Here is a 42,107-nt window from a genome sequence, read left to right as displayed (position 1 = left end):
GTAGAGTGAGTCGGCCCCTAAGGCGAGGCAGAGATGCGTAGCTGATGGGAAACAGGTCAATATTCCTGTACCGATGTGTAGTGCGATGTGGGGACGGATCTTAATAGGTCATCCGGGTGTTGGATATCCCGGTTTAGGCAGAAGTAGGCGATGGGTAGGCAAATCCGCCCGTCATATACCGAGGCTGCCGATCGAGCAAGCTTGCTTGTGAAGTGACTGAACGAGGTTCCAGGAAAAGCCACTAAGCTTCAGCTACACACGACCGTACCGCAAACCGACACTGGTGCGCGAGATGAGTATTCTAAGGCGCTTGAGAGAACTCAGGAGAAGGAACTCGGCAAATTGACACCGTAACTTCGGAAGAAGGTGTGCCCTATTAGTGTGAAGTGAACAACGGAGCATGAATGGGTTGCAAAAAATCGGTGGCTGCGACTGTTTATTAAAAACACAGCACTCTGCAAACACGAAAGTGGACGTATAGGGTGTGACGCCTGCCCGGTGCTGGAAGATTAAATGATGGGGTGCAAGCTCTTGATTGAAGTCCCAGTAAACGGCGGCCGTAACTATAACGGTCCTAAGGTAGCGAAATTCCTTGTCGGGTAAGTTCCGACCTGCACGAATGGCGTAACGATGGCCACACTGTCTCCTCCTGAGACTCAGCGAAGTTGAAATGTTTGTGATGATGCAATCTCCCCGCGGAAAGACGGAAAGACCCCATGAACCTTTACTGTAGCTTTGTATTGGACTTTGAACAGATCTGTGTAGGATAGGTGGGAGGCTTTGAAGCAGGGTCGCTAGATCTTGTGGAGCCAACGTTGAAATACCACCCTGGTGTGTTTGAGGTTCTAACCTAGGTCCATTATCTGGATCGGGGACAGTGCATGGTAGGCAGTTTGACTGGGGCGGTCTCCTCCCAAAGCGTAACGGAGGAGTTCGAAGGTACGCTAGTTACGGTCGGACATCGTGACGATAGTGCAATGGCATAAGCGTGCTTAACTGCGAGACTGACAAGTCGAGCAGATGCGAAAGCAGGACATAGTGATCCGGTGGTTCTGTATGGAAGGGCCATCGCTCAACGGATAAAAGGTACTCTGGGGATAACAGGCTGATACCGCCCAAGAGTTCATATCGACGGCGGTGTTTGGCACCTCGATGTCGGCTCATCTCATCCTGGGGCTGTAGCCGGTCCCAAGGGTATGGCTGTTCGCCATTTAAAGAGGTACGTGAGCTGGGTTTAAAACGTCGTGAGACAGTTTGGTCCCTATCTTCCGTGGGCGCTGCAGATTTGAGGAAGCCTGCTCCTAGTACGAGAGGACCGGAGTGGACACACCTCTGGTGTATCGGTTGTCACGCCAGTGGCATTGCCGAGTAGCTAAGTGTGGAAGAGATAACCGCTGAAAGCATCTAAGCGGGAAACTCGTTTCAAGATGAGATCTGCCGGGGCCTCGAGCCCCCTGAAGAGTCGTTCAAGACCAGGACGTTGATAGGTCGGGTGTGGAAGCGCAGTAATGCGTTAAGCTAACCGATACTAATTGCTCGTGCGGCTTGACCCTATAACTTTGATCTCCGATCAAGGTGTTATGCCAAGTTGACGCATTCAAAATACCAAAAGCTGATTCCAAACTCTATGAATTCGTTGTCTTGATCTACCCTCAAGACAGCAACCAGTTATGCCTGATGACCATAGCGAGGTGGTCCCACTCCTTCCCATCCCGAACAGGACAGTGAAACGCCTCAGCGCCGATGATAGTGCGGGTTCCCGTGTGAAAGTAGGTCATCGTCAGGCTCTTACAGCCCCCTGAACCGCCCAACCAATCCCTTGGTTGGGCGTTCTTGTTTGTACGCTAGCAGTTTCGAATGTGCTCGCGATCTGCTGACGCGGCGCCGCTGCGAATCAGTTCGAGCAAAATTTCACTGCTCAATTGTTCAAGGGTCGATGTTGGAAAAAAGCGCATACGAATTGCATCGAGATACGGTGTGCCCTGCACCCAGCCATCCCATTCGCCGATGCTCATCGATCGGGCATCGAGCAATTTGAATTTCATCAGCACTTTCAGCGCATGACGCGCATGCTTGAGCGGCATGCGGACAAAGAACTCCAGCCGCTCGCGGGCCTCCGACAACGCGCCTGCGACATCGTCGAACACGGCTCCATGGCCAGGGATCACGCACAGGGGGGCCAGGACCTCGATGAGATCGAGAGTCGCCGCTACCTCGGCGAAAGATGGTTCGCCGGCAAGCTCGGGAAATACGACGCCGAAACCGTGCTCCCACAGTGCGTCAGCAGAAATCAGGGCCCGGGATTGCGGCTCGAACAGCACGATCGAATGGGGATCGTGTCCCGGTGCGCCGTGGACTTGCCAAGTACGATCTCCCAGTATCACCTCCTGTCCTGGAACCAGAAGACCGTCGAAGCGAAACTGCGGGCAGTGCTGTCCCGTCGCGCGAAAACTCAGCCCTTCCTCGTCCCAGCTCTGCACCAGGTCGGCTTCGCCGGGAGGAATGCGGGTGCGCATCCGCGGATAGCGCACTTGCAACGCGGCATTGCCACCGCAATGGTCGCTGTGCAAATGCGTGTTGAACAGCAGATCGAGCGGCCGCTGGCCGAGTCGGTCCGCTACCAACGCGATCGTCTGGTCCGAATGAGTCGCGTAGCCGGAATCGACCAGCGCCGTCTTTTCGCGCCCCAGGAAGAGAATGTTGTTCGACGACAGCCATCCTCGTTCGAGGACAACCACTTCGGGCGGCAGCGCGACCCGCGCAGTCACGTCGAAACGCTGGCGCGCAGCTGCCGCCGAAGAATTTTTCCGACGTTCGTCTTCGGCAATGCATCGCGAAACTCGATGTACTTGGGCCGCTTGTAGCCGGTCAACTGCTCATTGCAATAGCGCATCACCATTTCTTCGGTCAGTTGAGGATCCTTGCGCACCACAAAGGCCTTGATGGCCTCGCCCTGCTTTTCGTCAGGCACGCCGATCGCGGCGCATTCGATGACGCCGGGACACAAGGAAATGACGTTCTCGAGCTCGTTCGGGAAAACGTTGAACCCGCTCACGAGGATCATGTCCTTCTTCCGGTCGACGATCCGGCTGTAACCGTCCTCTTGCATCACTGCAATGTCCCCGGTTCGCATGAATCCGTCCTCGGTGAACGCTGCCGCGGTTTCGGCCGGCTGGTTGTAGTAGCCGATCATGACATTCGGCCCCTTGATGCACAGTTCCCCTGCTTCTCCGATCGGCAAGGAATGACCTTCATCATCCTTGATCGCGATCTCGATGCTCGGCAATGGCAATCCGATGGTGCCGGTGAATGTCGTGTTGGTGACGGGATTGTTGGTGCCGATCGCGCAGGTTTCGCTCATGCCCCAACCTTCGATCATCGGGCAGCCGGTCAGCTCGAACCATCGGCGAGCGGTTCCTTCGGAGGCTGCCATGCCTCCCGCCTGCGATACGAACAGCGTCGAGAAGTCCACGGTCTTGAAATCCGGGTGCACCAGCAGGGCATTGAACAAGGTATTCACCGCCGGCAGCATATGGAAGGGGCGCTTCTTGAGCACGGCAATGAACTTTCCGAAATCACGCGGATTGGGAACCAGCGTGAGATACGAGCCCTGCCGAATCGCGAGCAGGCAAAGCGTCAGCGCGAAGATGTGATACAGCGGAAGTGCGGCAATGCTGTTGACCTTCGACAGATCGCCCGCGCGCGCCAACGCAGGCATGAACCATGCTTCGGCCTGCAAGGCCGCGGCGACGATATTGCGATGCGTCAGCACGGCGCCCTTCGAAAGCCCGGTGGTACCGCCCGTATATTGCAGGAACGCGATCGAATCGAGTGTGCATGGATCGGGACGCAGTGTGCGGCCACCGGCTTCGGCCAGCGCCTTCGGAAAGGTCGTGACGCTGCGGCCGTTGTCCAGCGGAAGCTTGTAGGGCGGAACCATCCTGGCGAGATGCCTCACGGCTAGCGTGATCCACCTGCCGTACAGCCCGCCCAGCAGATCGCCCATCGATGAGATCACGACATGCTTGACCGCCGTGCGCTCGATCACCTGCTCGAGCGTCGAGGCGAAGTTCTCCAGAATCACGATCACCGTCGCGCCGGAGTCCTTCAACTGGTGCTCGAGTTCGCGCGCGGTGTACAGCGGATTCACGTTGACGCACGAGTAGCCGGCGCGCAGGACACCGCACATCGTGACGGCGAACTGAGGCACGTTCGGCAGCATGATGGCCACGCGCGCACCGGCTTCCAGGTCCCGCGACTGCAGCCAGGCACCCAGCGTCGTCGACAGCCTGTCGAGTTCGCCATAGGACATCCAGCGTTCCATGCACACGGAGAACGGCCGATCGGCGTGGCGCTGGAACGATTCCTCGAACATCTGTCCCAGCGAGCGGTACTGCTCGGGATGTACCTCATGCGGCACGCCGGCCGGATAGTTCTGCAGCACCGATGTTTGCATGCGATCTCCTTTGGCGCGGATTGTCGAAGCGAGACCGGGCAAGCCGCCAGCGGGCTTGTCCTAGGGTCATGCTTCGGAGATCGCTACCGATGAGCTGTTCGAGCTCGAGCGGTCGCCATGGTCAGGCGTTCGATTCGCCTGGAAGTTTCGCGCCAGCTTCGATGTCCGACTGCGCAGCCAGCATCTGATAGAGCGGCGTGAAATCGGGCGCAGTCAGATCGAACAGCTGCGCAAAACTTTCGATGACGAAGTACGTGCTCTGATAGCTGTCGATCTTGTAGCGCGTACGCATGGCGCGCGGCAGGTCCAGCGGCAAGCGCAGCGGCGCGGCGCTTTGCACCGCATGCCGCAATTCACCGACCGAACTCAGAATGCCCGCACCGTAGGCGCGCAGCCCTTCGGGCTGGCGTATCAGCCCGAACTCCACGGTGTACCAGTACAACCGGGCGAGCTTCTCGCAAGCCTCCTGGGCATGTGCCTTGAGGCCGCCTTGGCCATAGCGCTGCACGTAGTCGGCGAATGCAGGGTCGAACAGCATCGGCACATGGCCGAAAAGATCGTGAAATACATCCGGCTCGACGATGTAGTCGAATTCCTCCGGCGTGCGGATCCAGTCCGTCACCGGGAACTTGCGATTCGCCAGCAGCGTGAAGAAAGGGACTTCGGGAATGAGTCCCGGCACTGCCACGACTTCCCAGCGCGTCGCCTTGTACAGCCGCTCGTTGATCTCGTCGAAGTGCGGAATGCGATCCTTGACTCCGAGCGAGGGCAATGCCGCAATGAAGGCATCGCAGGCCAGGCCCGGCAACTGAGCCGCCTGACGCTCGTAAAGGCGCCGATAGGTATCGTGATCGGCCGCCGTATAACTGGCCCAGTCCTGCGGGCAGGTGTAGTCGGCCAGAACGGTACCTCCGCGCGAGTAGTCGCCGCGCGGCGGCCGGTCCGATTCACCGTAGACCGCCGGGGTGACTGAGGCCGCTGTGCTGTCCATGGATCTTCGATCGTTCGTTACTTGAGCCAGCGGTCCATCACGCCCTGGAATTCGCCACCGGCTTGCGACAGATGGAGCCACTGGTCGACGTAGGCCTTGAAGGCCAGGTCGTCGCGCGGCAGCATCCAGGCCATCTCGCCGTACTGCAAGGGCTTGTCGGGATGGATGGCGCACAGGCCCGGCTTGAGTTTTTGTTGCGTCAGCGCTTCTGCCGACTCCGTCACGAAGACATCCGCTCGGTTGGCGAGGATCTCGTCGAAGATCGTCAGGTTCTCACTGTGCAGCGTGAGCTTGGCGCGCTTGAAATTGGCGCGCGCGAAGCGCTCGTTGCTGCCGCCCGGATTGAAGATCACGCGCACTTCCGGCTTGTCGATGTCGGCAACGCTCTGGTACTTGGCGACATCGGCGCAACGCGCGATCGGTGTCTTGCCATTGACCATGTACGGCGCACTGAAGAAAGCGCGCTTTTGCCGATCGGTGGTGACGGAGATGCCGCCCACGGCCATGTCGCATTTGCCGGCCGCGAGGTCCGGCAGCAGATTGGCCCAACTGGTCTTGACCCATTCGGGCTTCGCATTGAGGCTCGTGCTGAAGCCCGTCATCAGATCGACGTCGATGCCCTCATAGCTTCCGTCGGGCTTCTGGAAGCTGAAGGGCCGGTAGTCGCCCGGCGTGCAGACGCGCAAGACGCTTGTCTTCTGCACTGCGTCGAGGTGCGATGGCGTGTCGCCGCCAGCCCGCTGCGTCATCGCGCAGCCTCCCAGCACCAACGCTGCGGCTGTAATCCAGAGAGAACAAAGAGAAACGATCGGGCGCATGCCGGGCTCCTGTGTGCAATGGGGCGCCTATTGTGCGGCGGCAAGAACCCCACGGCGCATCTGGTCGAGCTCGATGCTTTCGAACAGGGCCTTGAAGTTGCCTTCGCCGAAGCCGTCGTCGCCCTTGCGCTGGATGAACTCGAAGAAGATCGGTCCCAGTTGGTTCTCGCTGAAGATCTGCAGCAGCAGTGCGCCTTTCTTGCCGTCGATCAGGATCTTGCGCTTCTTCAACTCCGCCACGTCTTCGCCATGGCCCGGAATGCGCTTGTCCACCAGTTCGTAGTAGGTGTCGATGGTGTCGAGCAGCTTCACGCCCGAGGCACGCAAGGCATCGACCGAGTGCGGCAGGTCGTGCGAACCCATGGCGATGTGCTGGATGCCTTCGCCGTGATAGGTGTCCAGGTATTCCTGGATCTGGCCGGCCTTCTCGTTGCCTTCCTCGTTGATCGGAATGCGGATCTTGCCGCAGGGGCTGGTCATCGCCTTGCTCTTCACGCCGGTGACCTGACCCTCGATGTCGAAGTAGCGGATCTCGCGGAAGTTGAAGAGGCGCTCGTAGAAATCGGCCCATTCCTTCAGACGGCCCCGATGCACGTTGTGCGTCAGATGGTCGATGTAGGTCAGGCCATGGCCCTCGGGTGCGAGCGCCTCTACCGCGCTCAGTCCCGGCAGCGCCTCGAAGTCGACATCGTAGAAGCCGATGTTGCCGATATCGCCAGGCTGCGCGCCGTTCTTGCCGCGCCAGCGGTCGACGAAATAGATCAGGCTGTCGCCGATCCCCTTGATGGCAGGAATGTTCAACTCCCCGGGGCCTGCGCCGGGTGCGAAGCCCCATGCGCCCAGCGAGGTCGCGCGCTCGTAGGCTGCCTTGGCGTCCTGCACGCGGAACGCGATCGCGCAAATGCTCGGCCCGTGCTGGCGCGCAAAACGCTGCGCAAAGGAGTCGGGCTCCGAGTTGATGATGAAGTTGATCGTGCCCTGCCGATACAGCAGCACCTTCTTGTGACGGTGCCTGGCAATGGCCTTGAAGCCCATTCGTTCGAACACCTGACCCATCGCGGCCGGGTCGGGCGCGGCGTACTCGATGAACTCGAATCCGTCGGTACCCATGGGGTTGTCCCAGGGCGTGAATGCGGGTGCGTCTGCAGTGCTCATTGAGGGTCTCCGAGTGGACGGGGGATGGGGCCAGTGTCGCGCCGCGTGCCGGCGGCGTCCATACGGAACTGTAAAAGCGCGGACGATCATGATTTCAGCGTAATCACGCCTGATTCCTCCCATTGACACATGAAAACTGCGAAAATCAAAAAATGAACGCACTTGACAAGCTCGATCGCCAGATCCTGCGCACCTTGCAAGCCGATGGCCGCGCCACTTACGACCAGCTTGCCGAACAAGTGAGCCTGTCGCCGAGCGCAGTTCTGCGCCGCGTCAAGCGCCTCGAGGAAAGCCGCGTGATCGACCGCTACGTCGCGCTCGTCAAGCCCGAAGCCATCGGCCTCGGCCTCACGGCGTACCTCAATGTCCGGCTCGAAAAGCTCACTGAAAGCCACAAGCGCAATCCCATGGACGTTTTCCGGGCCAGCGTGCAGACTTGGCCGGAGGTCGTGGAATGCGCCGCGCTGACCGGGGAGATGGACTATCTCCTGCGCGTGGTGGTCGCCGACATGGCGCACTACAGCCGCTTCATCATGGACACGCTGCTCAAGCACCCGAGCGTGCAGGACTGCAAGACCAGCTTCGTGCTTGACAGGGTGAAGGCCACGACGGCGGTGCCCGTTTGACGGTGATCTACCCAGGAAACATGCGAGGAGCCCTTGTGACCCCCTTGGTTAAGGGAAAACCCTTATATTAGAGGCATGTCAACTGCCAAGGCCCTTCTGAAAGCCTCCCTCGGCCTGGGCTCCTTCCTGAAGCCGCCCATGGTTGAGGCGCATCCGCGCGCTGTTGCGGCGCCGCACCCGGTGATGGTGCCGATCCGTTCGATCGGCCCGCGCGAGCGCAGCCGCATTGCGCAGCACCTGCTGGCGCTCGGCCCGAACGACCGCTACCTGCGCTTCGGTTACGCGGCCTCCGACGAGCAAATCCAGCGCTATGTCGACGGCCTCGACTTCGAGCGTGATGAACTCTTCGGCATCTACAACCGGCGCCTCGATCTGATCGCGATGGCCCATCTGGCCTTTGCGCCCCCCGATCAGCACACGGATTGCGCCGAGTTCGGCGTGTCGGTGGCAGAACATGCGCGCGGGCGCGGTTACGGCGCGCGCCTGTTCGAGCGCGCCGTGGTCGTCGCCCGCAACGAAGGCGTCGGCATGCTCTTCATTCACGCTCTGAGCGAAAACGCTGCCATGCTCAAGATCGCCCGCAACGCCGGCGCGACCGTGGTGCGCACCGGCTCGGAATCCGAAGCCCACCTGCAATTGCCCGCGGCCACCTTCGACAGCCGCATGAGCGAGATCGCGCTGGAGCACTACGCCGAGGTCGACTTCCAATTGAAGACCCGCGCCAAGCAATTCTGGGCATTCCTGGCCGGGTTGCAGGAAATCCGCAGCGGCGTGCGCGCGTCGCGGGGCAGGTAAACCCGGGGACGCTTTCCGGTATCCTTGCGTTCCCCCAACTCCGCCCTCCCGCAGTGGCCGAACCTCACCCTGAGCGCGCACCCGTCGAACGCGAAGACAAGCGCAGCTTTCTTCAGAAGCTCGCCGAATTCATCCATCCGGGGCCCGACTCGCGCGACGAGCTGATCGAGACGCTGGCGGACGCCGAAGACAACGACGTGATCGGTGCCGAGTCCCGTGTCATGCTCGAAGGCGTGCTTCGCATGGCCGACATGACCGCCGGCGACGTGATGGTGGCCGCGCCGCGGATGGACCTGGTCAACATCGACGCGCCCTACGATGCGCTGCTGCATCTCGTGATCGACACCGCGCACTCGCGCTTCCCGGTCTACGAGGGTGAAAAAGAGAACATCATCGGCATCCTGCTCGCGAAGGATCTGCTCAAGCTGCAGCGCGCGCCAGGCTTGAACATCCGCGCGCTGCTGCGTCCCGCCACCTTCGTGCCCGAGAGCAAGGGACTGAACGACCTCTTGCGCGAATTCCGCGGCAACCGCAACCACCTCGCGATCGTGATCGACGAATTCGGCCGCGTGGCCGGGCTCATCACCATCGAAGACGTCCTCGAACAGATCGTCGGCGAGATCGAGGACGAGTTCGACATCGCCGAGGACGAGGGCGACATCTTCGGCCTGGCCGATCGCACCTACCGCGTTTCGGGCGACACGCCGATCGAGCGCGTGGCGGAGGCCTTCGGCATCACCTTCGACGAAGAAGCGTTGAGCGAAGACTTCGACACCATCGGCGGCCTGATCGCGCACGAGATGGGCCATGTGCCCAAGCGCGGCGAGCACTACGCCCTGGGTGCCTTCGATTTCGTGGTGCTGCACACCAAGGGCGGCGCGGTGCGGTGGTTCAAGGTCTCGCCCGCGCGCGGCGACGACGCGGCCGATTGAAGACGCTCCTTCGCCTGTCGGGCGTCGGGCTCGCGGGCCTCGCGCAGGCCACGTCCGTCGCGGCACCGTGGAATGGTCAGCCGCTCTGGTGGCTGCAGTTGCTCTCGCTCGCCGCGCTGGTCTGGCAGCTCGATGCGCTGCCTGCTGGCGGCCGGCCCCGCCCGACGTGGCGCAGCGCGATGGGCTGCGGCTGGATCTTCGCCACGGCCTGGCTCTGCGGCACCTTCTGGTGGCTCTTCATTTCGATGCACACCTACGGCGGCCTCGCGGCGCCGCTCGCGGCATTGGCCGTGCTCGGGCTCGCTGCCGCGCTGGCGCTGTACTACGCATTGGCATGCGCCTGTTTCGTCGTGTTCGCACCGGCCGGCATCGTGCGAGCCGCAGTGTTCTTCAGCGCCTTGTGGACCCTGGCGGAACTGCTTCGCGGCAGCTGGTTCACCGGCTTTCCGTGGGGCGCCGGGGGTTACGCGCATGTCGACGGGCCACTGGCCGTCTATGCGCCCTGGCTGGGCGTCTACGGCATCGGTGCGGTGGCCGGCGGCATCGCCGCGCTCGCCGCGTTGGCGCTCCGCCGTGCGCGCGGCCGTGCGCTCGCGGCCGCGATCGGCCTGGCCGCTGTGTTGCTGTTCGTCCCGGGGCTCATCGGAATGGCCCGCGGAGAGCCTGACGAATCCGCACGGTCGCATGGCCGCCTCGGCGTCGCGCTGCTCCAGGGCAACATTCCGCAAGACGAGAAGTTCATTCCAGGCGGAGGCGTCGCGACCGCATTGAGCTGGTACGGCGAGCAACTGCAGCGCGCGACCGCACCGCTCGTGATCACGCCCGAGACGGCCTTGCCTCTGCTGCCCTCGCAGTTGCCGCCCGGCTACCTCGACGCGATCGCAGCACGCTATGCCACTGGCCAGCAGGCCGCCATCGTCGGGCTGCCGCTGGACGACGGCCGGTTCTACAGCAACGCCGTCCTGGGCTTCCGGCCAGGGCAGAGCGTGCCCTATCGCTACGACAAGCATCACCTGGTCCCCTTCGGCGAGTTCGTGCCGCGCATGTTTCGCTGGTTCACCGACCTGATGAACATTCCGCTCGGGGATTTCCAGAGCGGCGACCTCGCGCAGCCGCCCTTCGTCTGGCAGGGCCAGCGCATCGCGCCCAACATCTGCTACGAGGATCTGTTCGGCGACGAGATCGGCGCCAACTTCCGCAACGAGGCCGACGCGCCCACCGTGCTGCTCAACGTGAGCAACATCGCCTGGTTCGGCGACTCGATCGCGATCGACCAGCACCTGGCCATCTCGCGCATGCGCGCGCTCGAGTTCCAGCGTCCGATGGTGCGATCGACCAACACCGGCGCCACCGTGGTCATCGACCATCACGGGCGCGTCACCTACGCACTGCCGCGGCTCACGCGCGGCGTGCTGCTGGCCGAGGTGGAAGGCCGCAGCGGCATCACGCCCTATGCGTTCTGGGTGTCGCGCCTCGGGCTCTGGCCGCTCTGGGGCTGTGCGCTGATCGTCATCGCAGCGACGCTGATGCCGCGCGGTCGGCGCCGCCGCTAGACGCTCTTTCGCGACGCGACGAAGCCCTCGTCGAAGCGCGTGCATGACCGTATGCACGCTCGGCATTTCGGGCGCGATCCGGGCGCGCATGCGTCCGTTATCGTCTCGGCGCTCTGTGAAATCAGTCACACCAGCGTCACCAGGAGTTGCCATGTACTTCGCCCCACGATTCCGTTCCTTTGCGGCCGCGGCCGCTCTCGCTGCGGCCGGTGCCATCGTGCACGCGCAGGCCCTGCCCAACGTCGTCATCCTCGCCACCGGCGGCACCATCGCCGGCGCCGGCGCCTCGGCCGTCAATAGCGCCACGTACTCGGCCGCCAAGGTGCCGGTCGACAAGCTGATCGCCGGCCTGCCCGAGCTGTCCAAGGTGGCCAACGTTCGCGGCGAACAGGTGTTCCAGATCGCCTCGGAAAGCCTCACCAACGACAACCTGCTGACCCTGGCCAAGCGCGTCTCGGCCCTGTCGAAGCAGCCCGATGTCGACGGCATCGTGATCACCCACGGCACCGACACGCTCGAGGAAACGGCTTACTTTCTCACCCTCACCGTGCACACCGCCAAGCCGATCATCGTGGTCGGCTCGATGCGGCCCGGCACCGCGCTGTCGGCCGACGGCGCGCTGAACCTGTTCGACGCGGTGAACGTCGCTGCCAGCAAGGACGCCGGCGGCAAGGGCGTGCTCGTCACCATGAACGACGAGATCCAGAGCGGACGCGACGTCAGCAAAACCGTCAACATCAAGACCGAGGCCTTCAAGAGCCAGTGGGGCCCGCTGGGCATGATCGTCGAAGGCCGCAACTACTGGTTCCGCGCGCCGGCCAAGCGCCACACGATGCAGTCGGAATTCGACATCGACAGCATCGACGCGCTGCCCGCGGTCGAGATCGCCTACGGCTACGAAGGCGTGTCCTCGACGGCCATCGACGCGCTCGCCAAGAGCGGCATCAAGGCGCTGGTCCATGCCGGCACCGGCAACGGCTCGGTCGCAGACCGCATCGTGCCCAATCTGCAGAAGGTGCGTGCCGACGGCATCCCGGTCATCCGCAGCTCGCGCGTGCCGGACGGCTTCGTGCTGCGCAACGCCGAGCAGCCCGACGACAAGTACGACTGGGTGGTGGCGCACGACCTGCGCCCGCAGAAGGCGCGCATCCTCGCGATGGTGGCCCTGACGAAGACCAGCGACACGAAGGAACTTCAGCGGATTTTCTGGGAGTACTGAGCTCGCCCCCAGGCTTGCTCACTTCGTGTAGCCGCCTACCCCCTGCCGGGGGCGCGGCCTGCGGCCAGGCGGAGCCGGTTCCGCGGCCGCTCTTGAATGGGTGTTGGCCGAAGGCGCGAAGCCTTGGGCGAGCCACCTAAAATCCAGAGTTCGCTGTATCGGAGGCTGTTCGCCGCCGTCCGGCCACCGGGCTCACCATGCTGACTTTCCAACAAATCATTTTCAAGCTTCAGTCTTATTGGGCTGACCGGGGCTGCGCCCTGCTGCAGCCGTACGACATGGAGGTGGGCGCCGGCACCTCACACACCGCGACCTTCCTGCGCGCGCTCGGGCCGGAGCCCTGGAAGGCGGCCTACGTGCAGCCGAGCCGCCGCCCCAAGGACGGCCGCTATGGCGAGAACCCCAACCGCTACCAGCAGTACTACCAGTACCAGGTGGTGCTCAAGCCTGCGCCGGCCAACATCCTGGAGCTGTACCTCGGCTCGCTGGAAGCCCTCGGCTTCGACCTCAAGACCAACGACGTGCGCTTCGTCGAGGACGACTGGGAGAACCCGACGCTCGGCGCCTGGGGCCTGGGCTGGGAGGTCTGGCTCAACGGCATGGAGGTGACGCAGTTCACCTACTTCCAGCAGGTGGGCGGCATCGACTGCCGGCCGATCACCGGCGAGATCACCTACGGGCTGGAGCGCCTGGCGATGTATCTCCAGGGCGTCGAGAACATCAAGGACATCGTCTGGACCGAGGGACTCAGCTACGGCGACATCTACCTGCAGAACGAGGTCGAACAGTCGGCCTACAACTTCGAGCACAGCGATGCCGATTTCCTGTTCACCGCCTTCGCTGCGCACGAGAAGCAGGCCAAACACCTGATGGAAGCGAAGCTTGCGCTGCCGGCCTACGAGCAGGTGCTCAAGGCGGCGCACAGCTTCAACCTGCTGGACGCGCGCGGCGCGATCAGCGTGACGGAGCGCGCGGCCTACATCGGCCGCATACGCAATCTCGCGCGCAGCGTCGCGCAGAGCTATTACGAAAGCCGCGAACGGCTCGGATTCCCGATGGCGCCGCGCGAGTGGGTCGCACAGATCACCACGAAGAAGGCGGCTTGAGCGATGACCTCCCAGAACAACCTGCTCGTCGAACTGTTCGTCGAAGAGCTCCCGCCCAAGGCCCTGAAGAAACTCGGAGACGCCTTCGCCTCCGTGCTGCGCGATCAGCTGGTGGCGCAAGGTCTCGCCGAGGTAGGCGCGGTGCTGACCGCCTACGCCTCGCCGCGCCGCCTCGCCGCGCACCTGACCCACGTGCTGGCGCAGGCGGCTGACAAGGCGGTGTCGCAAAAACTCATGCCGGTGGCCGTGGGCCTCGACGCATCGGGCGCGGCGACGCCTGCGCTGCTCAAACGGCTGGGCGCGCTCGGCGCCGACGCATCGGCCGTGCCGAGGCTGCGCCGCGCGATGGACGGCAAGGCCGAAGCGCTGTTCTTCGACAGCACGGCCAAGGGCGCGACGCTGGCCGAAGGCCTGCAGAAGGCGCTGGCCGAAGCGATCGCGAAACTGCCGATTCCCAAGGTCATGAGCTACCAGCTCGAGACCGGTTGCGAGCTGCCGGGCTGGACCAGCGTGAGCTTCGTGCGTCCTGCACATGGTCTCGTGGCCCTGCATGGCGATGCCGTCGTTCCCGTCACGGCCCTGGGTCTGGCGGCCGGCCGCGCGACGCACGGCCATCGTTTCGAGGCGGCGGTCGATCCGATCGTCGTGCGCGACGCCAACAGCTATGTCGAGCAGCTTGCCGACGAGGGCGCGGTGATTGCCGGCTTCGAGGCGCGGCGCTTCGAGATCGCGCGCCAGCTCGCCGAGGCGGCGGTGAAGGTCGGTGGCGATGCGCAGCCGATCCATGACGATGCACTGCTCGACGAAGTCACCGCGCTGGTCGAGCGTCCCAACGTGCTGGTGTGCGCGTTCGAGCGCGAGTTCCTCGACGTGCCCCAGGAATGCCTCATCCTCACGATGAAGGCCAACCAGAAATACTTCCCGCTGCTCGATGCGGCCGGCCGGCTCACCCACCAGTTCCTGGTGGTCAGCAACATCCGCCCCGACGATGCCAGCGCGGTAATCGGCGGCAACGAGCGCGTGGTGCGTCCGCGGCTGGCCGACGCCAAGTTCTTCTTCGACCAGGACCGCAGGACGTCGCTCGCTTCGCGCGTCGAGGCGCTGGGCAAGGTGGTCTATCACAACAAGCTCGGCACGCAGGGCGAGCGCGTGGTCCGCGTGATGCACATCGCGCGCGAGATCGCGCTGAAGCTCGGCGACGCGGCGCTCGCCCGGCAGGCCACGCAGGCCGCGCAGCTGGCCAAGGCCGACCTGGTGACCGACATGGTCGGCGAGTTCCCCGAACTGCAGGGCATCATGGGCCGCTACTACGCGCTGCATGACGGCCTCGACGCCGCGGTCGCCGATGCGATCGAGGACCACTACAAGCCGCGCTTCGCCGGCGACGAGCTGCCGCGCAATCCTGTCGGCGTCGTCGTCGCGCTGGCCGACAAGCTCGAGACCCTGGTCGGCATGTTCGGCATCGGCAACCTGCCGACCGGCGACCGCGATCCGTTCGCACTGCGCCGCCACGCACTGGGCGTGGTGCGCATGCTGATCGAGAAGAATCTGCCGCTCGCGCTCGACACGCTCATCCAGGACGCCGCGGCGCAGTTCAAGGGCATCGAGGGCTTCGAGTCCGATCGCGCGATGAAGGCCTTGCAGGACTTCATCTACGACCGCCTGGCCGGCAGCCTGCGCGAGCAGGGCGCGAGCGCGCAGGAAGTCGACGCCGTCCTGGCGCCGAATCCGCAGCGCCTCGGCGATGTGCCGAAGCTGCTCGCCGCGGTGCGCGCCTTCGCGGCGCTGCCAGAAGCCCCGGCGCTGGCCGCTGCCAACAAGCGCATCGGCAACATCCTCAAGAAGTCGCCCGAAGCCGATGCGCACGTGAGCGAGCTGCTGCTGCACGAACCGGCCGAGAAGGCGCTCTACGCCGCGATGCAGCAGGTCGTGCCGGTGGCCAATGCCCAGTTCGATGCCGGCGACCACACCGCCTCGCTGCAGACCCTCGCCGCGCTGCGTGCCCCGGTCGATGCCTTCTTCGATGGCGTGATGGTCAATGCCGAGCAGTCCGATCTCCGGCTCAATCGCCTCGGCCTGCTGATGCTGTTGCATGCCGCGATGAACCGCGTGGCGCAGCTCGAGCGGCTGGCCGCCTGATTGCCGCGCCTCGCCCGCCAAGCCCGCAAGGACGAAAGACCATGAAACTCATCATCCTCGACCGCAACGGCACCCTCAACATCCATCGCGAGGACTTCGTGAAGAGCGAGGTCGAATGGACGCCGCTGCCGGGCGCGCTGGAGGCGGTCGCGCGGCTCAACCATGCGGGCTGGCACGTGGTCATCGCATCGAACCAGTCGGGGCTCGGCCGCGGCCTGTTCGATGTCGCGTCGCTCAATGCCATGCATGCCAAGATGCACAAGATGCTGGCCGCCGTGGGTGGCCGCGTCGATGCGGTGTTCTATTGCCCGCACAGCCCCGACGAAGGCTGCGATTGCCGCAAGCCCCGGTCCGGCCTGTTCCACCAGATCGGCGAGCGCTATGGCGTCGATCTGCGCAACGTGCCGACCGTGGGCGACAGCCTGCGCGACCTGCAGGCCGGCGCCGCCGTCGGCTGCGAACCGCATCTTCTGCTGACCGGAATGGGAAGCGCCTGCCGCGGCGTGACGCTTCCGCCCGAATACCCGCCGAACACCCGCGTCCACGAGGACCTGGCGGCCTTCGTCGAATTCCTGCTGACGCGCGAAGAGGCACAGGCTGCGCTGAAGGTGGCGGTCTGATGGCCTGGCTCCGTTCCGTCGTCCACGCGCTGTGGATGCTCGTCACCGTGATCCCGTGGGGCCTGATCATGGTGGTCAGCTCGCTCTGGAAGCGCGGCATCCCGCTCTACTGGATGGCGGTGCGCTGGCTGAGTTGGGCGATCGGCGGCGCACGGATGTTGCTCGGCATCCGCACCCGCGTCACCGGCATGGAGAACCTGCCGACCGATGCGCTCGCCGGCGCCGTGCTGCTGGTCAAACACCAGTCGACCTACGAGACGTTCTTGATGCCGACGCTGATGCCGCATCCGCTGGCCTTCGTCTTCAAGAAGGAATTGATCTACGTTCCGTTCTTCGGCTGGGCCATGGCGCGCCTCGACATGATCCACATCGACCGCAGCCAACGCACCAAGGCCTTCAACAAGGTCGTCGCGCAAGGCCGCGAGCTGCTGGCGCAGGGCATCTGGGTCATCATGTTCCCGGAAGGCACGCGCATCCCGCGCGGGCAGCAGGGCACCTACAAGACGGGCGGCACGCGGCTCGCCTGCGAGACCGGCGTGCCCGTGATTCCGATCGCCGTCACTTCGGCCCGGGTCTGGCCGCGCAAGGCCTTCATCAAGCATCCCGGCGTAGTCGACGTGTCGATCGGGCCCGCCATTCCGAGCGTGGGCCGGCGGCCCGACGAACTGATGCGCGAAGTCGAAGCCTGGATCGAAGGCGAGATGCGCCGGCTCGATCCCGAGGCCTATGCGACGGTCGCGTCGGCCGTCTCCACCACGGCCTGAGACGTGGCCATGCGCGGCCTGCTGCAGTTCACGCTGGACCTGTTCGGCGAGCCCGAGGCCGAGCCACCTGCGCCGCCGCGAGCGTCCGCGCCGCCGGTCGAAGAACGCACGGCCGTCGACCTGCGACCCCCGATCCCGCTCGCCGATGCGCTGGTGCCCGCGCACTTCGTGCATCCGCGGGCGACGCGCGAGCTGATGCTGGGCCATGCGCGCGTGGCCTACGAGTTCACGCGCGGCAAGCGCCGCACCATCGGCTTCATCGTCGGCGCCGAGGGCCTGTCGGTGCGCGCGCCGCGCTGGGTGGCGCTGCGCGATGTCGATGCCGCGGTGACCGAGAAGGCCGACTGGATCCTGCGCAAACTGGCCGAGACGCAGCAGCGCCACGCGCGGCTCGAAGCGGCGCGCATCGAGTGGAAGGACGGCGTGAGCTTTCCCTTCCTCGGCCAGCCGGTCCTGGTGCAGCTCGATCCGCACCATGCTTTCGAGGGTGTCGGGGCCGTGCTCGATGCGGGCGACGGCGAGGGGCCGCGCGTGCTGCGCCTCGCGCTCGCGAACAACGCCAGCGCGGCGCAGATCCGTGATGCCGCGCAAGCCTGGCTGATGCGCCAGGCACGGCGCATCTTCATCGAGCGGCTCGATCATTTCGCGCCGCGCCTGGGCGTCGCGTGGCACAAGCTGTCGCTGTCGAACGCCTCCACGCGCTGGGGCAGCGCCAGCGCCGACGGCGCGATCCGGCTGCACTGGCGGCTGGTGCATTTCCGCATGTCGGTGGTCGACTACGTGGTCGCGCACGAACTCAGCCATCTGCGCGTGATGGACCACAGCGCGCGCTTCTGGGAGACGGTCGAGAGCGTGGTGCCGGACTACGGCGCGCTGCGGCAGCAGCTCAAGGAGCAGCCGGTTCCCAAGTGGTGAAGGTTCAGCGGGCGTGCGTCACGCCGCCATCGACGACCAGCGTCGAACCCATCACATAGTCCCCGGCGCGCGATGCGAGGTAGATCGCGGCGCCCGCCATGTCCTCCGGCACGCCGATGCGGCCCGCCGGAATGCGCGCCTTCACCGCTTCGCCGTGGTCGCGCGCATCCTTGTTCATGTCGGACGCGAAGGCGCCCGGCGCGATCGCGCTCACCACGATGCGGTCCTGCGCAAGGCGCAGCGCCATGCGCCGCGTGAGCTGGATCAGCCCGGCCTTGCTCGCCGCGTACGAATAGGTCTCCTGCGGATTGACCGAGATGCCGTCGATCGAGGCGATATGGATCACCTTCGCGAGATGGTCGGTAGCAGCCTTGCGCAGCATCGGCGTCAGCGCCTGCGTCAGGAAGAAAGGCGCCTTGAGATTGAGATCGACCACCTTGTCCCAGCCGCTTTCGGGGAAGTCGTCGTAGGCTGCGCCCCAGGCCGCGCCGGCGTTGTTGACCAGGATGTCGAGCGCACTTTCGTGCTTCGCATAGGCCGCGACCAGCGCATGCGCGCCCTCGACCGTCGACACGTCCGCCGGCAGCGAGATGCAGGGACCGAAGGCCGACAGTTCCTTCGCGGTCTGATCGCAGGCCGCCGCCTTGCGTGCCGAGATGTAGACGCGGGCGCCCTGCGCCAGGAAGCCTTCGGCGATCATGCGGCCGATGCCGCGCGAGCCGCCGGTGATGAGCGCCGTGCGCCCCTTGAGCGAGAAGAGCTGGCTGGTGTCCATGCGATGTGTCTCCGGATGCGCGGCGCGGGGCCGACCTGAGGCTGCCCGACGGGCAGCGCGAGACGCGAGCTTAGTGCGTGCGGACGGCGCCCGGCGTCACCTTGGCGCCACTGCGGCCTCGGCTTCGTCGTCGAGCCCCAGCACCACCTCGTGCAGCGCGCGCGCGAGACGGTCGCCGTCGAGCGGCTTGTGCAGGATGCGCGCCGCCGCGCCCGACAGCGCGCGAAAGCGCGAGGGCGCGGTCTCGCCCGTGACGATCACCGCGGGCAGCCCGGGCTGTCGCGTGCGCAGTCTTTCGATCACGTCGAGGCCGGTCTCGTCGCGCAGCCGGAAGTCGACCACCATCACGTCGGGTGCGAAGCCGCCGTCGAGCGCCCGCTCGGCCTCGCGCGCGCTCGCGACGCCTTTCACGGACCAGCCGAGCTGGTGCAGGTAGGTGCACATCGCCGCCAGCACTTCGGGCTCGTCGTCCACCAGCAGCACGGCCAGGCGGGTGCCGTCGAAGGCGCGGTCGAGGGAACCGCTCGTCTCCGTCTCGTCGGCCGTCGGCTCGGCATGCACGATGTGCAGCTCGAAGGTGGTGCCGTGTCCCGGCGCGCCGTCCAGCTTCAGCGTGATGTTCAGCAGCGCCGCCGTGCGGCGCACGATCGCGAGGCCGAGGCCGAGACCCTGGGTGCGGTCTCTCGACGGATTGCCGATCTGGTAGAACTCCTCGAACACCCGCTCGCGCTCGTGCGCCGGAATGCCCGGGCCGGTGTCGCTCACCCGCACCACGACGTCGCCCGCCGTGCCGCGCTGCGCCGACAGGGTGACGCCGCCGATGCTCGTGAACTTGATCGCGTTGTTCACCAGGTTGCCGACGATGCGGATCAACTGGTCGCCGTCGGTCAGGCCCCACAGCGGCGCCTCGGGCACCGCGATCTTCAGGAAGAGGCCCTGCTGCGCCGCCAGCGCCGTGTACTCGTCGCGCGAAGCGCGCAGCACGGCGCCGATGTCGTGCGGCGCCAGCCGGGCCTCGATCGTGTGGGCATCGAGGCGCGAGATGTCCAGCAGCCCGTCGAGCAGACCGCTGCTCTGGCGCAGCGCGCTGCCGATCCCGCGGCTGACTTCCTTCAGCAGCGGATCGTGGGTGCGGTGGGCCAGGATGTCCAGCGTCGTCGCATTGATCGACAGCGCATGCAGGGGCTGCCGCAGGTCGTGGCTGGCGGCCGCGAAGAAGCGCGTCTTGGCTTCGCTGGCGGCTTCGGCGCGGTCGCGCTCCTGCCTGACGGTTTCGTGGAGTACCGCGTTGTCATCGACCACGCTCATCAGCGCGTACAGCATGCGGCCCTGGTCCTTGACCGTCGCCAGCAGCATGAAGTAGACGAGCCCGATGCCGGCTGCGAACAGATAGCCCATGGCGCCACCGCGCCAGGCCCAGCCGCCGGCCAGGCTGCAGAAGGTCAGCGTGCAGAAGCCGACGAAGGCGCGCCGCGAGCCCGCCACCGAGGCCGCACCGAGGGTGCAGCCGGCCATCAGCACGGCGGCCACGGCCAGCGGCGCGAAATTCCCCGGCCCCATGAACACGAAGGGGACGATGGCCGCGGTCGTGATGCCGTTGAGGTCGAAACCGCGCAGCAGCCGCGGCAGGAACCCGAGCTGATCTTCCGGCGCGGCGCGCTCGGCGGCGCGTCCGAGCCACCAGCGGTACGCCATCACCGCGCCGGTGGCCGCCAGCCAGAGCCAGTGCCAGCCTTGCAAGCCCTGCCGCGCAGCGATGAAGGCGACCAGGATGTAGCCGAGGTAGTTGAGCGGCAGGCGGCGCGAGTACTGCAGGATCAGCGACAGCCGGCGCTCGAGGATGCGCCGCTCGATGCGCGCCTCGCGCGAGCCGGCCGCCGGCGGCATCGGCGTGGAGCCCGTGGTCTCAGTCAATGCGCACGCCCTCGCGCGATGCCTGGTAGGCGGCCTCGGTGCGGTTGCGCACGCCGAGCGCCGCATAGACCGCGGTCAGGTGGGCCTTGACGGTGGACTCGGCGATGTCGAGCTGGCGCGCGATCAGCTTGTTGGGCAGGCCGCGCGCGGCCGCGCGGTAGACGTCCATCTGGCGCGCCGTCAGGCCCGACAGCCGAGGATCGGGACCGGCCGTGGCGGCCGAAGGGCCGGCCGTGTCCGCCGCGCCCGCGTGGAGCGTCTCCACCGGCAGGAAGATGCGGCCGGCCAGCACGTGCCGGAGGGCCGCGACCATCATTTCCGAGCTGTACTTCTTGGGGATGAAGCCGGCCGCGCCCAGGTCGACGGACCGGCGGATCAGGGTCGCGTTGGTCTCTCCCGACAGCACGACGATGCGCGCCATGCAGCCGGCATCGCGCAGGCGGCGGATCGACTGCTCGCCATTGCAGTCGCTCAGATGCCAGTCGAGCAGCACCAGATCGAACTCGGCCAGCTGCACCAGCTGCGCCGCATTCGTCATGTCCTTGGTGGTCTCCACCCGCAGTTCGGGGACCAGCACGTTCAGCAGGTTCTTCATGCCCTGCAGGAACATCACATGGTCGTCGATCATCAGTACCTTCATCGTCACCTCCCGGCGGAGTATTCATCAGATTGCGGCCGGGCCGGCGCCGACTAGGACTTTGGTCGAAGGCCGTCGTGCGGAAGCCGCAACGCTCGCGTGCTCGCGAAGCGGCGTTCGGCGCCGCTGACCGGATCGCGAAAGGCCAGCTCCCGCGCCAGCAGCTGCAGCGGCCGGCTGAAGTCCTCGCCGCCTTCGGCCCGCAGCGTCGGGTAGATCGCATCGTTCAGGATCGGCATGCCCAGCGCCGCGCAATGCACGCGCAGCTGGTGCCTGCGCCCGGTGACCGGCGAGAGCTGCAGGCGAGCCCAGGCGCCGCGCTGTTCGAGCAGCGCCAGGTGCGTTTCGGCATTGGGCTCGCCGGGCACTTCCCTCATGCGCATGAAGTGGTCGTCGGGCGCCATGCGGCTGCGGTGCACGGCGGGCAGTGCCTGGCCCTCGCGCCAAGGCACGATGGCCTCGTAGTGCTTGGTGATCGCGCGTTGCGCGAAGAGCGCGTGGTAGGCGCCGCGCGTGGCGGGCTGGACCGAGAACAGCACGATGCCGGCGGTCTCGCGGTCGATGCGGTGCAGCGGCGCGAGCTGGTCGAGGCCCAGCGTCCGCTTGAGCCGCACCAGCAGGCTTTCCTGCACGTACTTGCCGACCGGCGCGACCGGCAGGAAGTGCGGCTTGTCCACCACCAGCAGGTGCGCGTCCTGCGACAGGATGAGTTCGTCGAAAGGAATGCGCGCCTCGGCCTCGAGCGAGCGGTAGTAGTAGACGCGCAGCCGCGGCTCGTAGGGCCGCTCGGCGCTGACCGGCACGCCATGCTCGTCGACCACTTCGCCCGCGTCCATGCGGGCTTCCCATGTCGCGCGCGGGATGGCCGCGAAGCGCTCGATCAGGAATTCCGCGATGGTGGGCCAGGGGCCGACCGGCAGCGCGGTGCAGCTTGGGCCGACGCCGTCGCGGGTGGGCAGCGGCAGCGCGCGCATGGGCTGCGTGCTCAGCGGCCCGCGTCGGCGTTCAGGGCCGACACGATCTCGGCGAAAGCCGGACGCGCCGCAGGCTCGGCCTGCAGGCAGCGCGCCTGGAGGTCCGCCAGCAGCGCGCGCGTTGCGTCGTCTTCGTCGCCGTCGCCCGGCCGGCAGCGCGCCGCCAGCTCCTCGACGAGGCAGCCGAACGCGCGCACCTCGATGCGCTGCAGCGCCCGCGCCTGCGCGTCGTCGCCGCGCGGCAGGAAGGAGGCCGCGCCGAAGTCGCCCAGCAGGCAATGGCCTGCGCCGTCCCACAGGATGTTGTGGGCATAGAGATCGCCATGCAGGATGCCGCGCGCATGCAGCTGGGCCGTGGCCGAGGCAATGCCGCAGGCCATGCGCAGCGCGGCCTTGGCGGACCAGGCCGCGTTGCCGTCATAGACATCGCGCGTGCAGGATTGCAGGCTGGGCGGGCCGGCGAGGTTGGAAAAGTGCGGATCGACCAGCGCGAGCGCCAGTCCCGGTGTGCCCTCCGGGTGATTCGCCACGCGGGCCTCGACGGCGATCAGGTTCGGATGCGCGCCGGCGGCAATGCAGGCGGCCATCTCGCTGTGCGGCCAGCCGTCGCTGGTCACGGTGCCCTTGAAGAGCTTCACTGCCACCGGCTGCGCCTCGCCTTGCAGGGGTTGCCACTCGGCGCGGTAGATCACGCCCGAAGCGCCTTCACCCAGCCGATGCTGCAACGACAGGCTTTGCCAGTCGATGGTCGGCATCGCCGGGGCGGCCATGGCGGTCGCCTCGGGCGTCTCGTCGAAAGGGTTGCCCGCGAAGGCCAGCCACGACAGCCGCGGCAGCGAGAGCAGCCAGGCGGGCAGGGCATCGAAGCGGTTGGCCGAGATGCGCAGCAGCTCGAGCCGATGGCACGCGGCCAACGCCTCGGGCAAGGCCTGCAGCAGGTTGCCTGCGAGCATGAGCTTTTGCAGCCGCGTGCAGCGGCCGAGCGCGGGCGGCAGTGTCTCGATGCGGTTGTCGGTCAGGATCAGCCAGCGCAGCAACGGCGGCAGCGCGGCGGCCGGCACGCTGCGGATGCGGTTGGCCTTGAAGGCGACCATGTCGAGCTGCGCGCAGCGTCCGATGGCTTCGGGCAATTCGCTGAACTGGTTGTCGGAGCAGAACAGCACGCGCAGGCGGTGCAGCCGGTGCAGGTCATCGGGCAGGCTGCTGAGGGCATTGCCCGACAGGTTGAGCACCTCCAGCGTGTCGGCCAGATCAAAGACCTCGCGCGGGAACTCGGTCAGGCCGCACGAGAGATCGAGCCGCTGGATGCCGGCCAGCTCGCCCGCGCGCAGCCGAGCCAGCGTCTCGAGGCTCATGCCGCTGCGCCGAAGCGATAGATGCCGTCCTCGCCCAGGCGGCGCTGCAACTGGCCCGAGAACCACAGCAGGTGCAGGTGCGCCACCGTCTCGCCCATGGCGAAGGTGATCTGGTGCAGGTCGAGCTCGCGCTTGAACAGGATCGGCAGGCCCTCGGCGGCGCTGTGCGGCCTTTGCAGACAGGCCTCCAGCAGCTCGGCCAGCCGGTCGCGGTGGTGTTCCTGCAACTGCTCGACGCGCCGGTGGATGCCGGTGAAGGGCTTGCCGTGCGAGGGCAGGCCCAGCGTGTCGGCGGGCAGCGACTTGAAGCGCTCGATGCTGTCGAGGAAAAGCCGCAGCGAATTCGCCTCGGGCTCGCCCGCGTGCACGCTCACGTTGGTCGAGATGCGCGGCAGCATCATGTCGCCGCCGAGCAGCGCGTGCAGCTCGTCGCTGTAGAGCGAGATGTGCTCCGGCGCATGGCCGTAGCCGCTGATGCAGCGCCAACTGCGCCCGCCGATCGGGATGAGGTCGCCATCGAGCATGCGCACGAAGCGCGCGGGCACGGCGGGCACCATGTTGGCGTAGTAGCTGGTGCGGGCGCGGATCTTGGCGATCGATTCAGGATCGGTGAGGCCGTGCAGGGCGAAGAAATCCGCTGCCGCGTCGCCGCCTGCCAGCGTGTCGCCGGTGCTGGTGAGCACGCACGCCACGTGGTAGTCGGTCGCGCTGATCCACAGCGGCGCGTTCCAGCGCCGGCACAGCCAATCGGCCAGGCCGATGTGGTCGGGATGCATGTGGGTGACGATCACGCGCAGGATCGGCAGGCCCTCGAGCTGCGTGGCGAAGATCTGCTCCCATTGCGCGCGCGCCTCGTCGCGGGAAATGCAGCAGTCGACCACCGTCCAGCCCTCGACGCCATCGATCGTGTCGCGCAGCAGCCAGAGGTTGATGTGGTCGAGCGCGAAGGGCAGCGCCATGCGGATCCAGCGTACGCCCGGCGCGACCTCGATCGTTTCGCCGGGGGCCGGCATCGTGTCGCCGAGGGGGTAGTGGAGTTCGCGTTCGAGCAGGTTCATGTAAGATTGACGTTAACGTAAACGTCATAGAGCTGAGCCCCCATTGTAGGCAGTGCCGTCCCACTGCGCTGTCGCCTCCGCAAACCCCGCTCCATTCGCATGCCTTCGCAGACCTTCGCCATCGGTGAGCTCGCCCGGGAATTCGATCTCACCACGCGGGCCATCCGCTTCTACGAGGACATGGGTCTGCTGGCGCCGCAGCGCGCGGGCCAGCAACGCATCTACAGCGCGCGCGACCGCACCCGCCTGATGCTCACGCTGCGCGCCAAGCGGCTGGGCCTGAAGCTCACCGAGGTCAAGGAGATCCTCGACATGTACGACAGCCCGCGTGACACTGCCGTGCAGCTGCAGCGCTTCCTGGGCGTGCTCGGCGAGCACCGTGCGCAGCTCGAGGCGCGCCTGGCCGAGCTGCAGGCCAACATCGCGGAAGTGCGGGCCCAGGAAAAGCAGGCGCGCGCCGCCCTCACGCGCGCCACCCGGCCGAGGGTGCGCTGACGGCGGCGCCCATTTCGAACAACTTCCATCGAGGATCACACCATGTCCGAAACGCTCGACGATCTCTTCTCCCACAACCGCAGCTGGGCCGCCCGGATGGAGCGCGATCGTCCCGGCTTCTTCACCAGCCTGGTCAAGCAGCAGAAGCCGCGCTACATGTGGATCGGCTGCTCCGACAGCCGTGTGCCGGCCAACCAGATCACCGGGCTCGAGCCGGGCGAGGTGTTCGTGCACCGCAACGTGGCCAACATCGTGGTGCACTCCGACCTCAACGCGCTGTCGGCGATCCAGTTCGCGGTCGAGCGCCTGAAGGTCGAGCACATCATGGTGGTCGGGCACTATGGCTGCGGCGGCGTGCAGGCCGCGCTCGAGGGCGCGCGCATTGGCCTCGCCGACAACTGGATCCGCCACATCCAGGACGTGCGCGACCGTCACCACGCCATGCTCGACAGTCTGCCGCCGGAGCTTCGCGCCGACGCGCTGTGCGAACTCAACGTGGCCGAGCAGGTGGTCAACGTGGCGGTCAGCACCGTGATGGTCGACGCCTGGAGCCGCGGCCAGGAGGTGACCATCCATGGCTGGGCGTTCGGTGTGCACGACGGATTGCTGCAGGATCTGGGCGTGTCCGTCGACGGTTCCAAGCCGCTGGAGACCACCTACCGCGCCGCCGTACAGCGCATCCGCTACAAGTGGAGCAAGCCGGCCGAAGCGCCGCAGCCCGGCACCGGCGCCGCCTGAGGAGCAGGCAGGGATCGGACCATGTTTCCGCAGCGTCTCGACTCGCCGCTCGCCTATGACATCGCCCGTGCGATGCGCGACGGCTTCGACCGCCACTACCGGCTCTTTCGCGCCGAGTCCGCGCGTGCCAAGCATCGCTTCGAGACCGCCGACTGGCACGGCCAGCAGCGCGCGCAGCGCGAGCGCATCGAGTTCTACGACCTGCGGGTGAGCGAGGCGGTCGCGCGCCTCGAGAAGGAATTCAAGGCCGGCGAGCAGCCGATGGATGTGTGGCACCAGGTCAAGCTGCATTTCATCGGCCTCCTGGTCGACCATCACCAGCCCGAGCTGGCCGAGACCTTCTTCAACTCGGTGACCACCAAGATCCTGCACCGCGCCTACTTCCTGAACGACTTCATCTTCGTGCGGCCGGCCATCAGCACCGAGTACATCGAGCCGCGCGGCGCGCCGACTTACCGCGCCTACTATCCGGACCCCGACACGCTGGCCGACACGATCGCGGTCGTGCTGGACGACTATGCGCTGCTGGGCGGCTTCGCCAACCGGCGGCGCGATGCCGAGCGCGTCGCGGCCGCGATCCTCGGGCGCTTCCACCAGATCAAGCTGCGCGCCAACTTCCAGCTGCAGGTGCTGTCCAGCCTGTTCTACCGCAACAAGGGCGCCTACCTGGTCGGCAAGATCATCAACGGCTTCATCGAGCTGCCCTTCGCGCTGCCGATCCTGCACGACAGCCGGGGCAGGTTCCATGTCGATGCGGCGCTCTTCGGCGAAGACGACCTGCAGATGCTGTTCAGCTTCGCGCGTGCCTACTTCATGGTCGACATGGAAGTGCCCTCGGCCTATGTGCAGTTCCTGCGCTCGCTGATGCCGCGCAAGCCGCGCGCCGAGATCTACAACGCGCTCGGCCTCGCGAAGCAGGGCAAGACCTTGTTCTATCGCGACTTCCTCTCGCACCTCAACTACTCGACCGACAGGTTCCGCATCGCGCCCGGTATCAAGGGCATGGTGATGCTGGTGTTCGACCTGCCGTCCTTTCCCTATGTGTTCAAGGTCATCAAGGACTTCTTTCCGCCGCAGAAGGAGACCACGCGCGAGCAGGTCAAGGGCAAGTACCTGCTCGTCAAGCAGCACGACCGGGTCGGCCGCATGGCCGACACGCTCGAATACAGCCTGGTCGGCTTCCCGCTCGACCGCTTCGAGCCCGAGCTGGTCGAGGAGATCCGCAAGTTCGCGCCCAGCCAGCTCGAGATCGGCGACCGCGACGGCAACGGGGAGATGGAGCTCGTGCTCAAGCACGTCTACATCGAGCGCCGCATGATCCCTCTCAACATCTACCTGCAGGAAGCCTTCGACCAGCTCGCGCAGCCGGAACATGCCCAGCGCGCGGGCAAGCAGCTGGAGCACGCGGTGATCGAGTACGGCAATGCGATCAAGGACATGGTCTCGGCCAACATCTTCCCGGGCGATATGCTGTGGAAGAACTTCGGCGTGACGCGCGGCGGCAAGGTGGTGTTCTACGACTATGACGAGATCGAATACCTCACCGACTGCAACTTCCGCAAGGTGCCCACGCCGCGCAACGAGGAAGAAGAGATGAGCGGCGAGGTCTGGTATTCGGTCGGGCCGAAGGACGTGTTTCCCGAGACCTTCGGCCCCTTCCTGCTCGGCAATGCGGCGGTGCGCGAGGCTTTCATGGCGCACCATGCCGACCTGCTCGATGCCGCGTTCTGGCAGAGCCACAAGCAGCGGATTCAGGCCGGCCAGATGCTGGATGTTTTTCCTTACGACGAAGCCCACCGCTTCAAACACGACGGCCATGCGCCGTATTTTTAGCTCGCCCCCAGGCTGCGCGCACTTCGTGCCGCTCCGCCTACCCCCTGCCGGGGGCAACACCGGCGGACCGGCAAAGCCGGATCCGCGGTCTTTGGGGTATTGGATTGTGTGTAAGTGATATTGAATGAAGGAGTGAACTCATGAATGAATCCATCGTCATCGTCGGCGCCGCCCGCACCCCCATGGGCGGTTTCCAGGGCGACTTTTCTTCTCTGGCCGCGCACGATCTCGGCGGCGTCGCCATCAAGGCGGCGGTCGAGCGCGCCGGCATCACGGCCGACGCGGTCGGCGAGGTGCTGTTCGGCAACTGCCTGATGGCCGGCCAGGGTCAGGCGCCGGCGCGCCAGGCGGCGTACAAGGGCGGCCTGCCCGACAGCGCCGGGGCCGTCACGCTCAGCAAGATGTGCGGCTCGGCCATGAAGGCCGCGATGCTCGCGCACGACATGCTGCTCGCGGGCACGCACGAAGTGATGGTGGCCGGCGGCATGGAAAGCATGACCAACGCGCCCTACCTGATGCTCAAGGGCCGCGGCGGCTACCGCATGGGCCACGACCGCATCTTCGATCACATGATGCTCGACGGCCTCGAGGACGCGTACCAGCCGGGCCGCTCGATGGGCACCTTCGGCGAGGACTGCGCCGCCAAGTACAAGTTCACGCGCGAACAGCAGGACGCTTTCGCGATTGCCAGCGTGGAGCGCGCCAAGGCCGCCACCGCGTCGGGTGCCTTCAAGGCCGAGATCGCGCCGGTCACGGTCAAGGGCCGCAGCGGCGAGACCGTGATCGCCATCGACGAAGGCCCGGGCAAGGTCAAGCTCGACAAGATCCCGACGCTCAAGCCCGCCTTCAAGAAGGACGGCGGCACCATCACCGCCGCATCGAGCTCGTCGATCAACGACGGCGCCGCGGCGCTGGTGATGATGACCGAGAGCAGCGCCAGGCGCCTGGGCGTGAAGCCGATCGCGCGCCTGGTCGGGCACGCCACGCACGCGCAGCAACCCGAGTGGTTCTCGACCGCGCCGGTCGGTGCCGTCGCCAAGCTGTTCAAGAAGACCGGCTGGGGGGTGAAGGACGTCGACCTGTGGGAAGTCAACGAGGCCTTTGCCGTGGTGCCGATGGCGCTGATGCACGAGCTTTCGGTGGCGCACGACATCGTCAACGTGCACGGCGGCGCCTGCGCACTGGGCCATCCGATCGGCGCCAGCGGCGCGCGCATCATGGTCACGCTGATCCATGCGCTGCAGCAACGCGGCAAGAAGCGCGGCGTCGCGACGCTGTGCATCGGCGGCGGCGAAGGCACCGCGGTGGCGATCGAACTGCTCTGACGAACCGAACGAGGCCCGCCCCATCATGCTGCTGAACGCCGACCAGGAAGCGATCCGCGACGCCGTGCGCGACTTCGCGCAGGCCGAACTCTGGCCCCATGCGCCGCGCTGGGATCGCGAGCACAGCTTCCCGAAAGAAGCCCATGCGGGCCTGGCGGCGCTCGGCGCCTACGGCATCTGCGTGCCCGAGGAGGACGGCGGCGCCGGCCTCGACTACGTGACGCTGGCGCTGGTGCTCGAGGAGATCGCGGCCGGCGACGGCGGCACCAGCACCGCGATCAGCGTGACCAACTGTCCGGTCAACGCGATCCTCATGCGCTACGGCAATGCCGAGCAGAAGAAGAAATGGCTGCAGTCGCTCGCACGCGGGCAGATGCTCGGCGCCTTCTGCCTGACCGAGCCGCAGGCCGGCAGCGATGCGTCGTCGCTGCGCACCACCGCGCGCAAGGATGGCGACGGCTGGGTGATCGACGGCGTCAAGCAATTCATCACCAGCGGCAGGAACGGGCAGGTCGCGATCGTCATCGCGGTCACCGACAAGGGCGCGGGCAAGCGCGGCATGAGCGCCTTCATCGTGCCGACCGACGCGCCGGGCTACCACGTCGCGCGGCTGGAAGACAAGCTGGGCCAGCATTCGAGCGACACCGCGCAGATCAATTTCGACGGCTGCCGCATCGCGGCCGGGAACCTGATCGGCCAGGAAGGCGAGGGCTACAAGATCGCGCTCGGCGCGCTGGAGGGCGGCCGCATCGGGATCGCCGCCCAGAGCGTGGGCATGGCGCGCAGCGCCTTCGACGTCGCACTGGCCTATGCCAAGGAGCGGCAGGCCTTCGGCGGCGCGATCTTCGACCAGCAGGCCGTGGGCTTTCGGCTGGCCGAGTGCGCGACGCAACTCGAAGCCGCGCGTCAGCTCATCTGGCATGCGGCGAGCCTGCGCGATGCGGGCCGGCCCTGCCTGAAGGAAGCCGCCATGGCCAAGCTCTTCGCCAGCGAGATGGCCGAGCGCGTGTGCAGCGCGGCGATCCAGACGCTCGGCGGCTATGGCTACGTGAACGATTTTCCGCTCGAACGCATCTACCGCGACGTGCGCGTGTGCCAGATCTACGAAGGCACCTCGGACATCCAGAAGCTGCTGATTCAGCGCGCGCTGGCCTGAGCGGCGGCGGGGGCGCTCTCAGGGTTTGTGCGAGGGTCTGCACAATGGAGGCTGAATCCCTCGCCATCCATCGATTGCCATGCCCTCACCGTCCACCAGCCCCGCCCGCGCCCCCTGTCCCTGCGGGCGCCGCGATCGGCGGGAGCTGCCGCTGGCTTACACCCAATGCTGCGGGCGCTACCTGGACGACTTCGATCAGACGCCGGCGCCGGATGCCGAGTCGTTGATGCGCTCGCGTTACACCGCCTTCGTGCGCGAACGGGCCGACTACCTGCTGGCGACCTGGCATGCGTCGACGCGGCCTGCCGCGGTCAGTTTCGAACCCGGCGTGAAATGGCTCGGCCTCGACCTGCGGTCCCGTTCGGTGCTGGATGCCGACCATGCCGAGGTCGAGTTCGTGGCGCGCCAGCGCAGCAGCGCCGGTGTCGCGAGCCGGCTGCACGAGCGCAGCCGTTTCGTGCGCGAGAACGACGGCACGCTCGACCGCTGGTATTACGTCGACGGCGATCTGCGCTGAAGGCCGCCGGCCGCCAAAAGCGGCGAGAGAATGGCCCGGGCCTTCGCTGCGTGCTACGACTTCGATAGCAGCCTGCCGTCGATTGTCTCTTTGGGTGACACAGAGCGATTCCTTTTGGCGTATTTATCTCGCGTCGAATTGCGCCCACACTTCGGGGCTCATGATGCAACCCGTCTCTCGTCCGTCGTGGAATGCGCTGGCCCTGCCGCTGCTGGCGCTGGCCCTGTGGGCTGCCGCGCCGGCCGCGCGCGCGGACGACGGCGTGCCGCTGGCGCGCTTCTCGACCAGCCAGGGCGCGCAGCCGCCCGAGCCGTGGCACTTCAGCGGCCTGCCGAACAAGACGCTCACGCACTTCGAAGTCGTGCAGCAGGACGGCCGGCGGGTGCTCAAGGTCGAGGCCGACCAGTCCTACGGCAACCTGGTGCATGCCACGCAAACACCGCTCGATGCCAGCACCACGCTGGCCTGGCGCTGGCGAGTGGACGAGTTCGTGGCCGGCGCCGACCTGCGCACGCGCGCCGGCGATGACGGCGCGGCCAAGCTCTGCGTCTTCTTCGACCTGCCGACCTCCAAGCTCTCGCTGGGCGAGCGCACCAGCCTCGCATTGGCGCGCCGCGCGACCGGCGAGGACGTTCCCAGCGAGGCCCTGTGCTACGTATGGGACAACAAGGAGCCCAAGGGCACGGAGCTCGCGAACGCCTTCACCAAGCGCATGCGCATGATCGTGCTGGAATCCGGCGCCGCGCCGACGCCGGGCGCCTGGGTGGGCGAAAGCCGCCATCTGCTGGCCGACTACCGGCGTGCCTTCGGCGACGAGGCCAGCGGTACGCTGCCCGACGTGGTCGCGGTGGCCGTCTCGGCCGACGCGGACAACACGCACGGCCATGGCCTGGCCTACTATTCCGACATCGACCTGCACAGCCCGGCGCCGGCCCACAACGCGGCGACGCGGCCGGCCGAGCACCCCTTGCAAGGGGAATAGAGCGCATCGACCATGAACGACTTCATCTCGCTCCTCGCCAACCAGGGTGCGCTCGTGGTGTTCGCCGCCACGCTGGCGACGCGGCTGGGCGCGCCGGTGCCGGCGGTGCCCTTCCTGATCGTGGCGGGCGGCTTGTCGGTGGGCGGACAGGTGTCCTTCGCCGCGGTCACGGGGGCCGCGGTGATCGGCAACATCCTCGGCGATGGCGTGTGGTTCCTCGCCGGGCGGCGCTGGGGCTACCGCGTGATGCGGCTGCTGTGCCGCATCTCGCTGTCGGCCGACACCTGCGTCAAGCGCAGTGAATCGATTCTCGGCCGCTGGGGCGGATGGTCGCTGATCGCCGCCAAGTTCGTGCCGGGCGTCTCGGTGATCGCGCCGCCGATGGCCGGCGCGCTGGGCATGTCGAACACGCGCTTCCTGTCCTACGAGACGGTGGCCGCGCTGATCTGGGCGCTGGGTTTTCTCGTCATCGGTCGGATCTTCCACGCCGCCATCCAGGACATCCTGGCGGTGCTGTCCGAGATCGGCATCGCGGCCTCGATCGCCTGCGGTCTGGCGCTGCTGGTCTTCGTCGCGTGGCGTTGGCGCGTGCGGCGGCTGGCGCTGCGGGCCGACGACATCGTGCACATCGGTGTGTTGGCGTTGCGCGAGGCGCTCGCTGCCGGCGCCGGTCCGACGGTGATCGACGTCCGTGCGCCGCAGGCGCGCGCGCTCGACCCGCGCGAGATCCCGGGCGCGCTGGCGATCGACCTCAACGAACTGCCGAAGCGCCTCGGCGCGTTCTCGGACGGCCGTGAGCTGGTCGTGTTCTGCGACTGTCCCGAGGACGCGTCCGCGATCGTCGCCGCGCGCCTGCTGATGGCCGCGGGCCTGCCGCGCGTGCGCGTGCTCGCCGGCGGACTCGACGCCTGGACGGCGATGGTCGTGGCCGGCGAGTCTGAAGAAGGGCCGATGAGCAACATGCCGGCCATCGCGGCACATTCCGCTTGATCGCTTCGGCGCGCGAGGCCTAGAATCGACCCTGCTCCGGGGTGCACGCAGTTGCGTACTGAGATGGCCAAATGGCCGAACCCGCGAACTTGATCTGGTTCATACCAGCGTAAGAAGAGCTGCGACTCCACGGCCCCCGTCCTCGAAGACCCTGTGCCGCCCCGGAGCGATCGCGGAGCACCCCGTTGTCCATCAACCCGGAGTGCCCCGCATGAACGCCATCGACAAGTTCGCATCCCTTCTCACGCTCACGCGCGAACCCTTTCCCGCCTCGACCAAGGCCCTCATCGAGGGCAGCCGGCCCGACCTGCGCGTGCCGGTGCGCGAGGTGCTGCTCACCAACGGCGAGCGCGTCTCGCTCTACGACACCTCGGGCCCGTACACCGATCCCGCTGCCGAGATCGACGTGCGCCGCGGCCTGGCCGGCGTGCGCGATGCGTGGATCGCCGAACGCAACGACACGGAAAGTTACGAAGGGCGCCTGCACCTCGCGCTCGACGACGGCGCCACCCATGCCGACCGCGACGCCCAGCGCATCGCCGAGCTGCGTGCCGGCGCCGCCGCGCTGCAGCGCACGCCGCGCCGCGCCAAGTCCGGCGCCAACGTCACCCAGATGCACTACGCGCGCCGCGGCATCGTGACCCCCGAGATGGAATACGTCGCGCTGCGCGAGAACGGCCGGCGCGAATGGATGGCTGCGTACATGGCCGATGCCGCGCGCGAGAAGCGCCTGGCCGGCAACCCGATGGGCGCCAGCATCCCGAAGATCATCACGCCCGAATTCGTGCGCGACGAGGTGGCGCGCGGGCGCGCGATCATCCCGGCCAACATCAACCATCCCGAAGTCGAGCCGATGGCCATCGGGCGCAACTTCAAGGTGAAGATCAACGCCAACATCGGCAACTCGGCCGTCACCTCGAGCATCGAGGAAGAGGTGGAGAAACTCGTGTGGGCGATCCGCTGGGGCGCCGACAACGTGATGGACCTCTCGACCGGCCGCAACATCCACACCACGCGCGACTGGATCGTGCGCAACAGCCCGGTGCCGATCGGCACCGTGCCGATCTACCAGGCGCTCGAGAAGGTCGGCGGCGTGGCCGAGGACCTCACCTGGGAGATCTACCGCGACACGCTGATCGAGCAAGCCGAGCAGGGCGTCGACTACTTCACCATCCACGCCGGCCTGCGCCTGCCCTTCATCCACCTGACGGCAGGCCGCCGCACCGGCATCGTCTCGCGCGGCGGCTCGATCATGGCCAAGTGGTGCATCACGCATCACAAGGAAAGCTTCCTCTACACGCACTTCGAGGACATCTGCGACATCATGAAGGCCTACGACGTGAGCTTCTCGCTCGGCGACGGCCTGCGTCCCGGCTGCGCCTCGGACGCCAACGACGAGGCGCAGTTCGCCGAGCTGCACACCCTGGGCGAACTCACGCAGATCGCGTGGAAGCACGACGTGCAGACCATGATCGAAGGCCCCGGCCACGTGCCCATGCACCTGATCCAGGCCAACATGGACGAGCAGCTCAAGACCTGCCACGAGGCGCCGTTCTACACGCTCGGCCCGCTGACCATCGACATCGCGCCCGGCTACGACCACATCGCCAGTGCCATCGGCGCCGCGATGATCGGCTGGGCCGGCACCGCGATGCTGTGCTACGTCACGCCCAAGGAACACCTGGGCCTGCCGGACCGCGACGACGTCAAGCAGGGCATCATCGCGTACAAGATCGCCGCCCATGCGGCCGACGTGGCCAAGGGCCATCCGGGTGCGCGTGCGCGCGACGATGCGCTGTCGCAGGCGCGCTTCGACTTCCGCTGGCAGGACCAGTTCAACCTCGGCCTCGACCCCGACACCGCGCGCGAATTCCACGATGAGACGCTGCCCAAAGACAGCAGCAAGGTGGCGCATTTCTGCTCGATGTGCGGTCCCAAGTTCTGCTCGATGAAGATCACGCAGGAGGTGCGTGACTTCGCTGCGCAGAAGGGCTTGGCCGAAGACGACGCGCTGGCGCTCGGCATGGCCGGCAAGTCGGCCGAGTTCAAGGCCCGCGGCGGCGAGATCTACATCCCGATCGCGTCCGGCACCGAGTAAGGCTGAGGAGGGGTTGGTACCATCGACGCATGATGCCCATCCCCTTCGACGCCGTGCTGTTCGACTGCGACGGCGTGCTGGTCGACTCCGAGCCGATCACCAACCGCGTGCTGGCCGACATGCTCGGCGAACTCGGCTGGCGCTTGAGCGTCGACGAGTGCATGCGAGTCTTCACCGGCAAGGCCGTGAAGGACGCGGACGCGCTGATCGAGGCCAAGACCGGCTTCGCGCTGACGCCCGAGTGGCTGAGCGAGTTCCGCGGCCGCCGCAATGAAGCGCTCGAGCGCGACCTGGTGGCGATTCCTCATGCGCCCGAGGCCGTGCGTGCGCTGCACGGCGCGCTCGACGGCCGCATCGCCTGCGCGTCCGGCGCCGACCGGCACAAGGTCGAGCTGCAGCTCGACAAGATCGGCATCCTCGACTGCTTCGCCGGCCGCATCTTCAGCGGCCACGAGATGCCGCGCTCCAAGCCGGCCCCCGACGTGTACCTGGCCGCGGCGGCTGCGCTGGGCGTCGCGCCGGCGCGCTGCGCGGTCGTCGAGGACACGGTGACGGGTGCGGTGGCGGGCATCGCTGCCGGCGCGACGGTGTTCGGTTACAGCCCGGGCAACCTCGGGCACAGCGATCCGCAGGCGCTGCTCGGCGTCGGCGTGGCCCAGGTGTTCAGTGACATGACGCAGCTGCCGGCGCTGCTGGCCGCATGGCGTTTTGCCGCGACGGCCTGAGTTCCGAAGCGGGGTCCGTTCAGCGGGCGTTGCCGTGCATGGCGGCCTTCGCCATGGTGGCGAGCGACTGGGTCATGGCCTTGGCCCGGGTCGACCACATGTTGGCGATCAGTTCACCGGCGTTCTCGATCACCGAGGGATGGCTGCGCGAGCGGCCGGAGGTGGCGACGAACTCGATGAGCGCAGCGTATTCGGAGGTGTCGGTGTCGGGAACTTGCATGGGTCGATCGTAGGGCCGGAACGGGGTGAATATCCGCGCAGAAGGCTTAGGCCGAAGGCGTTAGCTCACACTTTTTCACGAACGGCCCAGCCTGCGAGCTTAAAGCCTCCGGACGATCGTGGCCATGTCAAAAAGGTACAGCGGCTGTTTGTACGTCGAAGTTCTTACGTGATGCCACCCGCGCGCCGGAACGCACCGGGCGTCATGCCGGCCCAGGCGCGAAAGGCGCGCGAAAAGCTCTTCTCGTTGCGGAATCCGACCGCCAGGGCGATCTGCTTGATCGGCCGATCGGTGCGCCGCAGCTGTTCCGCGGCCTGCTCGTGGCGCACCTCGTCCTTCAGGGCCTGCAGCGAGCTGCCCTCCTCGAGCAATTGGCGGTGCAGCGTGCGGCTGGACAGGTTCAGCATCGCCGCCAGCGATGCCGCATTGGCCATCTCGCCGCCACGCATGCGCAGCAACTCGCGCACGCGCTGGCCGAGCAGCCGGTCGCGGCGGTACTGCAGCACCGTGAGCGGGAGCGCGCGCCGCAGCATCGTGCGCAGCGCGCGTTCGTCGCGCTGCAGCGGCAATGCGAGATAGCGCTCGTCGAAGCTGTAGCTCGCCCGTGCGGCGCCGAAGTGCAGCGTGCCGCCGAACATCAGCGGATAGGCGTCCTGGTGCGGCGGCGCCTCGAAGGGAAAGGCGGCGGCGCGCAGCGAGACGCGCGAATCGATGACCCAGCACGCGTACCCGTGCAGGAAGCGCAGATTGGAGACCAGGCAGAACTCGCGGAACGCACCGAGCGCGCGATGCTCGGTGATCGACACCGTCGCCACGCCGCCCGCCACCTTGAGGTCGAGCACGATGTCGTCCGTGAGCAGCCGCAGATGCCGGCACCAGCGCTTGATCGCGACGCCCAGGTCGGGTGAGCTCAGCGAGGCGCGGCACAGCATGCCGTAGCTGCCCCAGGGCAGGCGGCGCGAGAACCAGCCGAGCGCCTCGTCGTCGAGCTGCTGCATCGCGTGGCCCGACAGCGCCTCGAACTGCGCCGCCGTCACGCGCGCCTGCGGTCGCGCCAGATCGCGCGGCGCGATATGTGCCCGTGCCAGGGCCTCGGAGGGATCGAGGCCGTAGCGCTCGTAGCCCCCCACGATCGCTCGCACGAAGGCCATCGGTGTGGCTGCACGGCCGGCCGGGCGCAGCAGCGACGAGGGCATGGAGGAAGGCAGAGTCGACGGCACGATATGCAACCATTGTGGCGCCAAATGCAACGGCACACGGCGTAAGCTGCGGCTTTCGCGCCAACACCGGCCTGCCACTCAGGAGACAACCCATGCACGATCCCGGCCTGAATTTCGACCTGGGCGACACCGTCGACGCGCTGCGCGACGCGATCCAGGATTTCGCCGCCAACGAGATCGCGCCGCGCGCGGCCGACATCGACCGCGACAACCTGTTTCCGCCCGACCTCTGGAAGAAGCTTGGCGAACTCGGCCTGCACGGCATGACGGTGAAGGAAGAATTCGGCGGCACCGGGCTCGGCTACCTTGCGCACATCGTGGCGATGGAGGAAGTCTCGCGCGCCTCGGCCTCGGTCGGCTTGTCGTACGGCGCGCACTCCAACCTGTGCGTCAACCAGATCCACCGCAACGGCAGCGAGGCGCAGAAGACGAAATACCTGCCCCGGCTGGTCAGCGGCGAGCACGTCGGCGCCCTGGCCATGAGCGAGCCCAACGCCGGCTCCGACGTGGTCAGCATGAAGCTGCGCGCCGAGAGGAAGGGCGACCGCTACGTGCTCAACGGCGGCAAGATGTGGATCACCAACGGCGGCGATGCCGACACGCTCGTGATCTACGCCAAGACCGAGCCCGAGATGGGTGCCCGCGGCATGACGGCCTTCATCGTCGAGAAGGGCTTCGCGGGCTTCTCGGCCGGCACCAAGCTCGACAAGCTCGGCATGCGCGGCTCCAACACCTACCCGCTCTACTTCGACAACTGCGAGGTGCCGGAAGAAAACGTGCTCGGCGGCGAAGGTGCCGGCGCCAAGGTGTTGATGAGCGGCCTCGACTACGAGCGCGCGGTGCTCTCGGGCGGGCCGCTGGGCATCATGGCCGCCTGCATGGACGCGGTGCTGCCCTTCGTCCACGAGCGCAAGCAGTTCGGCCAGAGCATCGGCGAGTTCCAGCTGATGCAGGGCAAGCTGGCCGACATGTACTCGACCTGGCAGGCCACGCGCGCCTACGTCTACGCGGTCGGCAAAGCCTGCGACCGCAAGGACCATGCGCGCACCTTCCGCAAGGACGCCGCGGGCGCCATCCTCTATTCGGCCGAGAAGGCGACATGGATGGCCGGCGAGGCGGTCCAGGCGCTGGGCGGCGTGGGCTATACCAAGGACTTTCCGGTCGAGCGCCTGTGGCGCGATGCCAAGCTCTACGAGATCGGCGCCGGCACCAGCGAGATCCGGCGCATGCTGATCGGTCGTGAGTTGTTCGCAGAGACGGCGTAGAAAGCGGGCTTGACCGGATCAAGGAGACAAACATGCACCTCACCCAAAGCATCGCCCAGGGCGCCACCGACGTCCCGCTGATCGAACAGACCCTCGGCGTTTTCTTCGACAACATGGCGGCGCGCCAGGGCGAGCACGAGGCGCTGGTCAGCGTGCACGAGGGCCAGCGCTACAGCTATCTCGCGCTGCGGCGCGAAGCCGACCGGCTGGCCAGCGCGCTGCTCGGCCTGGGCCTCGTGGCGGGCGACCGGGTCGGCATCTGGTCGCACAACAACGCGCCCTGGGTGCTGATGCAGATCGCCACCGCCAAGGTCGGCATCATCCTGGTCAACATCAACCCGGCCTACCGCACCTCGGAGCTCGAGTACGCGCTCAACAAGGTCGCGTGCAAGGCGCTGGTCACGATGAAGAGCTTCAAGACCAGCGACTACGTCGGCATGCTGCGCGAACTCGCCCCCGAACTGGCGAGCGCGAAGCCCGGCGAACTGCATGCCGCGCGCCTGCCGCATCTGCGCACCGTGGCCTGGATTGACAAGGCCGGCGAGGGCGAGGAACTGCCGGGCCTGCTGCGCTTCTCGGCGCTGCGCGAGACGGGCCGCGCCGACGATCCGCGCATCGCCGCGATCGCGAAGACGCTGAAGGCCACCGACCCGATCAACATCCAGTTCACCAGCGGCACCACCGGCTTCCCCAAGGGCGCCACGCTCACGCACCGCAACATCCTCAACAACGGCTTCTTCATCGGCGAATGCATGAAGCTCGGGCCGGACGACCGGCTCTGCATTCCGGTGCCGCTCTACCACTGCTTCGGCATGGTGCTCGGCAACCTGGCCTGCCTGACGCACGGCGCGACCATCGTCTACCCGAACGACGGTTTCGATCCGCTCACCGTGATGCAGACCGTGCAGGCCGAGAAGTGCACCGGCCTGCACGGCGTGCCGACCATGTTCATCGCCGAGCTCGATCATCCGCGCTTCAAGGAGTTCGACTTCGGCAGCCTGCGCACCGGCATCATGGCCGGCTCGCCGTGCCCGATCGAGGTCATGAAGCGCGTCGTCGACCAGATGCACCTCGGCGAGATCACCATCGCCTACGGCATGACCGAGACCAGCCCGGTCAGCTGCCAGAGTTCGACCGACACGCCGCTCGACCGGCGTGTCTCGACCGTGGGCACCGTGCAGCCGCACCTCGAGGTGAAGATCATCGACCCGGAGACGCGCGCGATCGTCGCGCCGGGCGTCTCGGGCGAGCTCTGTACGCGCGGCTACTCGGTGATGCACGGCTACTGGGGCGACGAGGAGAAGACCCGCGAGGCCATCGACGCCGAGGGCTGGATGCACACCGGCGACCTCGCCACCATGGACGCCGAGGGCTACGTCAACATCGTCGGCCGCATCAAGGACCTCGTGATCCGCGGCGGCGAGAACATCTACCCGCGCGAGATCGAGGAGTTCCTCTATCGCCATCCGAAGGTGCAGGACGTCCAGGTGGTCGGCCTGCCTGACCGCAAGTACGGCGAAGAGCTGTGCGCCTGGATCATCGCCAAGCCCGGCCAGACCCCGACCGCCGACGAAGTGCGCGACTTCTGCAAGGGGCAGATCGCGCACTACAAGGTGCCGAAGTACATCGAGTTCGTCAGCGAATTCCCGATGACCGTCACCGGCAAGATCCAGAAGTTCAAGATCCGCGATGCGATGAAAAGCAAGCTCGCTCTTGGTGAAGAAAAGACTGCATGACCCGACTGGAAACCAAACTCAACGCCCGCTCCGCGGAGTTCCAGGCCAACGCGACGGCCATGCGTGCGCTGGTCGATGACCTGCATGCGCAGTTCGCCAAGGTCGAGGCCGGCGGCGGCGAGGCCGCGCGCAGCAAGCACACCGCACGCGGCAAACTGCTGCCGCGCGATCGCGTGGCGCAGCTGCTCGACCCCGGCACGCCCTTTCTCGAGGTCGCTCCGCTCGCGGCCCACGCGATGTACCACGGTGCCGCACCCGGCGCGGGCCTGATCGTCGGCATCGGCCGCGTCAGCGGCGTCGACTGCATGATCGTCTGCAACGACGCGACGGTGAAGGGCGGCACCTACTACCCGATGACGGTCAAGAAGCATCTGCGCGCGCAGGAGATCGCCGAGCAGAACCGCCTGCCCTGCATCTACCTCGTGGACTCGGGCGGCGCCAACCTGCCGAACCAGGACGAGGTCTTTCCCGATCGGGATCACTTCGGCCGCATCTTCTACAACCAGGCGCAGATGAGCGCGCAGGGCATCGCGCAGATCGCCGTGGTCATGGGCTCGTGCACGGCCGGCGGCGCCTACGTGCCGGCGATGAGCGACGAGTCGATCATCGTCAAGAACCAGGGCACCATCTTTCTCGGCGGCCCGCCGCTGGTGAAGGCGGCCACCGGCGAGGTCGTCACGGCCGAGGACCTCGGCGGTGGCGACGTCCATACGCGGCTTTCGGGCGTGGCCGATCACCTGGCGCAGAACGACCTGCACGCGCTGGCGCTCGCGCGCTCGGCCATCGCCCACCTCAACGCCCACGAAGGCGCGCCCGCGGCGCCCGCGACCCCCCTTGTGCGCACGCCGGCCTTCGCCGCCGAGGAGCTCTACGGCGTGATCCCGACCGACACGCGCAAGCCCTTCGACGTGCGCGAGATCATCGCCCGCATCGTCGATGCCAGCGAGTTCCACGAGTTCAAGGCGCGCTTCGGCAGCACGCTGGTCTGCGGCTTCGCCGAGATCGAGGGCATGCCGGTCGGCATCGTCGCCAACAACGGCATCCTGTTTTCCGAATCGGCCCAGAAGGGCGCGCACTTCATCGAGCTGTGCTGCCAGCGCAAAATTGCGCTCGTGTTCCTGCAGAACATCACCGGCTTCATGGTCGGGCGCAAGTACGAGAACGAAGGCATCGCGCGCCACGGCGCCAAGATGGTGACGGCCGTGGCCACCGCCAACGTGCCCAAGTTCACCATCATCATCGGCGGCAGCTTCGGCGCCGGCAATTACGGCATGTGCGGCCGCGCCTACTCGCCGCGCTTCCTCTGGATGTGGCCGAACGCGCGCATCAGCGTGATGGGCGGCGAGCAGGCCGCGAGCGTGCTGGCCACCGTCAAGCGCGACGGCATCGAAGGCAAGGGCGGGCAATGGAGCGCCGAAGAAGAAGAAGCCTTCAAGTCGCCGATCCGCCAGCAGTACGAGGCCCAGGGCCACCCCTACTACGCCACCGCGCGGCTGTGGGACGACGGCATTATCGATCCGGCCGACACGCGCCGCGTGCTCGCGCTCGGCCTGGCCGCCGCGCGCAACGCGCCGATCCCCGAGCCGAAGTTCGGCATCTTCCGGATGTGAGGTGGCCGCCATGTCGCTCGCCAACTACTTCGCCAGCCTGGGCCGCTACCACGTGTGGGCAACGCAGAAGCTGATCGCGTCGAACCTGAGCGGCCTGTCCGACGAGGACTGGCATCGCGACTGCGGGCTCTTCTTTCATTCGGTGCACAACACGGTGAATCACCTGCTGGTGACCGACACCATCTGGTTCGCGCGTTTCGCCGAAGGCAAGTCGCTGCGCATGCCGCTCGACACCGTGCTGCATGCGCAGCGCGCCGACGTGTGCAACGCCCTCGCCACGGCCGTCACGCGCTGGAGCCCCTGGCTTTCGACGCTGCCGCCCGAGCGCTTCGACGGCGAGCTGGCCTACACGCGCAACAACGGCGACGAGGTCCGCATCCCGTTCGCGCCCGCGC

37 protein-coding genes, 2 rRNA genes and 1 riboswitch (2 of these 40 cut by a window edge) are annotated in these 42,107 nt (G+C 66.6%); of the genes, 26 read left to right on the top strand and 13 right to left on the bottom strand.

The annotated features are described in order from the left end of the window. Both WDLP6_RS23580 and rrf read left to right on the top strand, forming a co-directional pair. Nucleotides 1-1,553 (top strand): 23S ribosomal RNA (locus tag WDLP6_RS23580); it begins 1,317 nt to the left of the window's first position. Between the two features lie 120 nt (nucleotides 1,554-1,673). After that, nucleotides 1,674-1,786 (top strand): 5S ribosomal RNA (gene rrf, locus WDLP6_RS23575). Nucleotides 1,787-1,844: 58 nt separating this feature from the next. On the opposite strand, the gene WDLP6_RS23570 is transcribed toward rrf, so the two are convergent. The 5 genes from WDLP6_RS23570 to hppD all read right to left on the bottom strand — a co-directional run bounded on the left by WDLP6_RS23570 (nucleotide 1,845) and on the right by hppD (nucleotide 7,420). Continuing rightward, the gene (locus WDLP6_RS23570) at nucleotides 1,845-2,768 is read right to left on the bottom strand and encodes an MBL fold metallo-hydrolase (RefSeq protein ID WP_162594302.1); all 924 of its coding nucleotides are present in this window, start codon (nucleotides 2,766-2,768) and stop codon (nucleotides 1,845-1,847) included. Continuing rightward, the gene (locus WDLP6_RS23565; RefSeq protein ID WP_162594301.1) at nucleotides 2,765-4,456 is read right to left on the bottom strand and encodes an AMP-binding protein; all 1,692 of its coding nucleotides are present in this window, start codon (nucleotides 4,454-4,456) and stop codon (nucleotides 2,765-2,767) included. Before WDLP6_RS23565 ends, WDLP6_RS23570 begins: the two co-directional genes overlap by 4 nt. A gap of 121 nt (nucleotides 4,457-4,577) precedes the next feature. Further along, nucleotides 4,578-5,447 (bottom strand): phenylalanine 4-monooxygenase, encoded by an 870-nt coding sequence (phhA, locus tag WDLP6_RS23560; protein ID WP_162594300.1) that lies wholly within the window; start codon nucleotides 5,445-5,447, stop codon nucleotides 4,578-4,580. Between the two features lie 17 nt (nucleotides 5,448-5,464). Next, nucleotides 5,465-6,265: a transporter substrate-binding domain-containing protein gene (locus WDLP6_RS23555; RefSeq protein WP_162594299.1), complete on the bottom strand. Its 801-nt coding sequence runs from the start codon at nucleotides 6,263-6,265 to the stop codon at nucleotides 5,465-5,467. 27 nt (nucleotides 6,266-6,292) lie between these two features. Next, a complete protein-coding gene (hppD, locus tag WDLP6_RS23550) occupies nucleotides 6,293-7,420 on the bottom strand; it encodes a 4-hydroxyphenylpyruvate dioxygenase (RefSeq protein WP_162569518.1) in 1,128 nt (375 codons plus the stop codon). 152 nt (nucleotides 7,421-7,572) lie between these two features. Here hppD and WDLP6_RS23545 point away from each other — a divergent pair, with 152 nt between their 5' ends. From WDLP6_RS23545 to WDLP6_RS23500, 10 genes are all read left to right on the top strand, one after another. Beyond that, nucleotides 7,573-8,046 carry an Lrp/AsnC family transcriptional regulator gene (locus WDLP6_RS23545; protein WP_162569517.1) on the top strand — a complete coding sequence of 158 codons (474 nt, stop codon included), beginning with the start codon at nucleotides 7,573-7,575 and terminating at the stop codon, nucleotides 8,044-8,046. A gap of 75 nt (nucleotides 8,047-8,121) precedes the next feature. Continuing rightward, nucleotides 8,122-8,841, top strand: coding sequence for a GNAT family N-acetyltransferase (locus WDLP6_RS23540; RefSeq protein ID WP_162594298.1), 720 nt, complete (start codon nucleotides 8,122-8,124; stop codon nucleotides 8,839-8,841). Between the two features lie 53 nt (nucleotides 8,842-8,894). Next, nucleotides 8,895-9,773 carry an HlyC/CorC family transporter gene (locus WDLP6_RS23535; RefSeq protein WP_162569515.1) on the top strand — a complete coding sequence of 293 codons (879 nt, stop codon included), beginning with the start codon at nucleotides 8,895-8,897 and terminating at the stop codon, nucleotides 9,771-9,773. Beyond that, entirely contained in the window at nucleotides 9,770-11,326 is a 1,557-nt protein-coding gene (gene lnt / locus WDLP6_RS23530; protein ID WP_162594297.1) for an apolipoprotein N-acyltransferase, read from the top strand. Before WDLP6_RS23535 ends, lnt begins: the two co-directional genes overlap by 4 nt. A gap of 151 nt (nucleotides 11,327-11,477) precedes the next feature. Further along, a complete protein-coding gene (locus WDLP6_RS23525; RefSeq protein WP_162594296.1) occupies nucleotides 11,478-12,545 on the top strand; it encodes an asparaginase in 1,068 nt (355 codons plus the stop codon). A 197-nt stretch (nucleotides 12,546-12,742) separates the two neighbouring features. Continuing rightward, nucleotides 12,743-13,651, top strand: coding sequence for a glycine--tRNA ligase subunit alpha (glyQ, locus tag WDLP6_RS23520; RefSeq protein ID WP_162594295.1), 909 nt, complete (start codon nucleotides 12,743-12,745; stop codon nucleotides 13,649-13,651). A 3-nt stretch (nucleotides 13,652-13,654) separates the two neighbouring features. Beyond that, nucleotides 13,655-15,790 (top strand): glycine--tRNA ligase subunit beta, encoded by a 2,136-nt coding sequence (gene glyS / locus WDLP6_RS23515; RefSeq protein WP_162594294.1) that lies wholly within the window; start codon nucleotides 13,655-13,657, stop codon nucleotides 15,788-15,790. 41 nt (nucleotides 15,791-15,831) lie between these two features. Next, nucleotides 15,832-16,410, top strand: coding sequence for a D-glycero-beta-D-manno-heptose 1,7-bisphosphate 7-phosphatase (gmhB, locus tag WDLP6_RS23510; protein WP_162569510.1), 579 nt, complete (start codon nucleotides 15,832-15,834; stop codon nucleotides 16,408-16,410). Continuing rightward, nucleotides 16,410-17,174 (top strand): lysophospholipid acyltransferase family protein, encoded by a 765-nt coding sequence (locus WDLP6_RS23505; protein WP_162594293.1) that lies wholly within the window; start codon nucleotides 16,410-16,412, stop codon nucleotides 17,172-17,174. Before gmhB ends, WDLP6_RS23505 begins: the two co-directional genes overlap by 1 nt. A 9-nt stretch (nucleotides 17,175-17,183) precedes the next feature. Further along, nucleotides 17,184-18,089 carry a M48 family metallopeptidase gene (locus tag WDLP6_RS23500; RefSeq protein WP_162594292.1) on the top strand — a complete coding sequence of 302 codons (906 nt, stop codon included), beginning with the start codon at nucleotides 17,184-17,186 and terminating at the stop codon, nucleotides 18,087-18,089. Nucleotides 18,090-18,093: 4 nt separating this feature from the next. On the opposite strand, the gene WDLP6_RS23495 is transcribed toward WDLP6_RS23500, so the two are convergent. From WDLP6_RS23495 to WDLP6_RS23470, 6 genes are all read right to left on the bottom strand, one after another. After that, on the bottom strand, nucleotides 18,094-18,864 hold the full coding sequence (locus tag WDLP6_RS23495; RefSeq protein WP_162594291.1) for an SDR family oxidoreductase: 771 nt from the start codon (nucleotides 18,862-18,864) through the stop codon (nucleotides 18,094-18,096). 96 nt (nucleotides 18,865-18,960) lie between these two features. Further along, nucleotides 18,961-20,778 (bottom strand): ATP-binding response regulator, encoded by a 1,818-nt coding sequence (locus WDLP6_RS23490; protein WP_162594290.1) that lies wholly within the window; start codon nucleotides 20,776-20,778, stop codon nucleotides 18,961-18,963. Further along, a complete protein-coding gene (locus tag WDLP6_RS23485; RefSeq protein WP_162594289.1) occupies nucleotides 20,771-21,418 on the bottom strand; it encodes a response regulator in 648 nt (215 codons plus the stop codon). The genes WDLP6_RS23490 and WDLP6_RS23485 overlap by 8 nt, the downstream gene beginning before the upstream one ends. 50 nt (nucleotides 21,419-21,468) lie before the next feature. Further along, nucleotides 21,469-22,389 carry a pseudouridine synthase gene (locus WDLP6_RS23480; RefSeq protein WP_162594288.1) on the bottom strand — a complete coding sequence of 307 codons (921 nt, stop codon included), beginning with the start codon at nucleotides 22,387-22,389 and terminating at the stop codon, nucleotides 21,469-21,471. A gap of 11 nt (nucleotides 22,390-22,400) precedes the next feature. Beyond that, nucleotides 22,401-23,744, bottom strand: a complete 1,344-nt coding sequence (locus tag WDLP6_RS23475) for a leucine-rich repeat-containing protein kinase family protein (protein WP_162594287.1) — start codon at nucleotides 23,742-23,744, stop codon at nucleotides 22,401-22,403. Beyond that, nucleotides 23,741-24,802: an MBL fold metallo-hydrolase gene (locus WDLP6_RS23470; protein ID WP_162594286.1), complete on the bottom strand. Its 1,062-nt coding sequence runs from the start codon at nucleotides 24,800-24,802 to the stop codon at nucleotides 23,741-23,743. Before WDLP6_RS23470 ends, WDLP6_RS23475 begins: the two co-directional genes overlap by 4 nt. A 99-nt stretch (nucleotides 24,803-24,901) precedes the next feature. Here WDLP6_RS23470 and WDLP6_RS23465 point away from each other — a divergent pair, with 99 nt between their 5' ends. From WDLP6_RS23465 to WDLP6_RS23420, 10 genes are all read left to right on the top strand, one after another. Further along, complete coding sequence (locus WDLP6_RS23465; protein WP_162594285.1) at nucleotides 24,902-25,297, top strand: MerR family transcriptional regulator; 396 nt, start codon at nucleotides 24,902-24,904, stop codon at nucleotides 25,295-25,297. Nucleotides 25,298-25,339: 42 nt separating this feature from the next. After that, nucleotides 25,340-26,035: a carbonate dehydratase gene (gene can, locus WDLP6_RS23460; protein WP_162569500.1), complete on the top strand. Its 696-nt coding sequence runs from the start codon at nucleotides 25,340-25,342 to the stop codon at nucleotides 26,033-26,035. A gap of 21 nt (nucleotides 26,036-26,056) precedes the next feature. Further along, entirely contained in the window at nucleotides 26,057-27,868 is a 1,812-nt protein-coding gene (gene aceK / locus WDLP6_RS23455) for a bifunctional isocitrate dehydrogenase kinase/phosphatase (RefSeq protein ID WP_162594284.1), read from the top strand. Between the two features lie 140 nt (nucleotides 27,869-28,008). Further along, on the top strand, nucleotides 28,009-29,193 hold the full coding sequence (locus tag WDLP6_RS23450) for an acetyl-CoA C-acyltransferase (protein WP_162594283.1): 1,185 nt from the start codon (nucleotides 28,009-28,011) through the stop codon (nucleotides 29,191-29,193). 25 nt (nucleotides 29,194-29,218) lie between these two features. After that, nucleotides 29,219-30,349 (top strand): acyl-CoA dehydrogenase family protein, encoded by a 1,131-nt coding sequence (locus WDLP6_RS23445; RefSeq protein ID WP_162594282.1) that lies wholly within the window; start codon nucleotides 29,219-29,221, stop codon nucleotides 30,347-30,349. A 79-nt stretch (nucleotides 30,350-30,428) separates the two neighbouring features. Beyond that, nucleotides 30,429-30,866 (top strand): YchJ family protein, encoded by a 438-nt coding sequence (locus tag WDLP6_RS23440; RefSeq protein WP_162569496.1) that lies wholly within the window; start codon nucleotides 30,429-30,431, stop codon nucleotides 30,864-30,866. A 160-nt stretch (nucleotides 30,867-31,026) separates the two neighbouring features. Beyond that, the gene (locus tag WDLP6_RS23435; protein ID WP_162594281.1) at nucleotides 31,027-31,848 is read left to right on the top strand and encodes a DUF3047 domain-containing protein; all 822 of its coding nucleotides are present in this window, start codon (nucleotides 31,027-31,029) and stop codon (nucleotides 31,846-31,848) included. A 12-nt stretch (nucleotides 31,849-31,860) separates the two neighbouring features. Then, nucleotides 31,861-32,838, top strand: coding sequence for a VTT domain-containing protein (locus WDLP6_RS23430; protein ID WP_162594280.1), 978 nt, complete (start codon nucleotides 31,861-31,863; stop codon nucleotides 32,836-32,838). Nucleotides 32,839-32,865: 27 nt separating this feature from the next. Then, a riboswitch (TPP riboswitch) is annotated at nucleotides 32,866-32,971 on the top strand. Between the two features lie 78 nt (nucleotides 32,972-33,049). After that, complete coding sequence (gene thiC, locus WDLP6_RS23425; protein ID WP_162594279.1) at nucleotides 33,050-34,936, top strand: phosphomethylpyrimidine synthase ThiC; 1,887 nt, start codon at nucleotides 33,050-33,052, stop codon at nucleotides 34,934-34,936. Between the two features lie 29 nt (nucleotides 34,937-34,965). Further along, nucleotides 34,966-35,661 (top strand): HAD family hydrolase, encoded by a 696-nt coding sequence (locus WDLP6_RS23420; RefSeq protein ID WP_162594278.1) that lies wholly within the window; start codon nucleotides 34,966-34,968, stop codon nucleotides 35,659-35,661. Between the two features lie 19 nt (nucleotides 35,662-35,680). Here the strand turns inward: WDLP6_RS23420 and WDLP6_RS23415 are convergent, their stop codons facing one another. Both WDLP6_RS23415 and WDLP6_RS23410 read right to left on the bottom strand, forming a co-directional pair. Then, nucleotides 35,681-35,881, bottom strand: a complete 201-nt coding sequence (locus tag WDLP6_RS23415; RefSeq protein ID WP_162594277.1) for a hypothetical protein — start codon at nucleotides 35,879-35,881, stop codon at nucleotides 35,681-35,683. A gap of 164 nt (nucleotides 35,882-36,045) precedes the next feature. Next, entirely contained in the window at nucleotides 36,046-37,077 is a 1,032-nt protein-coding gene (locus tag WDLP6_RS23410) for an AraC family transcriptional regulator (protein ID WP_162594276.1), read from the bottom strand. 116 nt (nucleotides 37,078-37,193) lie between these two features. Here WDLP6_RS23410 and WDLP6_RS23405 point away from each other — a divergent pair, with 116 nt between their 5' ends. The 4 genes in view from WDLP6_RS23405 to WDLP6_RS23390 are tightly spaced (at most 32 nt apart) and all read left to right on the top strand, a layout consistent with a single transcriptional unit that may run on beyond the window. Further along, complete coding sequence (locus tag WDLP6_RS23405) at nucleotides 37,194-38,366, top strand: isovaleryl-CoA dehydrogenase (RefSeq protein WP_162594275.1); 1,173 nt, start codon at nucleotides 37,194-37,196, stop codon at nucleotides 38,364-38,366. Between the two features lie 32 nt (nucleotides 38,367-38,398). After that, on the top strand, nucleotides 38,399-40,102 hold the full coding sequence (locus WDLP6_RS23400) for an AMP-binding protein (RefSeq protein ID WP_162594274.1): 1,704 nt from the start codon (nucleotides 38,399-38,401) through the stop codon (nucleotides 40,100-40,102). Continuing rightward, a complete protein-coding gene (locus WDLP6_RS23395) occupies nucleotides 40,099-41,712 on the top strand; it encodes a carboxyl transferase domain-containing protein (RefSeq protein ID WP_162594273.1) in 1,614 nt (537 codons plus the stop codon). Before WDLP6_RS23400 ends, WDLP6_RS23395 begins: the two co-directional genes overlap by 4 nt. A gap of 10 nt (nucleotides 41,713-41,722) precedes the next feature. Further along, a protein-coding gene (locus WDLP6_RS23390; RefSeq protein WP_162594272.1) for a DinB family protein crosses the window boundary here: on the top strand, nucleotides 41,723-42,107 show its 5' portion. Its footprint extends 128 nt past the window's final position; only the first 385 of its 513 coding nucleotides appear in the window; its start codon is at nucleotides 41,723-41,725; its stop codon lies beyond the right edge, outside the window.

The sequence above is a fragment of the Variovorax sp. PBL-E5 genome (assembly GCF_901827185.1).
Taxonomy (GTDB): Bacteria; Pseudomonadota; Gammaproteobacteria; order Burkholderiales; family Burkholderiaceae_C; genus Variovorax.
Note: the sequence above shows the minus strand (reverse complement) of the source record. Positions and strands in the feature narration are given on the sequence as shown.

Bases quoted from the DNA above. Each gene is read 5' to 3' on its own strand.
- glyS (WP_162594294.1), top strand. From the start codon at position 13,655: ATGACCTCCCAGAACAACCTGCTCGTCGAACTGTTCGTCGAAGAGCTC.
- WDLP6_RS23540 (WP_162594298.1), top strand. From the start codon at position 8,122: ATGTCAACTGCCAAGGCCCTTCTGAAAGCCTCCCTCGGCCTGGGCTCC.
- can (WP_162569500.1), top strand. From the start codon at position 25,340: ATGTCCGAAACGCTCGACGATCTCTTCTCCCACAACCGCAGCTGGGCC.
- thiC (WP_162594279.1), top strand. From the start codon at position 33,050: ATGAACGCCATCGACAAGTTCGCATCCCTTCTCACGCTCACGCGCGAA.
- WDLP6_RS23500 (WP_162594292.1), top strand. From the start codon at position 17,184: ATGCGCGGCCTGCTGCAGTTCACGCTGGACCTGTTCGGCGAGCCCGAG.
- WDLP6_RS23485 (WP_162594289.1), bottom strand. From the start codon at position 21,418: ATGAAGGTACTGATGATCGACGACCATGTGATGTTCCTGCAGGGCATG.
- WDLP6_RS23395 (WP_162594273.1), top strand. From the start codon at position 40,099: ATGACCCGACTGGAAACCAAACTCAACGCCCGCTCCGCGGAGTTCCAG.
- WDLP6_RS23565 (WP_162594301.1), bottom strand. From the start codon at position 4,456: ATGCAAACATCGGTGCTGCAGAACTATCCGGCCGGCGTGCCGCATGAG.
- WDLP6_RS23450 (WP_162594283.1), top strand. From the start codon at position 28,009: ATGAATGAATCCATCGTCATCGTCGGCGCCGCCCGCACCCCCATGGGC.
- hppD (WP_162569518.1), bottom strand. From the start codon at position 7,420: ATGAGCACTGCAGACGCACCCGCATTCACGCCCTGGGACAACCCCATG.
- WDLP6_RS23470 (WP_162594286.1), bottom strand. From the start codon at position 24,802: ATGAACCTGCTCGAACGCGAACTCCACTACCCCCTCGGCGACACGATG.
- WDLP6_RS23555 (WP_162594299.1), bottom strand. From the start codon at position 6,265: ATGCGCCCGATCGTTTCTCTTTGTTCTCTCTGGATTACAGCCGCAGCG.
- glyQ (WP_162594295.1), top strand. From the start codon at position 12,743: ATGCTGACTTTCCAACAAATCATTTTCAAGCTTCAGTCTTATTGGGCT.
- aceK (WP_162594284.1), top strand. From the start codon at position 26,057: ATGTTTCCGCAGCGTCTCGACTCGCCGCTCGCCTATGACATCGCCCGT.
- WDLP6_RS23475 (WP_162594287.1), bottom strand. From the start codon at position 23,744: ATGAGCCTCGAGACGCTGGCTCGGCTGCGCGCGGGCGAGCTGGCCGGC.
- gmhB (WP_162569510.1), top strand. From the start codon at position 15,832: ATGAAACTCATCATCCTCGACCGCAACGGCACCCTCAACATCCATCGC.
- WDLP6_RS23410 (WP_162594276.1), bottom strand. From the start codon at position 37,077: ATGCCCTCGTCGCTGCTGCGCCCGGCCGGCCGTGCAGCCACACCGATG.
- phhA (WP_162594300.1), bottom strand. From the start codon at position 5,447: ATGGACAGCACAGCGGCCTCAGTCACCCCGGCGGTCTACGGTGAATCG.
- WDLP6_RS23480 (WP_162594288.1), bottom strand. From the start codon at position 22,389: ATGCGCGCGCTGCCGCTGCCCACCCGCGACGGCGTCGGCCCAAGCTGC.
- WDLP6_RS23525 (WP_162594296.1), top strand. From the start codon at position 11,478: ATGTACTTCGCCCCACGATTCCGTTCCTTTGCGGCCGCGGCCGCTCTC.
- WDLP6_RS23415 (WP_162594277.1), bottom strand. From the start codon at position 35,881: ATGCAAGTTCCCGACACCGACACCTCCGAATACGCTGCGCTCATCGAG.
- WDLP6_RS23405 (WP_162594275.1), top strand. From the start codon at position 37,194: ATGCACGATCCCGGCCTGAATTTCGACCTGGGCGACACCGTCGACGCG.
- WDLP6_RS23440 (WP_162569496.1), top strand. From the start codon at position 30,429: ATGCCCTCACCGTCCACCAGCCCCGCCCGCGCCCCCTGTCCCTGCGGG.
- WDLP6_RS23430 (WP_162594280.1), top strand. From the start codon at position 31,861: ATGAACGACTTCATCTCGCTCCTCGCCAACCAGGGTGCGCTCGTGGTG.
- WDLP6_RS23465 (WP_162594285.1), top strand. From the start codon at position 24,902: ATGCCTTCGCAGACCTTCGCCATCGGTGAGCTCGCCCGGGAATTCGAT.
- WDLP6_RS23445 (WP_162594282.1), top strand. From the start codon at position 29,219: ATGCTGCTGAACGCCGACCAGGAAGCGATCCGCGACGCCGTGCGCGAC.
- WDLP6_RS23435 (WP_162594281.1), top strand. From the start codon at position 31,027: ATGATGCAACCCGTCTCTCGTCCGTCGTGGAATGCGCTGGCCCTGCCG.
- WDLP6_RS23420 (WP_162594278.1), top strand. From the start codon at position 34,966: ATGATGCCCATCCCCTTCGACGCCGTGCTGTTCGACTGCGACGGCGTG.
- WDLP6_RS23545 (WP_162569517.1), top strand. From the start codon at position 7,573: ATGAACGCACTTGACAAGCTCGATCGCCAGATCCTGCGCACCTTGCAA.
- WDLP6_RS23505 (WP_162594293.1), top strand. From the start codon at position 16,410: ATGGCCTGGCTCCGTTCCGTCGTCCACGCGCTGTGGATGCTCGTCACC.
- WDLP6_RS23495 (WP_162594291.1), bottom strand. From the start codon at position 18,864: ATGGACACCAGCCAGCTCTTCTCGCTCAAGGGGCGCACGGCGCTCATC.
- WDLP6_RS23400 (WP_162594274.1), top strand. From the start codon at position 38,399: ATGCACCTCACCCAAAGCATCGCCCAGGGCGCCACCGACGTCCCGCTG.